This window comes from Pseudomonas caspiana (assembly GCF_002158995.1).
Lineage (GTDB): Bacteria > Pseudomonadota > Gammaproteobacteria > Pseudomonadales > Pseudomonadaceae > Aquipseudomonas > Aquipseudomonas caspiana.
In genome coordinates, this window is sequence record NZ_LOHF01000034.1 from 1,888 (window position 1) to 47,714 (window position 45,827).

Annotated in this window: 40 protein-coding genes; 18 read left to right on the forward strand and 22 right to left on the reverse strand. The window is 56.9% G+C overall.

The features are described from left to right. The first annotated feature begins 216 nt into the window (after nucleotides 1-216). The 3 genes from map (at nucleotide 217) to dapC (ending at nucleotide 5,007) form a co-directional block, all read left to right on the forward strand. Nucleotides 217-999: a type I methionyl aminopeptidase gene (gene map, locus AUC60_RS25415; protein WP_087274044.1), complete on the forward strand. Its 783-nt coding sequence runs from the start codon at nucleotides 217-219 to the stop codon at nucleotides 997-999. A gap of 41 nt (nucleotides 1,000-1,040) precedes the next feature. Further along, nucleotides 1,041-3,737, forward strand: coding sequence for a [protein-PII] uridylyltransferase (locus tag AUC60_RS25420; protein ID WP_087274045.1), 2,697 nt, complete (start codon nucleotides 1,041-1,043; stop codon nucleotides 3,735-3,737). Between the two features lie 76 nt (nucleotides 3,738-3,813). Continuing rightward, nucleotides 3,814-5,007 (forward strand): succinyldiaminopimelate transaminase, encoded by a 1,194-nt coding sequence (gene dapC, locus AUC60_RS25425; RefSeq protein ID WP_087274047.1) that lies wholly within the window; start codon nucleotides 3,814-3,816, stop codon nucleotides 5,005-5,007. Nucleotides 5,008-5,095: 88 nt separating this feature from the next. On the opposite strand, the gene AUC60_RS25430 is transcribed toward dapC, so the two are convergent. Then, nucleotides 5,096-6,742 carry a Na+/H+ antiporter gene (locus AUC60_RS25430; protein WP_087274048.1) on the reverse strand — a complete coding sequence of 549 codons (1,647 nt, stop codon included), beginning with the start codon at nucleotides 6,740-6,742 and terminating at the stop codon, nucleotides 5,096-5,098. A gap of 282 nt (nucleotides 6,743-7,024) precedes the next feature. Between AUC60_RS25430 and AUC60_RS25435 the strand changes: the two genes are divergently transcribed. From AUC60_RS25435 to AUC60_RS25450, 4 genes are read left to right on the forward strand one after another with little or no spacing between them, the layout of a single operon-like run. After that, complete coding sequence (locus tag AUC60_RS25435; protein ID WP_087274114.1) at nucleotides 7,025-7,366, forward strand: ArsC family reductase; 342 nt, start codon at nucleotides 7,025-7,027, stop codon at nucleotides 7,364-7,366. A gap of 36 nt (nucleotides 7,367-7,402) precedes the next feature. Continuing rightward, on the forward strand, nucleotides 7,403-8,437 hold the full coding sequence (gene dapD, locus AUC60_RS25440) for a 2,3,4,5-tetrahydropyridine-2,6-dicarboxylate N-succinyltransferase (RefSeq protein WP_087274050.1): 1,035 nt from the start codon (nucleotides 7,403-7,405) through the stop codon (nucleotides 8,435-8,437). 57 nt (nucleotides 8,438-8,494) lie between these two features. Further along, nucleotides 8,495-9,700: an aminotransferase class V-fold PLP-dependent enzyme gene (locus tag AUC60_RS25445; protein WP_087274052.1), complete on the forward strand. Its 1,206-nt coding sequence runs from the start codon at nucleotides 8,495-8,497 to the stop codon at nucleotides 9,698-9,700. Next, on the forward strand, nucleotides 9,697-10,110 hold the full coding sequence (locus tag AUC60_RS25450; protein ID WP_087274054.1) for a SufE family protein: 414 nt from the start codon (nucleotides 9,697-9,699) through the stop codon (nucleotides 10,108-10,110). Before AUC60_RS25445 ends, AUC60_RS25450 begins: the two co-directional genes overlap by 4 nt. Here the strand turns inward: AUC60_RS25450 and tcdA are convergent. The 4 genes from tcdA to AUC60_RS25470 form a co-directional block, all read right to left on the reverse strand. After that, nucleotides 10,086-10,931: a tRNA cyclic N6-threonylcarbamoyladenosine(37) synthase TcdA gene (tcdA, locus tag AUC60_RS25455; RefSeq protein WP_087274056.1), complete on the reverse strand. Its 846-nt coding sequence runs from the start codon at nucleotides 10,929-10,931 to the stop codon at nucleotides 10,086-10,088. The genes AUC60_RS25450 and tcdA overlap by 25 nt on opposite strands. A 127-nt stretch (nucleotides 10,932-11,058) precedes the next feature. After that, nucleotides 11,059-12,063, reverse strand: coding sequence for an AbrB family transcriptional regulator (locus AUC60_RS25460; RefSeq protein WP_087274059.1), 1,005 nt, complete (start codon nucleotides 12,061-12,063; stop codon nucleotides 11,059-11,061). Between the two features lie 3 nt (nucleotides 12,064-12,066). Further along, the gene (locus AUC60_RS25465) at nucleotides 12,067-13,431 is read right to left on the reverse strand and encodes an FAD/NAD(P)-binding protein (RefSeq protein ID WP_144443300.1); all 1,365 of its coding nucleotides are present in this window, start codon (nucleotides 13,429-13,431) and stop codon (nucleotides 12,067-12,069) included. 152 nt (nucleotides 13,432-13,583) lie between these two features. Beyond that, complete coding sequence (locus AUC60_RS25470) at nucleotides 13,584-14,810, reverse strand: ATP-grasp domain-containing protein (RefSeq protein WP_144443301.1); 1,227 nt, start codon at nucleotides 14,808-14,810, stop codon at nucleotides 13,584-13,586. A gap of 547 nt (nucleotides 14,811-15,357) precedes the next feature. Here AUC60_RS25470 and AUC60_RS25475 point away from each other — a divergent pair. From AUC60_RS25475 to AUC60_RS25500, 6 genes are all read left to right on the forward strand, one after another. After that, nucleotides 15,358-15,642: a hypothetical protein gene (locus AUC60_RS25475; RefSeq protein WP_087274065.1), complete on the forward strand. Its 285-nt coding sequence runs from the start codon at nucleotides 15,358-15,360 to the stop codon at nucleotides 15,640-15,642. 225 nt (nucleotides 15,643-15,867) lie between these two features. Further along, nucleotides 15,868-17,019, forward strand: a complete 1,152-nt coding sequence (gene dapE, locus AUC60_RS25480; RefSeq protein WP_087274066.1) for a succinyl-diaminopimelate desuccinylase — start codon at nucleotides 15,868-15,870, stop codon at nucleotides 17,017-17,019. Continuing rightward, nucleotides 17,019-17,828 (forward strand): putative RNA methyltransferase, encoded by an 810-nt coding sequence (locus AUC60_RS25485; RefSeq protein WP_087274068.1) that lies wholly within the window; start codon nucleotides 17,019-17,021, stop codon nucleotides 17,826-17,828. The genes dapE and AUC60_RS25485 overlap by 1 nt, the downstream gene beginning before the upstream one ends. 75 nt (nucleotides 17,829-17,903) lie before the next feature. Then, the gene (locus AUC60_RS25490) at nucleotides 17,904-18,281 is read left to right on the forward strand and encodes a hypothetical protein (RefSeq protein ID WP_087274070.1); all 378 of its coding nucleotides are present in this window, start codon (nucleotides 17,904-17,906) and stop codon (nucleotides 18,279-18,281) included. 282 nt (nucleotides 18,282-18,563) lie between these two features. Continuing rightward, on the forward strand, nucleotides 18,564-21,065 hold the full coding sequence (gene plsB, locus AUC60_RS25495) for a glycerol-3-phosphate 1-O-acyltransferase PlsB (protein WP_087274072.1): 2,502 nt from the start codon (nucleotides 18,564-18,566) through the stop codon (nucleotides 21,063-21,065). A gap of 115 nt (nucleotides 21,066-21,180) precedes the next feature. After that, nucleotides 21,181-21,870: a DUF4197 domain-containing protein gene (locus AUC60_RS25500; protein WP_087274074.1), complete on the forward strand. Its 690-nt coding sequence runs from the start codon at nucleotides 21,181-21,183 to the stop codon at nucleotides 21,868-21,870. Nucleotides 21,871-22,065: 195 nt separating this feature from the next. On the opposite strand, the gene AUC60_RS25505 is transcribed toward AUC60_RS25500, so the two are convergent. Together AUC60_RS25505 and AUC60_RS25510 are read right to left on the reverse strand one after the other, a co-directional pair. Next, on the reverse strand, nucleotides 22,066-25,134 hold the full coding sequence (locus AUC60_RS25505; RefSeq protein ID WP_087274076.1) for an efflux RND transporter permease subunit: 3,069 nt from the start codon (nucleotides 25,132-25,134) through the stop codon (nucleotides 22,066-22,068). Between the two features lie 6 nt (nucleotides 25,135-25,140). Then, nucleotides 25,141-26,241 (reverse strand): efflux RND transporter periplasmic adaptor subunit, encoded by a 1,101-nt coding sequence (locus tag AUC60_RS25510; protein WP_087274077.1) that lies wholly within the window; start codon nucleotides 26,239-26,241, stop codon nucleotides 25,141-25,143. A 90-nt stretch (nucleotides 26,242-26,331) separates the two neighbouring features. On the opposite strand from AUC60_RS25510, the gene AUC60_RS25515 reads away from it, so the two are divergent. Beyond that, nucleotides 26,332-26,991 carry a TetR/AcrR family transcriptional regulator gene (locus AUC60_RS25515; protein ID WP_087274079.1) on the forward strand — a complete coding sequence of 220 codons (660 nt, stop codon included), beginning with the start codon at nucleotides 26,332-26,334 and terminating at the stop codon, nucleotides 26,989-26,991. Between the two features lie 179 nt (nucleotides 26,992-27,170). Here the strand turns inward: AUC60_RS25515 and AUC60_RS25520 are convergent, their stop codons facing one another. Continuing rightward, nucleotides 27,171-27,968 carry a class I SAM-dependent methyltransferase gene (locus tag AUC60_RS25520; RefSeq protein WP_087274081.1) on the reverse strand — a complete coding sequence of 266 codons (798 nt, stop codon included), beginning with the start codon at nucleotides 27,966-27,968 and terminating at the stop codon, nucleotides 27,171-27,173. Nucleotides 27,969-28,064: 96 nt separating this feature from the next. Between AUC60_RS25520 and AUC60_RS25525 the strand changes: the two genes are divergently transcribed. Continuing rightward, nucleotides 28,065-28,688 (forward strand): energy transducer TonB, encoded by a 624-nt coding sequence (locus AUC60_RS25525; protein WP_087274083.1) that lies wholly within the window; start codon nucleotides 28,065-28,067, stop codon nucleotides 28,686-28,688. A gap of 146 nt (nucleotides 28,689-28,834) precedes the next feature. Here the strand turns inward: AUC60_RS25525 and AUC60_RS25530 are convergent, their stop codons facing one another. The 7 genes from AUC60_RS25530 to ppc all read right to left on the reverse strand — a co-directional run bounded on the left by AUC60_RS25530 (nucleotide 28,835) and on the right by ppc (nucleotide 36,262). Then, on the reverse strand, nucleotides 28,835-29,533 hold the full coding sequence (locus tag AUC60_RS25530) for an extensin-like domain-containing protein (protein ID WP_167384398.1): 699 nt from the start codon (nucleotides 29,531-29,533) through the stop codon (nucleotides 28,835-28,837). A 2-nt stretch (nucleotides 29,534-29,535) separates the two neighbouring features. Beyond that, nucleotides 29,536-30,369, reverse strand: coding sequence for an isocitrate lyase/PEP mutase family protein (locus tag AUC60_RS25535; protein ID WP_087274085.1), 834 nt, complete (start codon nucleotides 30,367-30,369; stop codon nucleotides 29,536-29,538). 51 nt (nucleotides 30,370-30,420) lie between these two features. Continuing rightward, nucleotides 30,421-31,290 (reverse strand): DUF72 domain-containing protein, encoded by an 870-nt coding sequence (locus AUC60_RS25540; protein ID WP_087274087.1) that lies wholly within the window; start codon nucleotides 31,288-31,290, stop codon nucleotides 30,421-30,423. After that, the gene (locus AUC60_RS25545) at nucleotides 31,287-31,598 is read right to left on the reverse strand and encodes a hypothetical protein (RefSeq protein WP_087274089.1); all 312 of its coding nucleotides are present in this window, start codon (nucleotides 31,596-31,598) and stop codon (nucleotides 31,287-31,289) included. The genes AUC60_RS25540 and AUC60_RS25545 overlap by 4 nt, the downstream gene beginning before the upstream one ends. 262 nt (nucleotides 31,599-31,860) lie before the next feature. Further along, entirely contained in the window at nucleotides 31,861-32,535 is a 675-nt protein-coding gene (tsaB, locus tag AUC60_RS25550) for a tRNA (adenosine(37)-N6)-threonylcarbamoyltransferase complex dimerization subunit type 1 TsaB (RefSeq protein WP_087274091.1), read from the reverse strand. Nucleotides 32,536-32,625: 90 nt separating this feature from the next. Further along, nucleotides 32,626-33,273 (reverse strand): adenylate kinase, encoded by a 648-nt coding sequence (gene adk, locus AUC60_RS25555; protein ID WP_087274093.1) that lies wholly within the window; start codon nucleotides 33,271-33,273, stop codon nucleotides 32,626-32,628. A gap of 352 nt (nucleotides 33,274-33,625) precedes the next feature. Further along, a complete protein-coding gene (ppc, locus tag AUC60_RS25560; RefSeq protein WP_087274095.1) occupies nucleotides 33,626-36,262 on the reverse strand; it encodes a phosphoenolpyruvate carboxylase in 2,637 nt (878 codons plus the stop codon). Between the two features lie 235 nt (nucleotides 36,263-36,497). On the opposite strand from ppc, the gene AUC60_RS25565 reads away from it, so the two are divergent. The 3 genes from AUC60_RS25565 to lptF all read left to right on the forward strand — a co-directional run bounded on the left by AUC60_RS25565 (nucleotide 36,498) and on the right by lptF (nucleotide 38,367). Then, entirely contained in the window at nucleotides 36,498-36,836 is a 339-nt protein-coding gene (locus AUC60_RS25565; protein ID WP_087274097.1) for a pilin assembly protein, read from the forward strand. Nucleotides 36,837-37,095: 259 nt separating this feature from the next. After that, on the forward strand, nucleotides 37,096-37,524 hold the full coding sequence (locus AUC60_RS25570) for a DUF4398 domain-containing protein (protein WP_087274099.1): 429 nt from the start codon (nucleotides 37,096-37,098) through the stop codon (nucleotides 37,522-37,524). A 60-nt stretch (nucleotides 37,525-37,584) separates the two neighbouring features. Beyond that, nucleotides 37,585-38,367 carry a lipotoxin F family OmpA-related lipoprotein LptF gene (gene lptF, locus AUC60_RS25575; protein WP_087274101.1) on the forward strand — a complete coding sequence of 261 codons (783 nt, stop codon included), beginning with the start codon at nucleotides 37,585-37,587 and terminating at the stop codon, nucleotides 38,365-38,367. A 175-nt stretch (nucleotides 38,368-38,542) separates the two neighbouring features. On the opposite strand, the gene AUC60_RS25580 is transcribed toward lptF, so the two are convergent. From AUC60_RS25580 to prfB, 7 genes are all read right to left on the reverse strand, one after another. Next, a complete protein-coding gene (locus AUC60_RS25580) occupies nucleotides 38,543-38,872 on the reverse strand; it encodes a PA3694 family proteiin (protein WP_087274102.1) in 330 nt (109 codons plus the stop codon). Next, a complete protein-coding gene (locus tag AUC60_RS25585; RefSeq protein ID WP_087274118.1) occupies nucleotides 38,865-39,722 on the reverse strand; it encodes an alpha/beta hydrolase in 858 nt (285 codons plus the stop codon). The genes AUC60_RS25580 and AUC60_RS25585 overlap by 8 nt, the downstream gene beginning before the upstream one ends. Nucleotides 39,723-39,931: 209 nt before the next feature. Continuing rightward, nucleotides 39,932-41,209 (reverse strand): flavohemoglobin expression-modulating QEGLA motif protein, encoded by a 1,278-nt coding sequence (locus AUC60_RS25590; RefSeq protein ID WP_087274105.1) that lies wholly within the window; start codon nucleotides 41,207-41,209, stop codon nucleotides 39,932-39,934. Between the two features lie 60 nt (nucleotides 41,210-41,269). Further along, nucleotides 41,270-41,815 carry a hypothetical protein gene (locus AUC60_RS25595; RefSeq protein ID WP_087274107.1) on the reverse strand — a complete coding sequence of 182 codons (546 nt, stop codon included), beginning with the start codon at nucleotides 41,813-41,815 and terminating at the stop codon, nucleotides 41,270-41,272. A 24-nt stretch (nucleotides 41,816-41,839) separates the two neighbouring features. After that, entirely contained in the window at nucleotides 41,840-42,571 is a 732-nt protein-coding gene (locus AUC60_RS25600; protein ID WP_087274109.1) for a TetR/AcrR family transcriptional regulator, read from the reverse strand. 300 nt (nucleotides 42,572-42,871) lie between these two features. After that, on the reverse strand, nucleotides 42,872-44,374 hold the full coding sequence (lysS, locus tag AUC60_RS25605) for a lysine--tRNA ligase (RefSeq protein ID WP_087274111.1): 1,503 nt from the start codon (nucleotides 44,372-44,374) through the stop codon (nucleotides 42,872-42,874). A gap of 74 nt (nucleotides 44,375-44,448) precedes the next feature. Next, nucleotides 44,449-45,544 (reverse strand): peptide chain release factor 2 gene (prfB, locus tag AUC60_RS25610; protein WP_144443302.1). Its coding sequence is split into 2 segments (ribosomal slippage): nucleotides 44,449-45,471 and nucleotides 45,473-45,544, totalling 1,095 coding nucleotides; the frame shifts between segments, so codons are not numbered across the junction. Nucleotides 45,545-45,827 lie beyond the last annotated feature (283 nt).

Genomic DNA, 45,827 nt, shown 5'->3' on the forward strand with positions numbered 1-45,827 from the left:
ATGCTTACTTTTGTCTGGGCCGGCTTCCGGATCCATCAAAAGTGAGGCGCCGTAAGGGCGCAACCAATACCAGCCGTGACGCAAGAACGGATATACACACAAAACTAAAAGCCCCAGCACCCTATATAAGGAAGCAACAATCACCCACCTGCAACGGTCTGCTAGAATCGCCGTTTTCCGTATTAGCCGCGCCCATGGCGCGCCGAGAGAGTTCGTATGACCGTCACCATCAAAACCCCTGAAGACATCGAAAAAATGCGCATTGCCGGTCGCCTGGCTGCCGATGTCCTGGAAATGATCGGTGCTTACGTCAAGCCTGGCGTCACCACCGAAGAGCTGGACCGCATCTGCCACGACTACATCGTCAACGAGCAGAAAGCGATTCCGGCCCCGCTGAATTACAAGGGCTTCCCAAAGTCCATCTGCACCTCGATCAACCACGTTGTATGCCATGGCATCCCTAATGAGAAGCCGTTGAAGAACGGCGACGTGCTGAACATCGACGTCACCGTCATCAAGGACGGCTACCACGGCGACACGAGCAAGATGTTTCATGTAGGCAAAGTGCCTGAGTGGGCTGAGCGTCTGTCGAAAATCACTCAGGAATGCCTATATAAAGGCATCGAAATTGTCCGTCCCGGCGCAACGCTGGGTGATATTGGCGAAGTGATTCAGAAACACGCAGAAAAGAACGGCTTCTCGGTGGTTCGTGAATATTGCGGACACGGCATCGGCAAGGTGTTCCATGAGGAACCGCAAGTGGTGCATTACGGTAAGGCCGGCGAAGGCATGGCACTGGTAGAAGGCATGACGTTCACCATCGAGCCGATGATCAACCAGGGCCGCGCCGAAACCCGCCTGCTGGGCGATGGCTGGACTGCGATCACCAAAGACCGCAAGTTGTCGGCGCAGTGGGAACACACCATTCTGGTCACTGCTGACGGTTATGAGATTTTCACCCTGCGCAGCGACGACACCATCGCTCGCACGTCAGCCTGATCAAAACGCTCGCTCGATCTAGATAAAAGGAAAGCAGTTCCATGCCGCAGGTGGATCCCGATTTGTTCGACCGTGGTCAGTTCCAGGCCGAACTGGCATTGAAAGCGAGTCCAATTGCCGCGTTCAAGAAAGCCATCCGCAACGCGCGGGAGGTGCTTGATGCGCGCTTCAAGTCAGGACGTGATATTCGTCGGCTGATTGAAGACCGCGCCTGGTTCGTGGACAACATCCTGCAACAGGCATGGGAACATTTCGACTGGAGTGAAGACGCCGACATCGCCCTGCTGGCCGTCGGCGGCTACGGCCGTGGCGAACTGCATCCTTATTCGGATATCGATCTGCTGATCCTGCTGGACAGTGCCGATCACGAGGTTTTCCGCGAGCCAATCGAACGCTTTCTGACCCTTCTCTGGGATATCGGTCTGGAAGTGGGTCAAAGCGTGCGTTCAGTTGATGAGTGCGCCGAGGAAGGCCGCGCCGACCTGACCGTGATTACCAACCTGATGGAAAGCCGCACTATCGCAGGCCCTGAGCGCCTGCGTCAGCGCATGCTGGAAGTCACCAGCCCGAAACAGATGTGGCCCAGCAAAGAGTTTTTTCTGGCTAAGCGTGCTGAGCAGAAAACCCGGCACCACAAATACAACGACACCGAATATAACCTTGAGCCTAACGTCAAAGGTTCACCCGGTGGCCTGCGCGACATCCAGACCATTCTCTGGGTCGCCCGGCGCCAGTACGGCACGCTGAACCTGCATGCGCTGGCGGGCGAAGGCTTTTTGCTGGAAAGCGAAAACAACCTGCTGGCCTCCTCCCAGGATTTTCTCTGGAAAGTGCGTTACGCCTTGCACATGCTGGCTGGCCGCTCTGAAGATCGCCTACTGTTCGACCACCAAAGCAGCATTGCCAACCTGCTGGGGTATCAGGACAGCGACGCCAAGCTGGCCATCGAACGCTTCATGCAGAAGTACTACCGGGTAGTCATGAGCATTGCCCAACTCAGCGACCTGATCATCCAGCATTTCGAGGAGGTCATCCTGACCGACGACGAAGGCGCGATCACTCAGCCGCTGAATTCGCGCTTCCAGGTGCATGACGGTTATATCGAGGCGACCAACGCCAACGTCTTCAAACGCACGCCGTTCGCCATGATCGAGATTTTCGTGTTGATGGCACAGCACCCGGAGATCAAGGGCGTACGCGCCGACACCATTCGACTGCTGCGCGAACATCGGCATCTGATCAATGATGATTTCCGCAACGATATCCGCAATACCAGCCTGTTCATCGAGCTGTTCAAGTGTGAGCTAGGCATTCATCGCAATCTGCGCCGCATGAACCGTTACGGCATTCTGGGCCTCTATTTGCCGGAGTTTGGCCATATTGTCGGGCAGATGCAGCATGACCTGTTCCACATCTATACGGTCGATGCGCATACGCTGAATCTGATCAAGCACCTGCGCAAGCTTCAATACACTCAGGTTTCTGAGAAATTCCCGCTGGCCAGCAAGGTCATGGGCAGACTTCCAAAGCCGGAGCTGATTTATCTGGCGGGCCTTTACCACGACATCGGCAAGGGCCGTGGCGGCGACCACTCGGAGCTCGGCGCGGTCGATGCCGAAGCCTTTGGTATCCGTCATCAATTGCCGGCCTGGGATACGCGCCTGATCGTCTGGCTGGTCAGCCATCACTTGGTGATGTCCACGACGGCTCAGCGCAAGGACTTATCCGATCCGCAGGTAATCCACGACTTTGCCCAGTTCGTCGGCGACGAAGTCCACCTCGATTACCTCTACGTGCTGACAGTGGCCGATATCAACGCAACGAACCCGACACTCTGGAATTCGTGGCGCGCCAGCCTGTTGCGTCAGCTTTATACCGAAACCAAGCGCGCCCTGAAGCGCGGTCTGGAAAACCCGGTAGACCGTGAAGAACAGATACGACGTACGCAAATTGCCGCGCTGGACATACTCGTTCGCAACGGCACTGACCCGGACGATGTGGAACAACTCTGGTCCCAACTGGGCGACGACTACTTCCTGCGTCATACCGCCGGGGACGTGGCCTGGCATAGCGATGCGATCCTGCAGCAACCGACCGATGGCGGCCCGCTGGTTTTGATCAAGGAAACTACCCAGCGTGAATTTGAAGGCGGCACGCAGATATTTATTTACGCCCCTGATCAACATGACTTCTTCGCCGTAACCGTAGCGGCAATGGACCAGTTGAACCTGAACATTCATGACGCTCGGGTCATCACCTCAAGCAGCAGGTTCACCCTCGACACCTACATCGTGCTCGACAACGATGGCGGCTCGATTGGCGATAATCCAGTGCGCATCAAGGAAATTCGCGACGGCCTGACCGACGCTTTGAGAAATCCAGACGACTACCCGACAATCATCAAGCGTCGTGTACCGCGCCAACTCAAGCATTTTGCGTTCCCGCCGCAGGTCACGATCCACAACGATGCTCAGCGCCCGGTGACTATCCTGGAGCTGTCCGCACCGGATCGCCCTGGCCTGCTGGCACGGATCGGCAAGATCTTTCTGGAGTTCGACCTGTCACTGCAAAACGCCAAGATCGCCACGCTGGGCGAGCGAGTGGAAGACGTATTCTTCATCACCGATGCGAACAACCAGCCGTTGTCCGATCCACAGTTGTGCAGCCAGTTGCAGGACGCCATCGTCGAGCAACTGAACGTTAATCACGAACCCGGCGAATTGCGCATCAGCATCTGATCGAACCCGACGCTGTTCACTGAATCGACTTACGGCGCTCACCGACTCGAGCGCCCTGCTTCTGGAAGCCAGCCCCATGAATAACGCGATGCAATTGCTTCAGCCCTACCCTTTCGAGAAGCTTCGTGCGTTGCTCGGCAGCGTGACGCCGAATCCCGACAAGCGCCCGGTTGCGCTGTCCATTGGCGAACCCAAGCATCGCTCGCCGGACTTCGTCGCTAAAGCGATGACTGACAACCTGGACCAAATGGCCGTCTACCCAACGACGCTGGGCATCCCGGCCCTGCGCGAAGCCATCAGCGGCTGGTGTGAGCGTCGTTTTGGTGTACCGGCCGGTTGGCTGGACCCTGCGCGTAACGTGCTACCGGTCAATGGCACCCGCGAAGCGTTGTTCGCCTTCACCCAGACCGTAGTCAACCGTGGCGATGACGCTCTAGTGGTCAGCCCGAATCCTTTTTATCAAATCTATGAAGGCGCAGCGTTTCTGGCCGGTGCCAAACCGCACTACTTGCCGTGCCTGGCTGAAAACGGTTTCAACCCGGACTTTGACGCGGTGTCTTCCGATATCTGGAAGCGTTGCCAGATTCTGTTCCTGTGCTCTCCGGGCAACCCGACCGGCGCACTGATCCCGGTCGAAACCCTGAAAAAGCTGATTGCCCTGGCTGACGAACACGACTTCGTGATCGCCGCTGACGAGTGCTACAGCGAACTGTACTTCGACGAACAAACACCACCTGCCGGCCTGCTCAGCGCATGTGTTGAACTGGGCCGTCAGGATTTCAAACGTTGTGTGGTCTTCCATAGCCTGTCCAAGCGCTCGAACCTGCCGGGGCTGCGCTCCGGCTTCGTGGCGGGCGATGCAGATATCCTCAAAGCTTTCCTGCTTTATCGCACCTACCACGGCTGTGCAATGCCAGTACAAACTCAACTGGCCAGCATTGCTGCGTGGAATGATGAAGAACACGTGCGCGCCAACCGTGACCTTTACCGCGAGAAATTCGATGCAGTTCTGGAGATTCTTGCGCCGGTGATGGACGTACAGCGTCCCGATGGCGGCTTCTACCTGTGGCCAAGCGTCGGCGGCGACGACGCAGAATTCTGTCGAGACCTGTTCGTTGATCAACATGTGACCGTGGTGCCGGGCTCTTATCTATCCCGCGAAGTGGACGGTTTTAACCCGGGTGCTGGACGCGTGCGCCTGGCACTGGTTGCGCCGTTGGCTGAATGCATTGAAGCCGCAGAGCGGATTCGCGACTTCATCAACAAGTAATGCGTATACCCCACGGCATGCAATGTGCCGTGGGGTGCTGATCAACGAAGAAAAATACTTCCTTCTGCCATCCAGATTTGCTTTTCGTCTATTTCACCACACCCAGATTTGCCTCGTTCAGGTCCAGCTGTGCAAGGATCTGGCGCAGCACATCGTCGCCGATCTGATGTTGACGGTGCAGGCGATACAGCTCCAGCCGCTGGGCACGCAAGGCGTTGACACGCATGCGCCGCTCGATCAGGTCCATCTGGAACGCCAAGGCCTGAGCCTCGGACGTGTCGTTGAAGACGTCCAGACGGTGACGATACTCAGACATGACTCGCGCTTTCACTTCAGTCGCCAACGCGGCCTGCGCCGCATCCTGAGCACTGGCCCCACTACTGACCTCTTCATTTTCAAGCGCGTGAATTGCCGCCTGAGCAATGCGTTTCCATGCCTCCCCCACTTCATGTTTCATGCGCAGGTCAGGCTCGCTGACCAGGCCACGCAACAGCAGAGGCAAGCAGATACAGGCTGCCACCAGGGATAGCAAAATCACTCCGGCAGCAATGAAAATCAGCAGATCACGCTGAGGGAAGGCGACACCGGCACTGATCAGCATCGGCACCGACAAGGTACCGGCAAGCGTTACCGCACCGCGCACGCCGCCTACGGTCAGAAGCAGCGAGGCGCGGGTCGATAACTCAAGCGTGCCTTCGCTGCGCCCTCGCCAGCGTCGAATCCGAATCAGCAAACGCCAGACGCTTTGCACCCAGATATAGCGCAGCACAACCAACACCAGAAAGATCGCCAACACGTCCAGACAGCGATACATCAAAGCAGGCCAGACGGTGATTTCATCGTGAGTGACGGCACCGATAATATCCGGCAGTTGCAGCCCCAACAGCAGGAAGATCAGACCGTTGAAAGCGAACTCCAGCAAGGTCCAGACACTGCGATTGAGCAAGCGGGTACTGGTCTGGCGTGGCAGCAGATCGACCCAGCTTTGCATCATCCCTGCCGCCACTGCCGAGAGAATGCCGGAAGCCCCCAATTGCTCAGCCAGTACATAGGCCGCAAATGGCAGCAGCAACATGAACACCACATGAGTCGCAGGATCGTCCCAGCCACGCGTGATCATCCAGCTACGAAAACGCCCGACCAGCCAGCTCAAGGCAACGCCAACGGCGAGCCCGCCACAGGCCACCAGCACAAACGTCAGGCTCGCATCAGCCAGAGAGAACACACCGGTGATCGCCGCCGCCAGTGCAAACTTGAACGTCACAAGGCCGGACGCATCGTTCATCAGTGCCTCGCCTTGCAGCATCCGCATGATCGGTGCCGGCAGACGATCCTGGGCAATGGCCGAGACGGCGACGGCGTCAGTGGGCGACAGCACAGCGGCCAGAGCGAAGGCCACTGGCAAGGGGATACTGGGCAATAGCCAATGGATGAAGTAGCCCGCGCCGACAACAGTGAATACCACCAGCCCCACGGCCAGGGTCAGGATTGGCCCGCGATAACGCCACAAGTCGCGCTTGGGCATGCGCCAACCGTCGGAGAACAGCAGCGGCGGCAGGAACAGGAAGAGAAACAATTCCGGGTCCAGCGCCACATGCAACCCCAGCGTCGGCCACGCCAACAAGGCTCCCGCAGCGATCTGAACCAGAGGCAACGGCAACGGGATGACACGGGCCAATAACCGCGAAACGCCGACCAGCGTCAGCAGAATAAGCACCGTGTAAGCGGTTTGCATTGCAAGATTTCCTTAAACCGTGGCGAACTGTATTGACGAGACTTTTTAGGAGCGCATGAGCACTCACAGGTTCAGTGCTTGCTACGCGACACCGAAGTGCCATATTAGTGGTTTAAGCTATGGACCCGCCGTCAGCCATGGGTATGACTACGGCAAAAAATCGCGCTGACACATATAAAGACGTCAGCAGTGCACGCCCAGCCCGCCTGTCCATGGCATAATCCGTCACCGTTTTTCAACCGTCTCAAAGGGGGCAAGCTCGTGGCTGATGAAATCAACAAGTTGCACCTGTATGGGATCAAAGCGTGCGACACAATGAAAAAGGCTCGCACCTGGCTCGATGAAAAGCCGGTGAGCTACGACTTTCACGACTATAAAACCCAAGGCATCGATCGCGAACATCTGACCCAGTGGTGCAACGAGCACGGCTGGCAAACAGTGCTGAATCGTGCCGGCACCACCTTTCGCAAACTGGACGAGGCGCAGAAAGCCGACCTCGATCAGGATAAAGCGATCGAACTGATGCTCGCTCAACCGTCGATGATCAAGCGCCCGGTGCTCGATCTTGGCGACAGAACCCTGATTGGCTTCAAACCAGACCTGTATGCAGCGGCTATCGCCTGACTGAGATAGCCCTTTAAATTAGTAAGAGGTATTTGCATGTCCACTTCCCTGTTCAGCCTGGCCTTCGGTGTCGGCACTCAAAACCGTCAAGGCGCATGGCTGGAAGTTTTCTACGCCCAGCCGCTGATCAACCCGTCCGCCGAACTGATCGCGGCTGTTGCGCCTGTACTGGGTTACACCGGTGGCAACCAGGCCATTACCTTCAACACCGATCAGGCGTCGAAGCTGGCCGAAGCCCTCAAGTCCGTTGATGCTGGTCAGGCTGCCTTGCTGACCCGTCTGGCCGAAAGCCACAAGCCTCTGGTCGCGACACTGCTCGCCGAAGATGCTGCGCTGACGTCCACCCCTGAGGCGTACCTCAAGCTGCACCTGCTCTCCCACCGTCTGGTCAAGCCGCATGGCCTGAGCCTGGCCGGGATCTTCCCGTTGCTGCCAAACGTCGCGTGGACCAGCCAGGGCGCCATTGACCTGACCGAATTGGCCCCGCGCCAACTGGAAGCACGCCTCAAAGGTGAGCTGCTGGAAGTATTCTCCGTCGACAAATTCCCGAAAATGACCGACTACGTCGTACCGACCGGCGTGCGTATCGCTGACAGCGCGCGTATCCGTCTGGGCGCTTACATCGGCGAAGGCACCACCGTCATGCACGAAGGTTTCGTCAACTTCAACGCTGGCACCGAAGGCCCGGGCATGATCGAAGGTCGTGTTTCTGCAGGCGTATTCGTCGGCAAGGGTTCTGATCTGGGCGGCGGGTGCTCCACCATGGGCACCCTGTCCGGCGGCGGCAACATCGTGATCAAGGTCGGCGAAGGCTGCCTGATCGGTGCCAACGCCGGTATCGGCATCCCGTTGGGCGACCGCAACACCGTGGAGTCGGGTCTGTACGTGACCGCTGGCACCAAGGTTGCGCTGCTCGATGATCAGAACAAACTGGTCAAAATCGTCAAAGCCCGTGATCTGGCCGGTCAGCCTGACCTGCTGTTCCGTCGCAACTCGGAAACCGGCGCGGTGGAATGCAAAACCCACAAGTCGGCCATCGAGCTGAACGAAGCGCTGCACGCTCACAACTGATCGATGCTGCATCAGGTCCGACCTCCGCGTCGGGCCTGACTCACCGAGTCAAAGTACATGCCCCTTTCTTCTCAATGGCGCGCTGACTTTCCAGCCATCGACGCCCTGCAACGGCAAGGCCAGACTTATCTGGACAACGCCGCGACCACCCAGAAACCTCAAGCCCTGCTCGACGCCCTGAACCACTACTACGCCAACGGCGCAGCGAATGTGCATCGTGCCCAGCATCTGCCGGGTGCGCATGCGACTCAGGCGTTCGAGGACAGCCGCAGCAAGGTCGCTCATTGGCTCAATGCCAGTGAGACAGGTCAGATCATTTTTACCCACGGTGCCACTTCTGCCTTGAACCTGCTGGCCTATGGCCTTGAGCATGAGTTCGTGGCGGGTGATGAAGTCGCCATCAGCGCGCTGGAACATCACGCCAACCTGTTGCCCTGGCAGCAATTGGCTCAACGTCGCAACCTCAAGCTGGTCATTCTGCCGCTCAATGAACAGGGGCTGATCGACCTGAACGCCGCTGCGCAACTGATCAGCGACCGTACCCGCCTGCTGGCCGTCAGCCAATTGTCGAACGTGCTGGGTGCCTGGCAGCCACTGCCGGAATTACTCGCACTGGCCAAGGCCCAAGGCGCACTGACGGTTGTCGATGGCGCTCAAGGTGTGGTCCACGGTCGACATGACGTGAAAGCACTGGGTTGCGACTTCTACGTTTTTTCCAGTCACAAACTGTACGGCCCCGAAGGCGTCGGCATTCTGTATGGCCGCAATGACGTGCTGCCGCACCTGCAACACTGGCAGTTCGGCGGCGAGATGGTCCTGACGACTGATTACGATCAGGCGAAATTCCGCCCGGCGCCGCTGGGCTTCGAGGCGGGGACGCCACCGATTGCCGGTGTAATCGGCCTTGGCGCGACGCTGGATTACTTGCAGAGCCTCGATCACCGGGCAGTGCTGGAGCATGAAGCAGGCCTGCACGCCATGCTGCTTGAGGGTTTGCGTCAGCGGGACGGAGTTAGGGTACTGGGCGAGCCGCAACTGGCGCTGGTCAGCTTTGTAGTGGACGGTGTACACAACGCTGACCTCGCGCATTTGCTCACTGAACAGGGCATCGCCGTGCGGGCAGGTCATCACTGCGCTATGCCGTTGCTGAAAAGCCTGGGCCTGTCGGGAGCGATTAGGGTTTCTCTGGCGCTGTACAACGACTCCAGTGACTTGCAGCACTTCTTCAACGCGCTGGATCAGGCGCTGGAGTTATTGCGATGACTTTGCCCGTCGACGCACAAACCGCACTGGACACTTTCGCTCAACCTCAAGGCTGGGAGCAACGCGCGCGATTGCTCATGCAGTGGGGCGAGCGATTACCTGCTCTTGCAGACGACGAAAAGTCGGAAGAAAACCTCGTCCATGGCTGTGAAAGCAAGGTCTGGCTGCTGGGTGAAATGACAGATGGCCACTGGCAATTTCGCGCTGCCAGCGATGCGCGGATGATTCGCGGTCTGGTGGCGCTGTTGCTGGCTCGGGTCAATGGCCTGTCGGCGCAGGAACTCCAGCAAGTAGACCTGACCGACTGGTTCAACCAGCTCGGCTTGAGCCGTCAGCTATCGCCCTCACGCAGCAACGGCCTGAGTGCCGTACTGCAGAGGATGCGTCAGCTGACGGAAGCCGCAGGCTGAGGCGGCGGTACCGAAACCGGCTTGGCGCGCTCTGATGGGCGGCGTACACCCGCAACAATCTTGTCCACGGCTTTGGTGGCCGCGACCATACCGAAGGTCGCTGTCACCATCATTACAGCGCCAAAACCACCGGCGCAGTCCAGCTTGACTCCATCCCCGACAAAACTCTTCTGCAGGCAGATGCTGCCGTCCGGCTTCGGATAACGCAGTTGCTCTGTAGAGAACACGCACGGCACGCTGTAATGGCGGTTCATGGTGCGCGAAAATCCGTAATCGCGACGCAGGGTTGAGCGCACTTTTGAGGCCAGTGGGTCGTTGAAGGTACGGTTCAAGTCGCAGACCTGAATCAACGTCGGATCAATCTGCCCGCCAGCACCGCCGGTGGTGATGATCTGAATCTTGCGACGCTTGCACCAGGCAATCAGCGCAGCCTTGGCGTTAACGGCATCAATGCAATCCAGCACGCAATCCAGATCCGGCGTGATGTACTCGGCCATCGTGTCGCGGGTCACGAAATCAGCCACGGCGTGCACAACGCAATCAGGATTAATCGCCCGCAGACGCTCAGCCATCACCTCAACTTTTGGGCGCCCAACGGTATTGTCCAGCGCATGCAACTGACGGTTGCTGTTACTGACGCAGACGTCGTCCAGATCGAACAGGGAAATCTCGCCCACACCAGAACGCGCCATGGCTTCAGCCGCCCAGGAACCGACACCGCCGATACCGACCACAGCAACGTGGGCAGCCCGCAGCCGCTCCAGACCTTCGATGCCGTACAAACGGGCGATACCTGCAAAACGCGGATCTTCTGAACTCATGACCAATACCCCAAAAACCGGCGCGCATTATAGGGCTTTGGCTGAGTTAGGGCATCCTGAAGGTGGGTGATTGGTCAGAAAGTGTACCGGAGGCGGTTGATGATTCCCGCGTTTAGACTTTTCGACGTTAGCGACGTAGCCGAACGATCAACGCTGGCGCGACGTGCAGGAGAACCATGCGCACCAAATGATGGGACAGGATAAATACAACATTCAGACCGCTGCTGAACGCGACGATTGCTATGGTCTCAATAGCGCCGGGCATGTACGCCAGCCACAACGAGAAAGGATCACTTTCCAAAATATAGCTGACCAAACCAGCAAATACTGCTGCAACTAGCAACATAAGAGCTACCGACAAAACCGCAGCGCGTCCGTGGCTAACAATATCCGCGAAATTAATGTCCTTGAATTTCGATCCGATCAAAATCCCTAGAATGAATGCAGCTAAATCCACACTCCATTGCGGCATTTTGAACCCATTGAGATAGCCCAGCTTGATACATATGCCGGTGGTAATGATTGCCGTAAGCATAAACGGCGCAGGCACACCAAACCCCATGAGCAAACGGCCAAACAACAGACTTAAAATAGTCAGAGAAAGCAAAATCAGAGCGATCTCCATATCGAGAGGACGACTGTGAACCCTTACGATGCTTACATCACCCGGAATACAAAGACTGACCAGCATAGTGATCGTCAAGAGGCGGATCACGTGCACGACCATCACCTTGCTTGAAGCTTTCTCTGACTCTAACAAATCAAAAACAGCAGCAAGAGCCCCTGGATACACTGCTAAAAGAGAGTCTTTCAGCGTCCAGCGTTCAACTTTGATTAGCCAGCATCCAGACACAGCCACCTGCAAAATCAGGCATAGCAGTAGAAAAAACAAACTGGGCAGCATAAAAAGCGCCTCTTGCCCTCCCCACGAAGCGAACACCAAGCCAGTCGAAATCCCCAGTATAATTTGTACATATCCAAGACCAAAACGCAGCGAGGGAGTGACGCGAAGGTTGCTAAACGCCAGTGCGGAGACAAGCAGTGAACCAATAAGGATACCTTGCGGAAAGCCACAAAACTCTAATAACAATCCCGCTACAGCAGCGGTCGATAACAGCAACATAGTTTTCATTATTTAACCCGCCATTGCCCGGATACTGTTGCAAATACTTTCCGCCTGCATCTGAAGAACATCGATATTACTGACTGAATAGAACACACCTGAAGTGGGGGCACCCATAGCAAAAATATTGGAATTCCCGTGCTCACCGATCAATCTACAGTCACTGTAATTTACGGTAATTCCGCCATGTGAATGCTTGACGCAAATACCTGCCGAGGCGAGATTTTGGTAAAGCAATCCCGATACTGCATTGCCCACACCTGTAGCATTAAGCATCGCAGAAAAGCCCTTCTCAAAATCTCGCCCCTTAGCAAGAAAGACCCCATCTTTAAAGCTAATACTTTTCAAGCCTACACGACACTCTAGCCGTCCAGATCTTAAGTGGCTTTGTAGTTTTTCCCAATTCTCGGCTGGAATGGGTACTCGAAGTTGGCGCCAAGCGCTCTTGTAGCGACGAACAAATATTCGCTTCTCGCGCCCGCACAATGAGTTCCAGATTATGGGAACAATTAAGTTAGTGGAGGAAAGCACAGAGTAAATATCCTCTCGCGCAACTGATACCTGACGACAATCACGCATTAGGCTCTGAAAACTCACGTCAATATTTTGCGCCTCAAACTCCTCATCAAACATAGCTTGTACAGTCTTCAGCCCAGCGCGGGTGGACTTCAGCCGTTGCTCGACATTACGCTCATTTAGCACTTTTAGAGGACGGGGAAAATAACGCTCGCTATAGTTGGGGATTAGACTGTTACGAGTTAGCATAGTCACGCGACATTGAGGATCTCTTTCCAGCAAACCAAGTGCTGCATCGATAGCTGACAACTGACTCCCCAACACACCTATATCAAGGGAGCGAACCTCAGCAAGCTTTGTCGTAGGATATGGATTGTTAATATACCCAGGCTTTCCTTGCAATCTATAAATATCTTCTGGCTCTGGATTACCCGTCGCAAGCACAACAGCATCATAACCATGACGCCGCCCACCGCATGTGACGAGAGAGTATTTCCCGTGAGTTTCCATGATATCAACAACGCTTTCTCGATAAGAGTTAATTACCGAATACTCCTGTAAAGACAGTGTTAGCACCTCCTCGACAAAGCTCCCAAACAGGGACCTAGGTTGATAATCTCCAAACTTCCTCACACCGTATTCATCTAACCACCGCTGAAAGTCGCCGCGCTCGCGCAGATACATTAAACCGGCAGGGCGATTAACCAAATTTCTAAAAAGGTCTTTTTGATAGGCTTGCCCAGCTCCAGTGCTGGATGAACTTTCATATATATCAATCGAAATATCTGACGCAAGATGCTTTAATCGCTCAACGACAATCGCACCGCTATACCCCATCCCTACTACCGCTACTTTAACCATTTCCCTCACCCATTTTTATCCGTCCCAACCTTAAGCGTGCTACCTAACTGCAAATCCCACTACCCTCAGCCAGACAGCCCCATGACTAAATCTTCCGGACCGCTACAGATCTACGTAATCTGCTGTGCTGACACCCTGAGCGAGGAAAAAATTTACTCCCAAACACTTTGGTCCCTGACCCACTTATCTACCAGAGACAAATGAGCAGTCACCTGTTCCTCGCTATCCCCTTCAACGATAGCGGATACAATCTCTCCATTGGTAAACTTCATCCCTGTATAGTCTGCCCCTTTTATAGCGGTTAGTGAGCAGTAACGAATGAATGGCAATTCAACGCGCTCTGGAAAATCTATTAACTTTCCGTTGCAGGGAGGAATGTTGAGCTGACCTAACAGACGTAGAGGCGGAATAATTTCTTTCAGCAATAAAGATTCACCTCCAGACTCAGCTTCAATCAGAGTAAACCGGGGATTGATACCAAAAGCTTCAGTCAACTCCTGATTGACACTACACCCACCAAGACGACATGCAATTTCACAGACAACTAACTCTTCACCATCAATAAAGACTTCCAGATGGAACATCATTGTGCCAAGGGGTGGAAGCGCATGCTCGACAATACGCCTTGTCAACTCCACACAGCGTTTGTGAAGCGGGTTGTGAAGGGATAACATTTGAAAACCGAGACTCTGTCCAGCCATAAAATCGAGACAGGTAACAGTAGAGCGAACGGGCGAAATTATTATCGGCCGCCCATTGACATAGAGACCGTCAACATTCAACAAGGGCGCATTAATATACTTTTCAACCATGAGATTAAGAAATGTAGTGCCATTATGACTCTGTAGATACTTGTGCAGGTCAATGTTGTTGCGTAGCACACATACGCCTCCAGAGCCTCGACCGTCCCGCGGCTTAACGACAATGGGATAGCCATATCGTTCGACAAAGTCTTGTACATCGCATGCTGAGGACACTATTGACATAGGATTGATTGCGATACCATGCTGGGCCAATCGTTGTTTCATTAAAAACTTGTCTCGATAAAGCAAGGTTGACTCTTCGTAACGCGTCATCGAGCCGTGCAACCGATCCTTGATCCTAGCTACTCTTAGTAAGTCGACTTCAGCTAAAGCAATAACGGCCCGGGCTCCAAATTCCTTCGCAGCAGCCAACGCTTCTAGCTCGACAATAGCTGACTCACTGAAATTTTTGTAAAGCCGAAACGAGGAGTACAGATTAGGAAACTTCTCCAGTAGAAGATCTTTCCCCTCCACATCGCTGTAGACCAGAAAATCACGACCCAAAACACTTGCCCACTCACCTTCTGAATGCTGGAGCAATATTTTTATTGGCGCAAACAATATTAATAAACTCAAGGAAAAACCCGCACATGATAATGAAGTTAGTTAATACAAACTAAAAGTGGTGCACACACCAACAAAGAAAGCTCTGACAACTACGCCTCCACTCTCCGACGCCAACTCACTCCCAAAGAGACAAGCTCAACGGAAACGACTGCAGGAAAGCGACAAGCTTTTACTTTGTTGAAATGATAGGCGGTCAGTATGCGCTGCATAATTAATAAAATATGCCAGAACCTTCCTAAATAACTATCAGAAACATCGCACCCCTTTAATTTGAGCACCAGGTAGTTGACCACGAGAAAAACAGCCCCTATTCTCGCCGCGTCACGATCGATTCGTGATGAGGTTTGACGGCCTCCGAACTTAAAAGATGAGCGCAGATGCTGGCGCTGTTGTCGTGCACGTCGGTGCTCGACTTACAGCTTTATGGCGGCTGTGCCAGGGGCACCCTAGGGTGCGCCGGGTTTATCTTTTAACCGGTCCGTCAACCCTTGCACCGCCGCCACCCTATTCGTTTGACGGCGAATTTGTGGCGTTCACTCTTAAAGGAAACGCTCGAATGACCACCAAAACCGCAGCTGTAACCACTTCTGCTCAATTCGGAACCACCCGGTCCGGAACACCGCTCTTCTCAGTGCAGCCTGGCATCCCTTTTCGAGAGGCACTTGAGCAAATCGCGCTAAACCTAGACAGCGCCAGCACTCTCTGCAACGAGACCGTAGATGCCAATATCCAAACATGTCGCTCAATCAACCAGGCTCTCGCCCATCTGATTGACGCAAGCCGTGGATTAATGAACGCGACCCTGGATGGATTGGCTCGTCCCGCCACTTTCAACGAATAGTCATCGTGGACACTTCTGATTCTGACCTAGGTGCTTGATTATCAGACCGACGAAGACCAATCCACCGGGTGGTGGGCAGGTTAAGTCCGCACATCACTAAACGGCGGCCTCCCCTCCCCGTTTTGCTTTAAGATAGGCGCCTTTTCGCGCCCTTACCACGATCCATGCAGGAGCTGCCAAAGACGGCTCCTACAGGTCCCCGCGCTTTCAACCGGAGTTTTGTACATGACGGCCCCAGCCGACCTTTCGCCTACGCTGCAACTTGCCTGCGACCTGATCCGTCGTCCCTCGGTCACGCCCATTGATGCCGATTGTCAGGCTGTGATGATGCAGCGCCTGGGCGACGCAGGCTTCAAGCTGGAGCCGATGCGTATCGAGGACGTGGATAATTTCTGGGCCAGCCATGGCAACTACGACGGTCCGGTGCTGTGCTTCGCCGGTCATACCGACGTGGTGCCGACCGGTCCGGTGCAGGCTTGGCAAAACGATCCGTTCGATGCGCTGATCGATGCAGACGGCATGCTGTGCGGGCGGGGCGCAGCCGACATGAAAGGCAGTCTGGCCGCGATGCTGGTGGCTGCCGAGCGTTTCGTCGGCGATCACCCGAACCACAAAGGCAAAGTCACTTTCCTGATCACCAGCGACGAAGAAGGTCCGGCGCACCATGGCACCAAAGCCGTGGTCGAGCGCTTGCGCGAGCGCAACGAACGTCTGGACTGGTGCATCGTTGGCGAGCCTTCGAGCACCACGCTGGTGGGCGATGTGGTCAAGAATGGCCGTCGCGGCTCCCTTGGCGCGACGCTGACGGTACGCGGCAAACAGGGTCACGTGGCCTATCCACATCTGGCGCGCAACCCGATTCATCTGGCCGCTCCGGCGCTGGCAGAACTGGCCGCCGAGCATTGGGACGAAGGCAATGATTTCTTCCCTCCGACCAGCTTCCAGATTTCTAACCTGAACTCCGGGACTGGCGCGACCAATGTGATCCCGGGTGATCTGGTGGCGGTGTTCAACTTCCGCTTCTCTACCGAATCCACTGTTGAAGGCCTGCAACAGCGGGTATCAGCCATCCTCGACAAGCATGGCCTGGACTGGCATGTGGACTGGGCGTTGTCCGGTCTGCCGTTCCTCACCGAGCCGGGCGATTTGCTCGATGCGGTCTCGGCGAGCATCAAGGCCGTCACTGGCCGCGAGACCAAAGCTTCCACCAGCGGCGGCACCTCTGACGGGCGTTTCATCGCCACCTTGGGTACACAGGTTGTAGAGCTAGGTCCGGTCAACGCGACGATTCACCAAGTCAACGAGCGCATTCTGGCCAGCGACCTAGACGTGCTGACCGAGATTTACTACCAGACTCTGGTCAAGTTGCTCGCCTGATGCTGACCTGCCCGATCTGCTCTGCACCGCTTACAGCGGTGGACAACGGCGTGGCCTGCCCGGCCAACCACCGCTTCGACCGCGCCCGTCAGGGTTATCTGAACCTGTTGCCGGTACAACACAAGAACAGCCGCGACCCTGGTGACAATCAGGCCATGGTCGAGGCGCGCCGGGATTTCCTTAACGCCGGTCACTACGCCCCCGTGGCCAGGCGTCTGGCGGAGCTGGCCGCGGAGCGTGCTCCGGCGCGCTGGCTCGACATCGGTTGTGGCGAGGGTTATTACACCGCGCAAATCGCCGAAGCCCTGCCGGATGCTGATGGCTATGCGCTGGACATCTCCCGAGAAGCGGTGAAACGCGCCTGCCGTCGTAATCCGAAGCTGACCTGGTTGATCGCCAGCATGGCCCGCGTGCCATTGCCGGACGCCAGCTGCCAGTTTCTGGCCAGTGTGTTCAGCCCGCTGGACTGGAACGAGGCCAAGCGCCTGCTGACGCCGGGTGGCGGTTTGATGCGGGTCGGCCCGACCAGCGAGCATTTGATGGAACTGCGCGAGCGGCTCTATGACGAAGTACGCGACTATGCCGATGACAAACATCTGGCTCTGGTGCCGGAAGGCATGTCGCTGGCTCACAGTGAAACCCTGCGTTTCAAGCTGAGCCTCGTTGACGGTCAGGCTCGCGCCAACCTGCTGGCCATGACGCCTCACGGCTGGCGAGCCAGCGCAGAACGTCGTGCCGATGTCATTGAGCAGGCCGAACCTTTCGAGGTCACCGTTTCCATGCGCTACGATTATTTCGTATTGCAATAACAACCAACGAAGATGCCTGTTAGCGAGCATCCGACTGAATCCGCGAATGGATTTTCAATTAATAACGAGGCATCCATGCGCCAACCCGATATCGAGATTTACCTGAAAGACACCGACGTTGATCACAAGGCTATCGCCGAGTGGCTCAACGTTGCACTGGGCCCATGCACCGACTGGGTTCAGAAGGGCCAGACCTGGAAATGTAAGGCGGGCAACGTACCGGTGACTTGGCTGCCAAAAGCAGTGGGCAAGTGGAACAGCCTGCATCTGGACAGCGACAACACGCCTTGGGAAGACGACATCGCCTGCGCGCGCGCGGCATTCGTTGCCCTTAACGTCGAAGTCCGCTGCGCACCCGGCACCTGGGTTGAAGAAGAAAGCGACGAAACGGCTGATCGCTGGATTCGTATCAGTGCTGATGGCGAGGAAGAGATTACCTGGAAGACGGCGTAACGCTCGTACATATCTCCTTTAGGAAATCCTCGGTGTCCTCGCAGCAAACACTGGACTGTAGGAGCTCACCGAGGTTACGAGGCCAGCGATAGCGGTTTGTCTGACACTCCGTGATCGCTGGCCTCGTGACCTCGGTGAGCTCCTACAGGATTTGGGGCCAACTCATAAAATTGCATGTTGGCTCACAGGGTGGATAACCCGTTACAGCCCCTTTTGCCCAACCCCACCAGATACGGCACACTAGCCTTCTCGCGGGCCCCGCCCCCTTTTCGCAGATGCCGTATGACCCGTTCTCCGTTCCGCCGCCTTGTATTCGGTACCTTGCGCCGTTTGTTGTATCTCTGGGTTCGTTCCGAGACCATCAATCAGTCGTCTTTCACGCTCAACCTGGATCGCAGCCGCCCGGTGTTTTACGCCCTGCAGTCGCCGTCCATGAGCGATCTGGCAGTGATCGATACCGAATGCCGCAAGGCCGGACTGCCGCGCCCTATCCTGCCGGTATCCGTGGGAGAGCTGGTTGAACCGGCTGCCTACTTCTACCTCACGCCTTCGCCAGACTGGTTGGGCCGACAGGACAAACGCGGCGCGCCGCCGACGCTTGAGCGACTGGTCAGCGCCGTCAGTCAGAACGCGACAGAGGATGCGCAAATCATCCCGGTCAGCGTGTTCTGGGGGCAGTCACCGGATCGTGAGTCCAGCGCCTGGAAGCTGTTGTTTGCTGACAGCTGGGCCGTCACCGGTCGTCTGCGGCGTTTCGTCAGCATCCTGATTCTGGGCCGCAAGACGCGGGTACAGTTCTCTGCACCGATCCACATGCGTGATCTGGTCAATGAAAACAAGGGCTATGAGCTGACCCTGCGTATGGCCCAGCGCCTGCTGCGTACGCACTTCCGCAACCTGAAGACCGCCGTCATCGGCCCCGACGTGTCGCACCGACGCAATCTGGTTAATGGTCTGCTCGACGAACCGTTGGTCAAACAGGCCATTCTCGAGGAAGCTGAAAGGGAAAAAATCCCCGAAGCCAAAGCTCGAGACCAGGCGCTGCGCTATGCCAATGAGATCGCTTCGGACTACACCTATTCAGCAATCCGCTTCCTGGAAGTGATTCTGAGCTGGTTCTGGAACAAGATTTACGACGGTATCAAGGTCAGTCATATCGAAGGCGTGAAAGACGTCGCTCAGGGTCACGAAATCATTTATGTCCCCTGCCATCGCAGCCACATTGATTATCTGCTGCTGTCCTATTTGCTGTTCCGCAACGGCCTGACCCCGCCGCATATTGCAGCGGGCATCAACCTGAACATGCCGGTAATTGGCGGTCTGCTGCGTCGTGGCGGAGCGTTTTTCATGCGCCGCACGTTCAAGGGCAATCCGCTGTACACCTCGGTGTTCAACGAATATTTGCACACCTTGTTTACCAAGGGTTTCCCGGTGGAGTATTTCGTCGAAGGCGGACGCTCACGCACCGGGCGCATGCTGCAACCCAAAACCGGCATGCTGGCGATTACCCTGCGCAGCTTCCTGCGTAATTCACGGATGCCGATTGTATTTGTGCCGGTGTACATCGGTTACGAGCGTGTACTGGAAGGTCGCACTTACCTGGGCGAGCTGCGCGGGGCGACGAAAAAGAAAGAATCGATCTTCGATATCTTCAAGGTCATCGGTGCGCTCAAGCAGCGCTTCGGTCAGGTCTCGGTCAACTTCGGCGAGCCGATAAAGCTGGCTGAATTCCTCGACAACGAACAACCGGACTGGCGTGAGCAAGAGCTGGGCCCGCAGTTCAAACCGGCCTGGCTGAACGAAACCACCAATCGCCTGGGCGAGCGAGTCGCTCAACACCTGAATGAAGCCGCTGCGATCAATCCGGTGAATCTGGTGGCGCTGGCCCTGCTCTCAACACAGAAACTGGCGCTGGACGATCAAGCCATGGAGCGGGTGCTGGATCTGTACCTGACCCTGTTACGCCGCGTGCCCTACTCGCCGCACACCACCTTGCCGGAAGGCGACGGCCGAGCATTGATTGAACATGTGAAAGACATGAACCTGCTGTCGGAACAGAAGGATGCCTTGGGCAAAATCCTGTATCTGGACGAACAGAACGCAGTATTGATGACCTATTACCGCAACAACGTGCTGCACATCTTCGCCCTGCCCTCACTGCTGGCCAGTTTCTTCCAGAGTTCGTCACGCATGAGTCGCGAGCAGATCCTGCGCTACACCCGTGCGCTGTATCCGTATCTGCAGTCGGAGTTGTTCATACGCTGGCCGGTGAATGAGCTGGACGACGTGGTTGATCAATGGCTGCAAGCGTTCGTCGAACAAGGCCTGCTGCGCTTTGAAAACAATGTGTACATGCGCCCGGCGCCAAGCTCTCGTGAGTTCGTTCTGCTGACTCTGTTGTCGCGGGCCATTGCTCAAACCCTGCAGCGCTTCTACATGGCCATCGCCTTGCTGCTCAACAGTGGACAGAAGACCCTCAGTGCCGAAGAACTGGAAGACCTGTGTACGGTGATGGCCCAGCGGCTATCGATTCTGCACGGCCTGAACGCGCCGGAGTTTTTCGACAAGAGCCTGTTCCGTCACTTCATCCAGACGCTGCTGGACCTGGGCGTACTGCGCAAGGACGCTACCGGCAAGCTCAGCCATCACCCGCTGTTGGGCGAATTGGCGGAAGGTGCCGCCAAGCGCGTTCTGCCTGCCGAAATCCGCCTGTCGATCCGTCAGGTGGCTTTGCATGGCAGTGAAGAAACCAGCGACCCGGAGCCGGTTGAAGAAAGCCGCTAACCTAGTGAATTCAGCTCAGTCAGCCAGACTGACTTACTGATAGGCTCTGTGCAATACCGCGTCGAGGTTCAGCTCGGTGCGGTCTCCGAATCAAGTCAAAGAAAAGGATGCCCTCATGCTTCGTCTCCCCTTTACGTTTGCCAGCCTGTGCGCCGGCTTGATGCTGTCGAGCAGTGTGTTCGCCCTTTCGTTGGGTGATCTCTCGCAATCCGATGCCACCGGCGGCCTGAAAGACGCCCTTACCCAAGGCGCGCAGGTCGCCGTCAAGCAGTTGGGTAAACCTGGTGGTTTCAGCAACAACGAGGAGGTGCGCATCGAGTTACCAGGCAATCTGGGCAAAGTCGCAAAAAAGATGAAGCAGTTCGGTATGGGCGCTCAGGTTGATCAACTGGAAACCAGCATGAACCAGGCCGCCGAAGCCGCCGTTCCGCAAGCCCAGGCGTTGCTGGTGGATGCTGTGAAGAAAATGAGCGTGGCTGACGCAAAGGGCATTCTCAGCGGCGGAAAGGATTCCGCGACTCAATACCTGAACAGCAGCAGCCGCGAGCAGATTCGCGTCAAGTTCCTGCCTATCGTCAAACAAGCCACCGACAAGGTTGGCCTGGCACAGAAGTACAACGCCTTCGCCGGTCAGGCGGCAACGTTGGGTGTGCTTGATGCCAAGAGCTCGAACATCGAAAGTTACGTGACCGAACAGGCGTTGAATGGTTTGTTCGAGATGATCGCCAAACAGGAAGAAAGCATCCGCGCCAACCCGGCCGCGGCGGCGACGAGTCTGGCGAAGAAGGTGTTTGGGGCGTTGTAACGCGCCAAACAGATACTTGATTTGAAATGTTATCCCTGTGGGAATTCTATTGGCCTGTAAACTGAGATGGTGACGTGGGACCGGCTTTAGCCGGGAAGAAGCCAGGACAGACGCTGCATATGTAGCATCTGACAGACAGCCTTCCCGGCTAAAGCCGGTCCCACGCCATCAGTGTTTCCTGTGAGAGCGAGCAATTCACTCCACCTTCTTCACCCTGAACCACGCCGCATACAGCGCTGGCAGGAACAGCAGCGTCAGCGCTGTCGCGACGATCAGCCCGCCCATGATCGCCACCGCCATCGGGCCGAAGAAGACACTGCGTGACAGCGGAATCATCGCCAGCACCGCCGCCAGTGCGGTTAACACAATAGGCCGGAAGCGGCGCACGGTCGCTTCGATAATCGCCGACCACTGATCAAGCCCTCCGGCAATATCCTGCTCAATCTGGTCCACCAGAATCACGGAGTTGCGCATGATCATCCCCGACAAGGCGATGGTGCCCAACATGGCAACGAACCCGAATGGCTGATTGAACACCAGCAGAAATAGGGTCACGCCGATCAACCCCAACGGTGCGGTCAGGAACACCATCAACATCCGGGAGAAGCTGCGCAGTTGCAGCATCAGTAAGGTCAGCACCACCACGATGAACAGCGGCACGCCCGCCTTTACCGAATTCTGCCCGCGAGTGGCGTCTTCCACAGTGCCGCCAACTTCCAACAAATAGCCATCTGGCAACTCGTTACGCACATCGGCCAGTGTCGGGAGGATTTGCTGAACCAGCGTCGCAGGCTGCTCCTTTCCGTAAATATCGGCACGGATCGTCACGTTGGGCAGTCGATTACGGTGCCAGATCACGCCCTCTTCGAAACCGTATTCAAGGGTTGCCACCTGTGACAGCGCCACGCTGGTACCGTTTTCAGTCGGTACCGCCAAGCTGGCCAGCGCCCCAAGCTGCTGACGCTCATCAGGCGTGCCACGCAGGAGGATTTCGATCAGTTCATCGTCCTCGCGGTATTGGCTGACGCTGGAGCCGGTCAGCGAACGCTGAAGGAATCTCGACAGTTCAGCGGTCGTGACGCCCAAGGCACGCGCACGGTCCTGATCCAGATTGAGGAACACCACTTTGCTCGGCTCTTCCCAGTCCAGATGGACGTTGGCAACGTGAGGATTTTCCCGCACCTTGGTCGCTACCTTGCGAGCCAATGCGCGAACCTCATCAATATGCTCGCCACTGACCCGGAACTGCACCGGGTAACCTACGGGTGGGCCGTTTTCAAGCCGTGTAACCCGTGAGCGCAAGGTCGGGAATTGTTCGTTGAGGCTGCTGATCAGCCAGGTCCGCAAGGCTTCGCGCTCTTCGATACTTTTCGCCAACACCACAAACTGGGCAAAGCTGGTTGCGGGCAATTGTTGATCAAGGGGCAGATAGAAACGAGGTGAACCGGTCCCGACATAGGACACGTAATTGTCGACCCCAGGATGATCCTTGAGCATCTGCTCCAGACGTTTGACTTGCTCGGCCGTGCTGTTCAGGGAAGCGCCTTCAGTCAGCTTCAGATCCACCATCAGTTCCAACCGACCAGACGCCGGGAAGAACTGCTGCGGGACAAACTTGAACATCACGACCGACAGCACGAACAGCGCCACCGTGGCGAAAATCACTGTCTTACGCCAGCGCACGCACCAGCCCACCATTGCCCGCACCCGCTGGTAGAACGGCGTACCGTGGGGATCGACTGCATCAGGCCCTGAGCCGTGTTTTTTAGCGTGAATCTTTGCCAGATCGGGCAACAACCGCTCGCCCAGATAGGGCACAAACACCACGGCAGCCACCCAGGATGCCAGCAGCGCGATGGTCACCACCTGAAAGATCGAGCGAGTGTATTCGCCGGTGCTCGACTGCGCCGTAGCAATCGGCAAAAAGCCTGCGGCGGTGATCAGCGTACCGGTGAGCATCGGGAACGCGGTGCTGGTCCAGGCGAAGCTGGCGGCACGCAGCCGGTCATAGCCCTGCTCCATTTTGATCGCCATCATTTCTACGGCGATGATCGCGTCGTCCACCAGCAGACCCAGTGCCAGCACCAGCGCACCGAGGGAAATCTTGTGCAGGCCGATGCCCAGGTAGTACATGCAGGCAAAGGTCATGGCCAATACCAGCGGGATCGCTAATGCGACCACCATGCCGGTGCGCATGCCCAGCGAGAAGAAGCTCACCAGCAACACAATCGCCAGCGCTTCAGCCAATACCTGGACGAATTCACCGACGCCGGTTTTCACCGCAGCAGGTTGATCGGAGACTTTACGCAGCTCCATTCCGGCCGGCAGGTTTTTTTGCAGGCGGGCAAACTCGCTCTCAAGCGCTTTGCCCAGCACCAGGATATCGCCGCCCGGTTTCATCGCCACCGCGAGTCCAATCGCTTCTTCACCCATGAATCGCATGCGCGGCGCAGGCGGATCATTGAAGCCGCGATGCACCTCAGCCAGATCGCGGATACGCAGCGTGCGATCACCGACGCGGATGGGGAATTCGCGGATCTCATCGACCGTCTGGAAGCGACCGCTGACGCGCAATTGGATACGCTCACTCGGGGTTTCAAAGAAGCTGGTTGCCGAGACTGCGTTCTGCGCTTCAAGGGCCTGCTGCACGGCTTGTAACGGCAGCCCCAGGGTGGCAAGTTTGACGTTGGACAGCTCGATCCAGATCTTCTCGTCCTGCAAGCCGATCAGTTCGACCTTGCCCACATCATTGATGCGTTGCAGTTGAAGCTGGATGCGGTCGGCGTAATCCTTGAGCACGGCATAGTCGAAGCCCTTCCCGGACAGCGCGTAGATATTGCCGAACGTGGTGCCGAACTCGTCGTTGAAAAAAGGGCCCTGCACACCCGGCGGCAGGTTCTGACGGATGTCGCCGACCTTTTTGCGGATCTGGTAGAACAGCTCCGGCAGATACGAGGAAAAGATCGAGTCACGAGCAATGAACGTGACCTGAGACTCTCCCGGCCGCGAGAACGAGACGATACGGTCGTACTCGCCGGTTTCCATGAGTTTTTTTTCGATGCGATCGGTGACTTGCCGCGCCACTTCCTCTGCACTGGCGCCGGGCCACAGCGTACGGATCACCATAGCCTTGAAGGTGAACGGCGGGTCTTCGCTTTGGCCTAGCTTGGTGTAGGACAACGCGCCAACAACCGCCAGAACGATCATCAGGTACAGGACGATTTGCCGATTGCGCAGCGCCCATTCGGAGAGATTGAATCGCATCCGTGCTTACTCCTTCGCAGCCAGTTTGACCGCACGGTTTTCACGATCCACAGGGCGCACCTGCTCTCCTTCATGCAACACATGCACACCCGCGGCAACGATCCAGTCACTGGCGGCCAGTCCTTCAAGCACCGGCACCGACTCCTGACCATAAGGACCAAGCCTGACGTTGACGCGCTTGAGGGTGCTGTCGGTCGCGACTCGCCAGACGTAATTGAGTCCATTTTCCGACGTCACCGCTGAGAGCGGCACCGCCAGTGGCACGGCGTGCTCAGTCTCAATGAACACCCGCGCACTCTGGCCCAACTCGGCAGGCACCTTGCCGCTGGTGAACGCAACCCGCGCTGCGAAGGTGCGCGAGCGCGGGTCAGCCGCTGGGGACAGCTCTCGAATGCGACCAGAGAAGCGTTGTTCACGCTGTGTCCATAACTCGACGGTGACGGGCTGACCCGTCTTGAAGCGGGCGAAGTTCTGTTCCGGCAGGCTGATCAGCACTTCCCGCTCACCATCAGCTGCGAGGGTAAAGACCGTTTGCCCGGCAGCTACGACCTGACCGACTTCCACAAGACGCTTGGCTACCACGCCATCCTGAGGCGCGCGCAGCACGGCGTAGCTGGTCTGATTGTCGGCAACGGTCAGCTCGGCCTTGATCTGTTTGAGGCGGGCCTCACCGGAGCGATAGAGGTTTTCGGCGTTGTCGTATTGGGAACGGCTGACCATCTGCCGATCCATCAGCGTCTTGTAACGGTCACGCTCGGAGCGCACCAGCTGCAAATTGGCCTCAGCGGCGGCGACTTGCGCGCGTGTGGCATCCAGTTGCAGGCGCACGTCCTGGGCATCCAGTTCGGCCAATGGCTGATTAGCCTTGACCCGTTGCCCCTCTTCCACAAGACGCTTGCTGACCTTGCCGCCGATCCGGAACGCCAGATCAGGCTCAAAACGCGCGCGGACTTCACCGGGATAGCTGTCCATGGACTGCGCAGATGGCGATGGCTGAATCACCATTGCGGGACGAATCGTGGTCGGTGCAGTTGCCTCCTGACCACAGCCAGACAGCAACGACATCAGCCCTAGAGGCAGGACGAGGCACAGAAGTTTGCGCGACATGGTGAAGCCCTTCGCAAAAGAAGCTTGGAATAATTGTACTGGCGAGTATATTAAAAATTACCAAACTCACCAGTACATTATTAAACGAACATGCCTGACGATTCTCAAAGCAGCTCTCAAAGCAGCTCTCAAAGCAACCCAGGGCCCGGCCGACCGAAAGATCAAGCCAAGCGCCAGGCCATTCTCGATGCCGCAAAAGAGTTATTCGTGCGCAATGGCTACGTCAGCACCAGCATGGATGCCGTCGCCGCGGAAGCCGGGGTTTCCAAGCTCACGGTGTACAGCCACTTCAACGACAAGGAGACGCTGTTCACTGCGGCAGTGGTGGCGCGTTGCGAAGAACAGTTGCCGGAATTGTTCGTTGAATTGAACCGCGACTTACCGGCAAAGACCTTGTTGTTGAGTGTTGCGAGGGGCTTTCAGGTGTTGATCAACAGCCCGGAATCCATTGAGCTGCATCGTTTGATGGTGACGCTGGGCACTCAGGATCCGAAGCTGTCGCAGATATTTTTCGCGGCGGGGCCGCAGCGGATTCTTCAGGAGACCGAGCGTCTGCTGAGACGTCTGGAGCAGAGCGGGCAACTGAAGTTTGAATCCCCCCGAACTGCTGCCGAGCACTTTCTCAGCCTGATCAAAGGCGTGTGCAATTTCCGCCTGCTGGTAGGTTGCGGCGAACGGCCGGATGAAGCCACAGCCGAAGCGCATGTGCGGGACGTGGTGGAGTTGTTTATGCGGGCGTATAGGGTCTGATGGATGCACTAGTCTCTGTGGAAGATTCTATGTTCGCCTGCAATCTGACATGGGACCGGCTTTAGCCGGGAAGGCGGCATTCATGACGATAAAGATGTACTGAATGTACTGGCCTCTTCCCGGCTAAAGCCGGTCCCACGTCATCAGTGGTTTCTGTGGGAGCGGTGCAAGCCAATTAATCAGACCGACTTCAACGCCTTCTTCGGATAGATGTCATACCGGCTGGATTTGCCATCCAGCGCGTAACTCGGCTTCGGGCCTTCGATACAGGGCGCTTTGCGCGGGCGTTTGACCACCACGCGATGGGTGGCCAATGCCAGTGCCGCTTCCAGCAGCGCAGGCGCATCCATGTCGTCGCCGACCAATGGCCGGAACAGGCGCATTTCTTTCTTCACCAATGCCGTTTTTTCCCGATGCGGGAACATCGGGTCCAGATAGATCACCTGTGGCGGCTCGCCTTCCCAGCCTCGAATCAACTCGATGGAGTTGCCGGTCAGCAAGCGCATCTGGCTGATGATCGAACCCACCTCTCGATCCTGTCGACCACGGTTCAGACCATCCTCGAGCAGCGCAGCAATGATCGGCTGGCGCTCGATCAGGCTCATCTGGCAGCCAAGACTGGCCAGCACGAACGCGTCCTTGCCCAGCCCCGCCGTCGCATCCAGCACTGACGGCCGCACGCCGGGCTGGATGCCCACCGCTTTAGCAATCATCTGTCCACTGCCGCCACCAAACAAGCGTCGATGGGCCACCGCTCCCTCGACGAAATCCACCCGCACCGGGCCTGGCGCGTCATCACTCAGTTGCTGCAATTGCAGACCGTCATCCGTCACTTGCAAGGCGAAATCGGCATTGGCGTCCTCCAATGGCAGATTCAGACGCTGCGCCCATTGCACAACCTGCTCCTGACTCTGGGTACCAGGGGGGCTACCAAGGGCTTCGACCCGGATGCGACTGCCCGCTTGCTGCTCACTCATTGTGTCCACACGCTCAAAAAGTGTTAATGATCGGCAAAATCTGCCGATAAAGAAGTATCAGGCATTCTGCCAGACCTACGACGTGTAACGATCGATATGTCAGACATTCAGCAATCATCCATAGGTTATCTAACGCACGCAGGTGATTTTACCCTGCGTAACAGCCGGGCTCTGGGCGGTGTTACCCAGATCTGGTCGGATGCGTTTGCCCGTGTGATGGCTGAACAACTGCGCGATACAACGGCTGAACCCGTTGATCCAGCCAGCGTCGCGACTGATATTGCCACTGGCGAGCCTGTTGCCGGTGCGCGCACTCTGGGCAAGATCGTCGAGCAGCGCGCCTGCCCGGTTGAAGACATGCCGCGCGTTCCTGCCGAGCCGCTCTTTCTGCCGATCGCTGAATTCGAACTCGACCTGCTGCCTCCTCCGAACGAACCATTCAGCATTGCCGAGATGATCGCGCAGCAACGCAATCTGGAATTCGACAGCGAGTGGGTTCGTCCAAACGTACTCAATCCTTACGATGACAGCGTGATTCCAGGTCCGGGCCCTCAGCCTCGTCCGCTGCACTTGCCAATCGCCGAATTCGAATGGGACCTGGCCGACAAGCCTGCCCTGCCACTGGATGACGACACCATGGTCGCCCAGCAACGTGCCCTGAACTTCGACATGGGCTGGGCCCGTCCAATCATTCTGCAAAACCTGCGTATGGCGGCTTGATTTTGATCCACATGCGGACTGGAATGCGTTCAATATGTGGGAGCTCGGCTTGCCCGCGATGAGGCCAGACGCGATTCATTTTAGATAGGGTCCAGCCTCATCGCGGGCAAGCCCAGCTCCCACAGAGATTACACTTCAAATATCTTTCAGCGACAAACCCGCCACGCGCCCATATCCAGATGAAAATGGTTCTGATGGGCCGCGTTGTAATCCGGCCCCAATACTGTGTTGAAATTCTTGCAGGCTCCGTCGCGGACCTCACGCAAGAACCGGCCCTTGTCGCCTTTGTTTTTCCAGTCCCGCAACAGATTGATCCGCTGCCCATCGGCCAGACGGAAGCCAGCGATGTCCAGGGCATTTGCACTCGCATGCTGGCTCAGTCGCCCACTGCTTCGGCCGTAAACGTTACGGCAGGCAAAACTGCCCAAATGATCGATACGCGTCACTCGCTGCCCAAACACCGCCTGAGCAGTTGGCTGCAACGTATGCACTTCAAACAGCGCGTAGGCCACCGCCAATGGACAACTGGCGAGGAAACTGCTGCTTAGCGCCACCTCACCGCTCTGTACTCGCAGCACACCATTGAGCGGGCAATCGGCAGAAGCGGGACTGTCAGCTTGACGGCTGAAGCGCAGATTTGATGAGCCCAGCACCTGATCGCACAGCTGCGGATCACTCTTGACGCGCGACAGCTTCCAAGAGGTCAGAAAGTTGGGTTCAGCCTGAATGTCCAATGGCGCCCAGGGATTCCATTGCGCAGGGACCTCGACCCAGCCTCGCCATACCGCAGCGACGGCGCCAGCACAGAGCAGCAGGAAAACCAGAAACAGCGTCGAGCCCCGCACCTTCAGCCCTTGAACAGCGCATTGAGTTGAGCAAACGGCAGCGCCTGCTCAGCGTAGGCAAACGTCCCGTGCTGACGAATTTCTTCTGCAGCGCGATACAAGCCACCGAACGCCGCACGCGCGAGGGATGAGCCCACGCTGATCCGTTTGACCCCGCATTCACTGAGCTCAGCGACGGTAAGCGTGACTCCGCCCAGCCCCATCAACACATTGACCGGCTTGGGCGCGACAGCCCGGACCACCGCGATAACCTCTTCGCGAGTGCGCAGGCCGGGCGCGTACAGCACTTCAGCTCCGGCATCAGCGTAGGCCTTGAGCCTGTTCAACGTGTCAGCAAAATCCATCCGGTCGTTGAGCAGGTTCTCCGCACGGGCGGTCAGCATGAACGGGAATGGCAAGCTGCGTGCAGCCAGTGCCGCCGCCCGGACTCGCGCCACGGATAACTCGAAATCGTAAACTGGCTGGTCGGTCTTGCCAGTGGCGTCTTCGATAGAGCCGCCAACGATGCCGGTCTGCGCCGCAGCCAACAAGTTGGCTGCACAGTCTTCCGGGCTGTCGGCAAAACAATTTTCGAGATCGGCAGCGACAGGCAGGTCGGTTGCGGCAACAATCGTACGGATATTTTCCAGCGACTCGGCAAAGCTCAGCGCACCTTCGGCATCTGCGCGGCCCAGAGCGAATGCCAAACCCGCACTGGTCGTGGCCAATGCTGGGAAGCCCATGGAGGCCAACAGTTTGGCCGAACCTGCGTCCCACGGATTGGGAATCACAAAAGCATGATCACGCTCGTGCAGTGCCTTGAAAGTTTGTGCGCGAAGAAGCTGTTGCGAATCCATTGCCGACTCCTGTGATCGTTGATGCGGCTATTGAAGCCACAGTTATCGACCTCAGAGCAAGCCCAGTTGCTGCACCGGTGGTGTACGGTCCAATTCCGGTAACGGCGGCAAGCCTGGCAAGCGCGCCATCAATTGACTATGAAAACGCCGGGCCAGTTGCGGCGCTTCAAGGTTATCCGGGGTGTGCAGGAACACATAAGGTGTACGCCCTTCTTCGATCCAACTGGCGACCTTCGCCACCCACTGGACCAGAAAAGGGTCGTTGGCCTCTAGCACGGGGTGACCGATGAAGCGCACTTGCGGGAACTGAGTCAGCGCAGCCGGTCTCGCCGGAACCTTGGGTTTCTTCGACTGCGCATGCAGCACTGCGGGGTCGCTGGAGACGCAACTGAACAATGCGCGGGAATCCAGACAGATGCGCTCAACACCACGCTCCAGCAACAGGCGATTAAGCATGCGCTCTTCATCGCCCTTTTCGAAGAACGCCCTATTGCGTACCTCAACGGCCAGCGGGCACTGCAGTTCATCAATGAAGGTAATCAGTTCAGCGAGACGCTGCGGCGTGAAGCTGGCGGACAACTGAAGCCAGAAAGGAGCAACTCGCTTCCCCAATGGCGCCATCAACTGAATGAATGTTTGCGCCGCCTGCAATTGCAGGCGCAGATCACCACCATGGCTGATGTCGCCGGGAAACTTGGCGGTAAATCGGAAATCATCGGGCAGCACTTCAGCCCAGCGCTGAACCGTGGACGGCGCGGGTCGGGCGTAAAAAGTGGTATTGCCTTCGACGGCGTTGAAGACCTGTGAGTACAGGCCCAGAAATTCATTGCTACGGGCATCTTCGGGATAGAGTGATTGGCGCCAAGCGTTTTCACTCCATGACGGACACCCTAGAAAGTACGGCAGGCAGGAATCATTCAAACGTGGAGATCAAGCCCTGAAACTTCCAGATCCCAATCAACGAAGCTGGCGGTGGTCAGGTAACTGGCCAGGGCATTGGCGACGCGGGTGCTCATGGAACGCGGGAAGATAATGTCTTGCGGACGTGCAGGAACGTTGGCGGTAGAACTGGCCTGTGCATTACCACTCGAGCGAGCGTTCTGCGCTGGCTGCTGAGCAACTTCGGCGTCATTTTCGACTTCTTCGAAGGTGCCATCAACGATCGCAGGCTGATTACGCGGCTTGCGTTTGATGGGGTATGAACGTTGTGATGGGCCGTCTATGCGCATTAGTGCGTACTCTGCATCTTATAGTGGCAATTTAACGTCACGAGTTAGTTGTTGCAATTACCCGAACGATAACTAGACCACACAAATTGAAAAAGTTTCGCAATAGACGGGAAGTTATGGGTTTTAGGCGATGAAAGGTAGGTTTACCGGCGAAGATATCCACTGTAGGGGCTGCCGAAGGCTGCGAAGGGATTCTTGGATATACCACCTTCGCAGCCTTCGGCAGCTCCTACAAGAAATGCATTTAGATGGGCGCTTTCTGTTATCGGGCTTTAGGCGTGGCCACTTTATCCCGCAAATAAACCGGCTGCGCTTCATCTGCGATGATGGCCTCACCGCGCTGCCAGGAGAAGGTCGCCAGGGTCAGCAAATCCTGAGCATGGGGTAACATAGTCGCGTCGTGACCTATGACGCTGACCGGCAGACGCTCGGCATAGTCCCAACCCGTGCCTGACCCAAACCACTCACCACTGGCATCAGTGGGCAACGCAACTTGCTCTGGCGGCAGTACGGCTTCAGCGCCAAGCAAGCGCATCTCCCCCGCCACCTCGCGATAACACCCCCAATAAACCTCGTCCATACGTGCATCAATCGCTGCAGCCACTTGATGCGCGCCATGTTCGCGCAAGGCCCGCTGAGCCAGAACTGCAAGATTGGAGACCGGCAATACCGGACGTTCCAGACCGAACGCCAGCCCCTGGACGACACCGATAGCAATCCGCACGCCGGTAAATGCGCCCGGCCCCCGGCCGAACGCGATGGCATCCAGCGCTGACAGGCCGATACCGGCTTCAGCCATGATCGCTTTGATCATCGGCAACAGACGCTGAGCGTGCAGGCGCGGGATCACCTCGTAGTGGCTCAGCACCTTGCCGTCGTGCAGCAAAGCGACCGAGCAGGCTTCAGTGGCGGTGTCCAGGGCCAGCAACGTGGTCATCAGGGTTATCCATCAAGAGCAAAAAAGGGGCGCATTATAAACGACAAAACGGCCCGCAAGCGGACCGTTTGTTGACTCAAGCCAGCGTTATCAGCTCAGGGCTTCAAGCACTTTCTTGGTGATTTCTTCTACAGAACCGACACCTGCGATATGGCTGCACTTAGGCTTGCCATTCTTCGCTTCAAGTTTGCTGTAGAACTCAACCAGTGGTTTGGTCTGCGCGTGATACACGGACAGGCGATGGCGAACGGTTTCTTCGACGTCATCCTTGCGCTGCAACAGTGGTTCACCGGTCACATCGTCAATGCCTTCAACTTTAGGCGGATTGAAGATGGTGTGGTAGATACGGCCGGAGCCTTCGTGCACACGGCGGCCGGACATGCGCTTGACGATTTCTTCGTCGTCCACAGCGATTTCCAGCACGTTGTCGATTTCCAGGCCAGCCGCCAGCAGCGCTTCAGCTTGCGGAATGGTGCGTGGGAAGCCGTCGAACAATACGCCATTGGCGCAATCTGGCTCGGACAAGCGATCTTTGATCAGGCCAATGATCAGGTCATCGGAGACCAGACCGCCGCTGTCCATGACGCTCTTGGCTTTAAGGCCCAGCTCGGTGCCAGCCTTGACCGCAGCGCGCAGCATATCGCCTGTGGAAATTTGCGGGATGCCGAATTTTTCGGTGATGAATTTTGCCTGAGTACCTTTACCGGCCCCGGGAGCTCCCAGCAGAATCACGCGCATCGATGTGCTCCTCAAATTTTTTATATGTAAACGTCGGATTCGCCACGCACAGACTATGTGAAACGCAGTATCGCCCACGTACACCGAAGGTGCCCGGTGCGTAGTAGTTTTCACATGGTCTTTACAGGACCAATCTCAAATAAGGTTCAAGCCGAAGAATGGCCAAAGGCTGATCAAGATACACAGCCGACACAAGTGGCACAAGCCGCCAAAAGTCGCAGTATCCGCCACCCGGTCAGAGGTAGCAGAGTGCGAGATTGGTTCAGTGGGCTTGAGGCAGTCAAAAGCACGCAAGTCATTGATGCTAATGGCGCACTGGCAATTGGCAGTGCGCCATTAGCGGACGCGCCGATTAACCGGTGTTGCGCAATCCGGCGGCAATACCCGCTACAGACACCAGTAGCGCCTGTTCCAGAGGACTGTCCAGACTTGCCTCGCGGTTGCGAGAACGGGCAAGTAACTCTGCCTGGAGCAGATGCAGCGGGTCCAGATAGGTATTGCGCAAGCTGATGAATTCAAGCGTTGCAGGACTGTGAGCCAGCAGTTGCGATTGCCCTGTCAGCCCCAGCACTACGGCACAAGCCTGCGACAATAGGTCGCGTAAATGCGTACCTAAATGTTGCAGTCGTGGCTCCACCAGACGTTGATCGTATAACTGGGCGATATCGTGATCTGCCTTGGCCAGAACCATTTCCAGCATGTCGATCCGCGTGCGAAAAAACGGCCATTGTTCACGCATCTGCCCCAGCAGTTCACCTTCGCCGCGCTCCAGTGCCTTGTTGAGTGCCGCTTCCCAACCGAGCCAGGCGGGCAACATCAGCCGCGTCTGGGTCCACGCAAAAATCCACGGGATGGCCCGCAAGCTTTCAACGCCCCCTTCTCTGCGCTTGGCCGGACGACTACCTAACGGCAAACGACCCAGCTCCTGCTCCGGAGTAGCCTGACGGAAATACTCGACGAACTCCGGATGCTCGCGCACCACCGCACGGTAGGCACTGACGCCATCTGCCGCGAGGTTGTCCATCATTTCTCGCCATGCGGGTTGCGGCGGGGGTGGCGGTTGCAAGGTGGCTTCCAGCACAGCGGCCAGATATAGATTGAGGTTCTGCTCGGCGATGTCCGGCAGGCCGAATTTGAAGCGGATCATTTCGCCCTGCTCGGTGGTGCGGAAGCGGCCTGCGACCGAACCCGGCGGCTGCGACAGAATCGCCGCGTGAGCCGGGCCTCCGCCACGTCCAACGGTGCCGCCACGACCATGAAACAGCAGCAATTCAACTTGCTGGGCGCGGCAGATATCCACCAGTTTTTCCTGCGCCCGATACTGCGCCCAGGCCGAGGCGGTGGTGCCCGCATCCTTGGCGGAATCGGAATAGCCAATCATGACCTCTTGCGGGCCGTGCAGGCGCGAACGATAGCCTGGCAGGCTCAACAATTGCTCGATTGCAGGCCCTGCGTTATCAAGATCCGCGAGGGTTTCGAACAGCGGCACGACGCGCATCGGTCGTTGCAGACCGGCTTCTTTGAGTAACAGCTGCACCGCCAGTACATCCGAAGCCGCACCGGCCATTGAGATCACATAGGAACCCAGTGAAGCGGCAGGCGCAGAAGCTACCTCGCGGCAAGTCGCCAGCACTTCAGCAGTATCCGCTGCAGGTTTGAAATGCGCGGGCAGCAACGGACGTCGGCTATTCAATTCCCGCAACAGGAAATCAACCCGCGCCTGTTCGTCCCAATCCTCGTAACGGCCAAGCCCGAGGTAGTCAGTGATTTCGGTCATCGCCGATTCATGTCGGGTGGAGTCCTGACGTACATCCAGACGCACCAAAAACAAACCGAACGTCACTGCACGACGTAGACAGTCGAGCAGCGGCCCGTCAGCGATGACGCCCATGCCGCAATCGTGCAACGACTGGAAGCACAGCATCAAAGGCTCAAGCAGTTCACGGTTGTCGTGCAGCACGTTATCCGGCGCCGGTTGCGTCACGGCCAATGACGCCTGAGCCCAGTTACGGGTCGCCCGCAGACGCTCGCGCAACTGCTTCAGAACGGCACGATAAGGTTCGGCGCTCTCGCCTGCGCGGGCACGTAATGCATCGTTGGCTTGTTGCATCGACAGCTCGGCTGCCAACTGATCAACGTCACGCACATACAAATCCGCCGCCATCCAGCGCGCCAGCAAAAGAACTTCACGAGTCACCGCGGCGGTTACGTTGGGGTTGCCGTCGCGGTCCCCGCCCATCCACGAAGCAAAGCGAATCGGAGCTGCCTCTAGCGGCAAATGAAACCCGGTGGCCGCGTGCAAGGCATGATCAGCCTTGCGCAAATAGTTGGGCACGGCATGCCATAACGAATGCTCAATCACTGCAAAGCCCCACTTGGCCTCGTCCACTGGGGTAGGCCGTGTACGGCGAATTTCTTCGGTATGCCAGGCTTCGGCGATCAGACGCTGCAGACGCTCTGTGATCTGCTCGCGCTCGGCGCTGCTCAAGTCGCGATGATCAAGAGCTGCGAGTTGGGCCGCGATGGCGTCGTACTTCTGAATCAATGTGCGGCGCGCGACTTCAGTAGGGTGCGCGGTCAGGACCAATTCGATTTCCAGCTTGCCCAGTTGCCGCGCCAAGGCTTCGGGAGCCTGTCCCCCGGCCTTGAGACGGTCGAGTAATTCAGGCAATACGCGAGACTCGAACGGCTGAGGCTGTGAATCGTCGCGACGCCGGATCAGTTGGTATTGCTCGGCGATGTTCGCCAGATTGAGGAACTGATTGAACGCCCTGGCGACCGGCAACAACTCGTCTTCGGCAAGCCCGTCGACGCTGGAGGTCAGTTGTTCGGCACCCTCTGCCGAGCCACGCCGGCCCGCCTTGGCGCCCTTGCGAATACGTTCGATTTTGTCGAGAAACTCACCACCCCGCTGCTCGCGAATTGTGTTCCCCAATAGCTCACCCAACAGGTGCACATCTTCGCGTAAACGCGCATCGATATCAGCCATCGTCCTTTACCCCCACTGTTTTTTTGTACGGGTGCCGCCCGCCAGTGCACGTCGCAACTGAACAAGCGTGCAGAAATCTGATCTACCCCTTGTGTACCAACAGTGCACCAAAATCATCGAGCACGCCAAATCCCTGTGAGAGAACCGGTTTGGAATATCCCGACTAATCTCATTCCTGAGCCATGGCTCAGTACTCAAGCAGACCTGCCGCAGGTGGGTAAATGAAGAGGCCCTTATGAAAATCCGTGAACTTGCCAACCATTGGGAAGAGAACGCCAAAGGACGGCTGACAAAGACCCGATATGCGATTCATCTGGACATGGAGTCCGCTGCACGCCTTAGCGCACTGACCGAAATGTATCCCAAGCATCATCCCGAGGAATTGCTCGGTGAGTTGATTGGCGCGGCACTGGAGGAGCTTGAAGCCAGCTTCCCTTACGTCAAGGGTCAACATGTGGTCACCACTGACGAAGAAGGCGATCCGGTTTACGAAGACGTTGGTCCCACCCCGCGCTTCCTGGCCCTTTCACGTCGCTATTTGCATGACCTGTCGGAAAAACAAGACGCTGAATAACAACGGTTTCCAGACTCGTGCCTATCCTGAAACGACCTGGCACTTACCCGCCAGGATCGTTTTTTCACACCATTTGTTCCCTGCTTCGACTAATTAATTGACGTCAAAAAAAACCTGAACTATTCAAAAAGCGCATGTGTCCGAGCCATTAGCCATTACAGAAAAGCCTACGGATAGCTAACGGCGCAGCCCTACGCTACCTCGCACGCTTCAGGCCAACGACTGTCATGGAACACTCAAGATTTTCAGGAGTTAAATAATGGAGTCGAACACGATGAATACGCTTACTGCCAAAACCAAGTCCACAGGTCTGCGCGGCCTGAAACTGACCGCACTGGCACTGGGTGCCAGCTTCGTACTCGCCGGTTGCGCTGGTAATCCGCCGACCGAGCAGTACGCCGTGAGCCAATCGGCCGTCAACAGCGCCGTCAGCGCGGGCGGCACCGAGTACTCCGCCGTAGAAATGAAATCGGCGCAAGACAAGCTCAAACAAGCTGAGCTCGCCATGCAAGAGCAGAAGTACGACGAAGCACGCCGTCTGGCTGAACAAGCTGAATGGGATGCCCGCGTAGCGGAGCGTAAGTCCCAGGCTGCCAAGGCTGAAAGAGCCGTGCAGGATGCCCGTCAAGGCGTCAACGAACTACGTGAAGAAGGTCTGCGTCAGGTGCAACCGGCACCGGCCCAGTAACCAGCGTTGTAACCAACGTTTTTCATGCATTTCGAATTCGATTTAAAGGACGAAACTATTATGCGCAAACAAGTGATGATCCCTGCCCTGCTGGCCATGAGCGTTGCCCTGGCCGCTTGCTCGACGCCGCCAAACCAGAATCTGGAACAGGCTCGCACCAATTTCTCGGCTCTGCAGACCAATCCGCAGGCTACCAAAGTCGCCGCTCTTGAAACCAAAGACGCCAGCGACTGGCTGGACAAGGCAGACGCTGCCTATCGCAACAGCGAAGATGAGAAGAAAGTTGACCAACTGGCTTATCTGACTAACCAGCGCGTTGAAGTCGCCAAGCAGACCATCAGCCTGCGTACCGCTGAAGAGGAGCTGAAAAACGCTTCTGCCCAGCGCGCCCAAGCCCGTCTGGATGCTCGTGACGCTCAGATCAAGGCACTGCAAAGCAGCCTGAACGCCAAGCAAACCGAACGCGGCACCCTGGTGACTTTCGGCGACGTGTTGTTCGACCTGAACAAGGCAGAGCTGAAGTCCAGCGGCCTGGTTAACGTTAACCAGTTGGCTACCTACCTGCGTGATAACCCGGATCGCAAAGTGATCGTTGAAGGTTATACCGACAGCTCGGGTTCCGATTCGTACAACCTGTCCCTGTCCGAGCGTCGCGCTAACTCCGTGCGAATGGCACTGGTGAAAATGGGCGTTGATCCAGCCCGTGTAGTTTCCCAGGGTTATGGCAAGGAATACCCGGTTGCTGATAACACCAGCGCTTCGGGCCGTGCCCAGAACCGCCGCGTGGAAGTCACCGTTTCCAACGACAACCAGCCGGTAGCGCCGCGTTCGTCGATCAAGTAAAACGCTGACGCTGCAAACCAAAAGCCCGGCTTGTGAAAACAGGCCGGGCTTTTTTATCGCTTACGTAACCCTGTAGGAGTGAGCTTGCTCGCGATAGCGTCGTGTCAGTCAACCTGTCTATCGACTGATACGACGCTATCGCGAGCAAGCTCACTCCTACAAGTACGGCGACGATTTAAGGCTGCAACTGCTGCGGCGTCTCCTGCCCTGTGCAGCGCACCGCCTGCTTCTTGCTGTTGATCAAAACTCCTGACAGCCCTTTCTGCGACGTATCGAACAACACCAGCACACCATCGATGCACTGCGCGACTTCTGCGGCGGGTGTGGCGGCGATTTTGTAGTCTTCGCCCGGCACGGTCTTGAGCATGGTGAACTCGTTGAGCAACAGCGCATCTTCCGGCTTGGCAAAGTGCAGATAGCCGTAATACCAAAGAGTCCCGACCGTGACGAAGATGGTGCAGATACCGGTGATGACCAGCGGGATAGCGTTGCGCTCTTCACTCATGGTGGTTCTCGGAAGTCTCTTTTTCGGGAGGTGTTGGGTAGTTAGGCACTTCAGCGAGACGACGCAGCCCGTTGAAATGTTCTGGGTCCTCAAGATAGCGGATCATCACCTGGCGCCATGTCGGGTCAGCAAACGTCTGCACATGGCCGCCACGGGTCAGTTGCAGCACCCGTGGCAGTGGCGCGGCCTGATAGAGGCTGATGCCGTTGTCGAGTGGGACAAGGGTGTCGTCCATACTCTGGAATATCAGCATCGGCGTGCCCTTTAACTTCGGCAGGCCATTGATGGCGCTTTCCGCGTCGGGGATCAGCCATGAAAGGGGCGTTTTAAACGGCCAGGTCAGCCACGACGTGCTCAGCGTGTAACGAGCTACTTTACGGTAGCTGGCGGGTGCGCCATCGAGGATCAACGCTTTGAGCCGCGAGCGCTGCTGCGGATGCTCAGACAGGTAATGCACACCCAACGCACCGCCGATGCTCTGCCCCAGCACTACCAGAGGTTTGCCCTGCACTTCAGGGGCTTTGTCGAGCCAGTCGAATGCCGCATCTACGTCCTGATAAATCGCAGGCAGGCTTGGCTCCCCCTGGGACAAGCCATAACCGCGATAGTCCAGGATCAAGACCTGATAACCCTGCTCCGGCAACCACCAGCTCCCTCCCAGATGCCAGGCCAGATTGCCGCCGTTGCCATGCAGGTGCAGCACCGTGCCTTTGACTTCAACGCCTTCTTTGGCAGGCAACCACCAGGCATGCAATTGTGTACCGTCGGCAGCAGTCAGGGTGACGTCGCGGTATTGCAGGTGGGCTTTTTCCGGGGTAAACGGCAGACCGGGTTCCGGGTAGAACAGCATGGAGCTGCAGCCGTTAAGGGATAAGAGCAGCGCGAGGGTGATGAGGAACTTCAAACGGGATTCCTTTTGTTTTCTTTGATGCGGCTCTGACCGACAAAACAATTTGAATGCAAATGCGCTTCCTGTAGGAGCTGCCGAAGGCTGCGATCGGATTCCAATGACACACCGCCTTCGCAGCCTTCGGCAGCTCCTACAAGGGATCAGCGTTTCTACAAAATATTCGAATAATCCGCTTCGATCCGGTCCAGGCTCAGGTGGTTCAAGAAGTTCGAGAAGCACATCCACGCCGACAGGGCATTCATGTCGCGGAACTGCTCGGGCAGGTACTTGGGCGGTACGACCAGACCTTCATCAACCAATTGGCGCAGGGTCCGCATGTCTTCAAGGGTGGTTTTACCGCAAAACAGCAGCGGCACTTGTTCCAGCTTGCCCTTGCGTACGGCGAGCTGAATATAGTTGTAAACCATGATGAAACCTTTGAGGTAAGACAAGTCTTTGGTGAATGGCAGGCCATTGGGCACCGAACCGCGGAACACCCGGCTGGCGTTGCCATAGCTTTCAGACATGCCAAAGCCTTGCTCACGGTAGAACTCGAACACCTGAAGGAAATCAGCGCCCTCCTCGGCCATGTGAATGGCGCGAGTGCGGTTGGTCAGCTTGCGCAGACGACTCGGGTAGGAGGCGAAGGCGATGACTTCCATGAGGATCGCCAGGCCTTCCTGCGTGACCGTCGAAGACGGCGGCCCTTTCGACAGGAACGTACAGATCGGCTGATTCTGGCCATTCAGCGTGGTGCCCACATGCACCAGGCCTTCATGCACTTCCAGAGCACGGACATCGCGCTCGTTGAACATCGCGTCGGAGCGGATCTTGATGTAGTCGGCACCTGCTGCAGCGTCTGCAACGATACCGTCGGACTCGAATACGCGAATAGTGCTTTCAGCCTCACCAAACACTTTATTCAGACGGCTTTGCAGCAGCGACACCGCATCTTTGGCCGTGAGAAGTTTCGGCTCATCCTTGAGGTCGCCGCGCCCGGCAATATTGTTGAGGTAGTCGGAGAGCATCAACCCCAGATCGGCAAGGGTCGGATCACCGGCATGAAACGCATCGGACGCTGCGCCGTACAACTCCTGGGAGATAAGACCGAAGTCCGCCGTGCCCCGCGCCTCCAGCATGCGGACGACCATGCGGTATTCCTTGCACATGCGGCGCATGATCTGGCCAACCGGGTTGAACTGGCCCAACTGACGGGTGATGTCGCGCTCGATGTTCTGAAATTCGAGCTTCAACTCAGAGGAGTCAAACCCCAAAGGTCGATTTTCGTAGTAGGCGCGATCCACTGCCGGTAGCGCCTTGCCTTTGGCCGCGAGAAAATCCTTGCGCACTGTATCGTCCCACTTCACCGCATCCAGAACCCGAATCGGCGTCTGCGCTGCGACGATACGATCCGACAACGTTCGAATAGTCTGCTGGTACTCGTCCACCCCGTGCTCCTTGGTTAATTGGGCCTTGGTTGGTTGGGCCTTGGTGCTTGGGCGTGCGCCCTACTTCGACAGTCGCTGATAACGCGCGACCTCGAGGAAAACATCGGAATTGGCCGGGTCATTCAGGTAACCGAAAACCTGATCCAGAGGGCTGGTGATCAACAGGCCCTCACCTTTCACGGTTGTGATTTTTTCACCCGCCAGAGCCTTTTGCTCTACCCATTGCTTGAAGCGGTCCATGTCCAGGTTGTAGACCACCAGTTCGCCGCTTTCCGCCAGCTCGAAGCCTGCCATCACGAAATGGCCGCCGTATTTTTCCGGCAACCCGGCACACAGATACCAACGAGTGCCATGCCGGGACACGGTAAAGGCATATTCATCGCGGTTTTTGCGATCCCCCTTACGATAGCTGACAGCCTTGTATTCGTTGCTACCTGCACGGCTCACTTCCAGCTCGAGCGGCTCGCTCCACGCGTTCTTGCTGGTCCAGGTCCCCAGTAACTGCGCAGGCGCGGCCTCGCGCGCCGGGATCGGATCTTTGAAGGTCACCAGACAGCCACTCAATAGCAGGAACGTCAAGGCGACGAACAGACGCCAGGCTTTCATTGGCTACTCCCGAAAGAGGGGGTTTCACTCGTCGACCGATTTTGTCGTACCCAATACCAGATGCATCTGGCGAGTGAGAATACCGAGGTTTTCTTTGTCCGCGTCGGGCTGCGGGCCATGTAGCAGACCCTGATACTCCATCCGACACATTACCCCCGTCAACACTTGAGCGTCCTGAAGCGGTTGAACCGAGCCCATGACCTGCAAAAGGCGGCAGGCTCCCTGGAGGAGAATATCCTGATGGGCGTCCACCAGCCGAGCCAGCCTCGGGTTGATCAGAGCCTCGCAATGGAAGGCATGTTCGGCAATCAGATAATCGCGGCGGGTCGCCAGTTGGTGACGAATGTACTCCATGGACATGAAGGCGATTTCATCGGCCAGACGCGCACGTCCCGCCGTTGTACCGTCGGTGCGGCCGACCATTTCACGCAAGGTAACTTCGGTGCTCTCCCAGAGCTTGGCCATATAAGCGGCGCTGCGCTCGACATACTGGGAAAAGGCATCGGTAAGCAGGTCGTCGATGTCCTTGAAGTAGTACGTGGTGGCAGACAGCGGTACGCCCGCTTCGGCAGCCACGGCGCGATGCCGTACCGCACGCACACCGTCACGGACCACGATGCGCATGGCGGCGTCGAGAATGTCCTGTCTGCGCTGTTCGCTGCCCTGGCGACTCGCCTTGCGCCCTTGATACTCGACACTTTTCACCACGGCGCTGGCTGCACCAGCGGCTCCATTTTGAGCAATCGAACGGGTCACGGCAGAAGTTTCCTTTTACTTAACAACCAATTTTTTGTAGGAGCTGCCGAGGGCTGCGAAGCGTTCATTCTGACATACCGAGATCGCAGCCTTCGGCAGATCCTACAAGTCCAGTGTTTACGGCGCGATAGCGCTGCGTCAGTAACAAAGGGCGATCTCCTACAGAAGATCTCAATTACAAGTGGCCAATGCCATTTACGCTGCAAATTTAAATCTATGCGCCTGAACTGAAGCTTTCACAACCTGAAACGTCACGCAAAAAAAAGCCGCCCATCACAGGCGGCTCTTTTTTCACGTCACTTACGCTTGTGGGCGCATGTGCGGGAAGAGAATCACGTCGCGGATCGACGGTGCATTGGTCAGCAGCATCACCAGGCGGTCGATGCCGATACCTTCACCGGCAGTCGGTGGCATGCCGTATTCCAGCGCACGGACGAAGTCAGCGTCGTAATGCATGGCTTCATCATCGCCCGCGTCCTTGTCAGCAACCTGGGCCTGGAAGCGCTCAGCCTGATCTTCCGCGTCATTCAACTCAGAGTAAGCGTTGGCGATTTCACGGCCGCCGATGAACAGCTCGAAACGGTCAGTGACGTTCGGGTTTTCATCATTGCGGCGCGCCAGCGGCGACACTTCGAACGGGTACTGGGTGATGAAGTGTGGCTGCTCAAGCTTGTGCTCGACCAGCTCTTCGAAAATCATTACCTGCAGTTTGCCCAGACCTTCAAAGCCCAGCACCTTGGCGCCGGCTTTCTTGGCAATGGCGCGAGCCTTGTCGATGTCTTGCAGGTCAGCAGCGGTCAGATCCGGGTTGTACTTGAGGATCGAATCGAACACCGACAGACGCACGAATGGTTCGCCGAAGTGGAAGACCTTGTCGCCGTATGGCACGTCGGTGGTACCCAGAACCAGTTGAGCCAGTTCGCGGAACAGCTCCTCGGTCAGGTCCATGTTGTCTTCGTAGTCCGCGTATGCCTGATAGAACTCAAGCATGGTGAACTCAGGGTTGTGACGGGTCGAGACGCCTTCGTTACGGAAGTTGCGGTTGATCTCGAACACTTTCTCAAAGCCGCCAACCACCAGACGCTTCAGGTAAAGCTCAGGTGCGATACGCAGGAACATTTCCATGTCCAGCGCATTGTGGTGAGTTTCGAACGGCTTGGCTGCCGCGCCACCCGGAATGGTTTGCAACATCGGCGTTTCGACTTCAAGGAAGTCACGCTTCATCAGGAAGCTGCGGATGTGAGCGATGACCTGCGAACGCACGCGGAAGGTCTCGCGCACGTCTTCGTTGACGATCAGGTCAACGTAGCGCTGACGATAGCGCTGCTCGGTGTCGGTCAGGCCGTGGTGCTTGTCCGGCAGCGGGCGCAGGGATTTGGTCAGCAGACGCACGTGGGTCATTTCGACGTAGAGATCGCCCTTGCCCGAACGCGCCAGGGTGCCTTCGGCAGCGATGATATCGCCCAGGTCCCAGGTTTTGACCGCAGCGAGGGTTTCTTCCGACAGGGTCTTGCGGTTGACGTAGACCTGGATGCGACCGGTCATGTCCTGAATCACCATGAACGAGCCACGGTTGAGCATGAGGCGACCGGCAACCTTGACCGGGATCGCAGCTTCAGCCAGCTCTTCCTTGGTCTTGTCCACGTACTGCTTCTGCAGGTCATTGCAGTAGCTGTCGCGGCGGAAGTCGTTGGGGAAGGCCTGACCCTTGGCGCGCTCGGCAGCAAGCTTTTCCTTGCGCAGGGCGATCAGGGTGTTTTCTTCCTGTTGCAGGGCTTGCGGGTCGAGTTGTTGGTCGCTCATGTCTTTAAATATTCCATCACAGGTTCGTTGCCCCCGCGTTTGCACGGGGGTCTTGAAGATCGAGGCTGACGGCCTTACAGCCCTTGTTTCAGGCTCGCGATCAGGTATTCGTCGATGTCGCCGTCCAGCACCTTGTCGCAGTCGCTGCGCTCGATGCTGGTCCGCAGATCCTTGATCCGCGAGGCGTCCAGCACGTAGGAACGGATCTGGTGACCCCAGCCGATATCGGACTTGGTGTCTTCCAGCGCCTGGGAAGCGGCATTGCGTTTTTGCACTTCCTGCTCATACAAACGCGCCCGCAACATTTTCATCGCGGTGTCTTTGTTCGCGTGCTGGGAACGTTCGTTCTGGCAGCTCACCACGGTGTTGGTCGGTACGTGAGTAATCCGCACGGCCGAGTCAGTGGTATTTACGTGCTGACCACCGGCACCGGACGAGCGATAGGTATCGATACGCAGGTCCGACGGATTGATGTCGATTTCGATGTTGTCATCGATTTCCGGAGAAACGAAGACCGCCGAGAACGAGGTGTGACGACGGTTGCCGGAGTCGAACGGGCTCTTGCGCACCAGACGGTGAACGCCGATTTCGGTACGCAACCAGCCAAAGGCGTATTCGCCCTTGATGTGCACGGTAGCGCCTTTGATACCGGCAACTTCACCGGCGGACAGCTCCATGATCGTGGCGTCAAAACCGCGTTTGTCAGCCCAGCGCAGGTACATGCGCAGCAGGATGTTGGCCCAGTCCTGAGCCTCGGTGCCGCCGGAACCGGCCTGGATATCGAGGTAGGCGTTGTTCGGGTCCATTTCACCGCTGAACATGCGCCGGAATTCGAGCTTCTCCAGCGATGCACGCAGGCGCTCGACCTCGGCAGCCACGTCATCGACGGCGGCCTGATCTTCTTCTTCGGCGGACATCAGCAGCAGGTCTTTGGCATCAGCCAGACCGGAGGACATCTCATCCAGGGTTTCCACGATCTGGGCCAGCAGGGAGCGCTCGCGGCCTAGTTCCTGGGCATAGCTGGGGTTGTTCCAGACATTTGGATCTTCGAGCTCGCGGTTAACTTCGGTCAGACGATCATGTTTGTGATCGTAGTCAAAGATACCCCCGAATGGTTTCGGAGCGCTCGGACAGGTCCTTGATGCTGTTTAGGATCGGGTTGATTTCCATGGTGGGCAGCACTCGCAGGCGAAATTTTCAAAGCCGACGAGTATACCCGAGAGAACCGGATGAAGGCAGCCCGTTGGGCAGTGGTTTGGCGTGAAAGCCACTGATGGGGAGTGATATCTGCAAACTCTGCGGTGATCTTATCGCGGCATAGGTCTACACATCTTTCATGCATCGATCGTGTACATATCCGTTATAGCGGTGATGGCTGATATTCGTTGCGCTTTTACAGCGCCTCACTTTTGAAAGGAGCCGGAAGCCGGCCCAGCCAAAAGTAAGCAAAAGG

Bases quoted from the DNA above. Each gene is read 5' to 3' on its own strand.
- map (WP_087274044.1), top strand. From the start codon at position 217: ATGACCGTCACCATCAAAACCCCTGAAGACATCGAAAAAATGCGCATT.
- AUC60_RS25420 (WP_087274045.1), top strand. From the start codon at position 1,041: ATGCCGCAGGTGGATCCCGATTTGTTCGACCGTGGTCAGTTCCAGGCC.
- dapC (WP_087274047.1), top strand. From the start codon at position 3,814: ATGAATAACGCGATGCAATTGCTTCAGCCCTACCCTTTCGAGAAGCTT.
- AUC60_RS25430 (WP_087274048.1), bottom strand. From the start codon at position 6,742: ATGCAAACCGCTTACACGGTGCTTATTCTGCTGACGCTGGTCGGCGTT.
- dapD (WP_087274050.1), top strand. From the start codon at position 7,403: ATGTCCACTTCCCTGTTCAGCCTGGCCTTCGGTGTCGGCACTCAAAAC.
- AUC60_RS25445 (WP_087274052.1), top strand. From the start codon at position 8,495: ATGCCCCTTTCTTCTCAATGGCGCGCTGACTTTCCAGCCATCGACGCC.
- AUC60_RS25450 (WP_087274054.1), top strand. From the start codon at position 9,697: ATGACTTTGCCCGTCGACGCACAAACCGCACTGGACACTTTCGCTCAA.
- tcdA (WP_087274056.1), bottom strand. From the start codon at position 10,931: ATGAGTTCAGAAGATCCGCGTTTTGCAGGTATCGCCCGTTTGTACGGC.
- AUC60_RS25460 (WP_087274059.1), bottom strand. From the start codon at position 12,063: ATGAAAACTATGTTGCTGTTATCGACCGCTGCTGTAGCGGGATTGTTA.
- AUC60_RS25465 (WP_144443300.1), bottom strand. From the start codon at position 13,431: ATGGTTAAAGTAGCGGTAGTAGGGATGGGGTATAGCGGTGCGATTGTC.
- AUC60_RS25475 (WP_087274065.1), top strand. From the start codon at position 15,358: ATGACCACCAAAACCGCAGCTGTAACCACTTCTGCTCAATTCGGAACC.
- dapE (WP_087274066.1), top strand. From the start codon at position 15,868: ATGACGGCCCCAGCCGACCTTTCGCCTACGCTGCAACTTGCCTGCGAC.
- AUC60_RS25485 (WP_087274068.1), top strand. From the start codon at position 17,019: ATGCTGACCTGCCCGATCTGCTCTGCACCGCTTACAGCGGTGGACAAC.
- AUC60_RS25490 (WP_087274070.1), top strand. From the start codon at position 17,904: ATGCGCCAACCCGATATCGAGATTTACCTGAAAGACACCGACGTTGAT.
- plsB (WP_087274072.1), top strand. From the start codon at position 18,564: ATGACCCGTTCTCCGTTCCGCCGCCTTGTATTCGGTACCTTGCGCCGT.
- AUC60_RS25500 (WP_087274074.1), top strand. From the start codon at position 21,181: ATGCTTCGTCTCCCCTTTACGTTTGCCAGCCTGTGCGCCGGCTTGATG.
- AUC60_RS25505 (WP_087274076.1), bottom strand. From the start codon at position 25,134: ATGCGATTCAATCTCTCCGAATGGGCGCTGCGCAATCGGCAAATCGTC.
- AUC60_RS25510 (WP_087274077.1), bottom strand. From the start codon at position 26,241: ATGTCGCGCAAACTTCTGTGCCTCGTCCTGCCTCTAGGGCTGATGTCG.
- AUC60_RS25515 (WP_087274079.1), top strand. From the start codon at position 26,332: ATGCCTGACGATTCTCAAAGCAGCTCTCAAAGCAGCTCTCAAAGCAAC.
- AUC60_RS25520 (WP_087274081.1), bottom strand. From the start codon at position 27,968: ATGAGTGAGCAGCAAGCGGGCAGTCGCATCCGGGTCGAAGCCCTTGGT.
- AUC60_RS25525 (WP_087274083.1), top strand. From the start codon at position 28,065: ATGTCAGACATTCAGCAATCATCCATAGGTTATCTAACGCACGCAGGT.
- AUC60_RS25535 (WP_087274085.1), bottom strand. From the start codon at position 30,369: ATGGATTCGCAACAGCTTCTTCGCGCACAAACTTTCAAGGCACTGCAC.
- AUC60_RS25545 (WP_087274089.1), bottom strand. From the start codon at position 31,598: ATGCGCATAGACGGCCCATCACAACGTTCATACCCCATCAAACGCAAG.
- tsaB (WP_087274091.1), bottom strand. From the start codon at position 32,535: ATGACCACGTTGCTGGCCCTGGACACCGCCACTGAAGCCTGCTCGGTC.
- adk (WP_087274093.1), bottom strand. From the start codon at position 33,273: ATGCGCGTGATTCTGCTGGGAGCTCCCGGGGCCGGTAAAGGTACTCAG.
- ppc (WP_087274095.1), bottom strand. From the start codon at position 36,262: ATGGCTGATATCGATGCGCGTTTACGCGAAGATGTGCACCTGTTGGGT.
- AUC60_RS25565 (WP_087274097.1), top strand. From the start codon at position 36,498: ATGAAAATCCGTGAACTTGCCAACCATTGGGAAGAGAACGCCAAAGGA.
- AUC60_RS25570 (WP_087274099.1), top strand. From the start codon at position 37,096: ATGGAGTCGAACACGATGAATACGCTTACTGCCAAAACCAAGTCCACA.
- lptF (WP_087274101.1), top strand. From the start codon at position 37,585: ATGCGCAAACAAGTGATGATCCCTGCCCTGCTGGCCATGAGCGTTGCC.
- AUC60_RS25580 (WP_087274102.1), bottom strand. From the start codon at position 38,872: ATGAGTGAAGAGCGCAACGCTATCCCGCTGGTCATCACCGGTATCTGC.
- AUC60_RS25585 (WP_087274118.1), bottom strand. From the start codon at position 39,722: ATGCTGTTCTACCCGGAACCCGGTCTGCCGTTTACCCCGGAAAAAGCC.
- AUC60_RS25595 (WP_087274107.1), bottom strand. From the start codon at position 41,815: ATGAAAGCCTGGCGTCTGTTCGTCGCCTTGACGTTCCTGCTATTGAGT.
- lysS (WP_087274111.1), bottom strand. From the start codon at position 44,374: ATGAGCGACCAACAACTCGACCCGCAAGCCCTGCAACAGGAAGAAAAC.